This window comes from Donghicola sp. XS_ASV15, assembly GCF_041224595.1.
In the GTDB taxonomy this organism is placed as follows: Bacteria; Pseudomonadota; Alphaproteobacteria; order Rhodobacterales; family Rhodobacteraceae; genus Donghicola.
In genome coordinates, this window is sequence record NZ_JBGFGN010000121.1 from 1 (window position 1) to 44,825 (window position 44,825).

Genomic DNA, 44,825 nt, shown 5'->3' on the forward strand with positions numbered 1-44,825 from the left:
ACCAACAAAGAGTCGCAACCCCAAAACAATACAAAAACCAAAAAACACAAAAAAAACCGCCAAACACACACTAAGCGCCCAGCAAGCCCTCAAAACCCCGTCCAAAAACCATAAAGCAACAACGAGACACTTCCGTGAAAAGCCAAACAAATAAAACACCCCCATACCCACAGTAGAGTGGAAGTGGCACAAGCGAGACCGCGCAGAGGTACGACATTATAATGTCCCCGATTTTTCCCTGCATGCTGGCCGTAGCATAAACTTCGCGCAAAACGCAGCCACGCCTCTATACGCAGGCCAACCTGCGCGACCCAATCGCCAAACGCAGTGTAGATATTCCCGCTCTTTTGCAGCAATAACCCTATACACAGCGCATGTTTTGCTATAGGCGGGCGCGATTGCCGCCGGGACTAGTGCTGTATGGATGCGCCGCCCCTTCCGCGAAAACTGCGGATTTGCGGCCAAATCCTCTGACTTGAAAGCAGACAAGCACGTGAAAAAGACCCTCGCACAGGCGCTGGAGCGCCGTGGATATTCCAGCCTGACCCCCGTCCAAGAAGCGGTATCCAACCCTGAACTCGGCACCCAAGACATGCTCGTGTCGGCCCAGACAGGCTCTGGCAAAACCGTTGGCTTTGGCCTGGCGATCGCAAACGCGATTCTTGGTGATGCGGACACCTTCGGCGCCGCCGAAGCCCCACTGGCCCTGATCATTGCCCCCACCCGCGAACTGGCCCTGCAGGTCAAACGCGAGCTGGTATGGCTCTATGAAGATGCCGGTGCGTTCCTTGCCTCCTGTGTGGGCGGCATGGACTTCCGCGATGAAAAGCGTGCTCTGGCGCGCGGCGCGCACATTGTTGTCGCCACCCCCGGCCGTCTGCGTGACCACATCCAGCGCGACACCATTGACCTCAGCAACGTCCGCGCCGTGGTGCTGGACGAAGCAGACGAGATGCTAGACCTCGGCTTCTCCGAAGATCTGGAATTCATTCTTGGGTCCTGCCCCGAAGAGCGTCAGACCCTGCTGTTCTCTGCCACCGTTCCCAAAGAAATCGAGCGCATGGCCAAGAAGTACCAGCGCGATGCCCTACGCATCAGCACAGTCTCCGAGCAAAAACAGCACTCTGATATCGAATACCGCGCCATGGTCGTCAATGACCGCGACTCGGAAAACGCGATCATCAACGTTCTGCGGTATTACGAGGCACCTAACGCGATCATCTTTGCGAACACCCGTGCGATGGTGGCCCGCATGACATCGCGTCTGTCGAACCGCGGCTTCTCAGTCGTGGCGCTGTCCGGTGAACTGACCCAGACCGAACGGACCCACGCGTTGCAAGCGATGCGCGATGGCCGTGCCCGTGTTTGTGTGGCGACCGACGTGGCCGCGCGCGGTATCGACCTGCCAAACTTGGAGTTGGTGATCCACGCGGAATTGCCCAGCAACCATGAAACCCTGCTGCACCGGTCCGGCCGGACCGGCCGCGCGGGCCGCAAGGGCGTAAGCTCGTTGATGGTGACCCCAAAGAACCGCAAGAAGGCAGAACGCCTGCTGAAATGGGCCAAGCTGAATGCGACCTGGGGCTCTGCCCCGTCCGCCGAAGAAGTGGCCGCCAAAGATAGCGAGCGGATGCTGGCAGACGAGTCGTGGCAGGACACCCCCAGCTCGACCGAACAGCCCACTGTGGATCTGCTGACGCAAACCTTCAGCGTGGAACAACTCGCGCTGGCCTACCTGCGTGCGCTGAACACGGGCCGTTCGGCTCCCGAAGAAATCGACGCACTCTCGGTCGACGCCCCTGCACCCAAAAAGCGCCGCGAGGAGTTCACCGAGTCGGTTTGGTTCCGCATGGATGCAGGGCACGACCAGAATGTGACGCCCCGCTGGATGTTGCCGATGATCTGCCGCGCCGGTGACATCACCAAGGACGAGATCGGCGCGATGCGCATTCTGGACACCGTCAGCTACATTGAGCTTCGCGCCGATGCCGTTGCCGGATTCTTGGACGAAATCGGCGCGTCCATGACGACCGATCGCGGCCATGTTCTGACCCAATTGGACGAGGCACCCAAGCTGTCCAAGCCCCAGCCGCGCAGCAAGTCGAACCGCAAATTCGCGGAAAAGAACGACCGCCCCTTCAAGCGCAAGCGCGATGACGATGATCGTCCGCGCCCCGCATCCGCGGAACGTACGCCTCGCCCTGCAGGTGATCGTCCAGAGCGTAGCGAACGCCCCGCGCCCCGTCCCGCCGAAGCCCACGGCCCCGTTGCCCGCAAGACCAAACCGGTCTGGGGTGACAAACCCGCTGGCGACAAGCCCAAGTCGGACAAGCCGCGCTGGGACAAAACCAAACGTGAAGATCGCGATGACCGTCCCCGCGCGCCGCGCTCTGACGACCGCCCCGGCAAGCCCGGCGGGAAACCAGCAGGCCGCAAGTTTGGCGATGACCGCGGCGGGAAGCCTTCGGGCAAGCGCCCATTCAACAAGGACGGCAAAGGCGGCTTTGGCAAGGACGACCGCAAAGGCGGGAAACCTGACGGTGCGAAACGCGGCTTTGGCGCGAAACCTGGCCGCCCCGCTGGCAAAGGCGGCGACGCGACGCCCTTCCGAAAACCGGCCAAAGGCGGCAAACCGGGCAAACCCGGCGGCGCCTACGGCAAACGCCCATAATTGACCAGAACACACCGCCCCGGCTGACCTTCAGTCCGGGGCGGCTTCGTACTGGAACCTTGTTTCTCGGGTCGCTATAGACCCGACAAAAGCCAAAGGAATTGTTATGAAAAAGCTTCTTCTCGCGCTGCTTTGCACCGCCTCTCCGGCCCTGTCGGACACTCTCTATTTTTCGGCAATCCCTGACGACGACGAAACCCGCCTGATCGAGCGCTTTGGCGCGGTCGCCGACTACCTTGAGGCCGAGCTTGGCGTCGCTGTCGAATACGTTCCTGTCAAAGATTATGGCGCGGCGGTCATGGCGTTCCGCAACGACCAGATTCAGCTGGGTTGGTTCGGCGGCTTGTCCGGCGTTCAGGCGCGTCTGGCGGTTCCCGGCTCGCAAGCCATCGCCCAAGGCGCCGAGGACGAAAGCTTTGTCACCTACTTCATCGCGAACACTGATACCGGCCTGACCGAAGCAGATGCCCTGCCCGACCTGTCGGGGCGCAGCTTTACCTTTGGCGCGCAGACCTCGACCTCGGGCCGTTTGATGCCCGAATTCTACATCCGCGAGCTGACCGGCAAAGCGCCCGAAGACCTGTTCAGCGCTGTGGGCTTTAGCGGCGACCACGGCCAGACCCTGCGTTTGGTGGCCTCTGGCGCTTACGAAATCGGCGCGCTCAACTACACAGTCTACGATACTGCCGCAGCCGAAGGCGCACCCGAAGCAGATCAGGCCACCGTCATCTGGAAGACTCCACCCTACCCCGACTATAACTGGACCATCCGCGGCGACGTAGATGCACGTTTCGGCGAGGGCTTCACCCAGAAAGTCCAAGACGCCCTGCTCGGCATGGATGATGCGGACCTGCTAGCCAGCTTCCCGCGCTCTGAATTCATCGCGGCGGACAACAACATGTACCAGCCAATCGAGGACACGGCCCGCGCCCTCGACATCATCGACTAATGACCGCTCTGCTGACGCTGCACAACGAGACGCTGGGATGGGGCGACGCCCCCGTACTCACCGGCGTCTCGCTCTCGGCGCAAAAAGGCGAGAGGATCGCCCTGCTTGGCCCCAGCGGCGTCGGCAAAAGCACATTGCTTCACGCGATGCTCTCGCGGCTCGCCGATCAGCGGGTCGCGCTCGTCCCCCAAGAGACGGGACTCGTGGCGCAACTCAGCGTGTTCCACAACGTTTGGATGGGACGGCTGGATGATTTCGGCACGGCGCGCAACCTTCGGACGCTGGTCTGGCCGACCCCTACAGAGCGCGACGCTGTCGAAGGCGTTTTACAGCGAACAGGTCTTTCTGGTCTCGGACGCCGCCGCGTGAGCCAACTGTCCGGCGGCCAAAAGCAACGGGTCGCACTGGCCAGAGCGCTCCTTCGAGGTGGAGACATTGTGATTGCGGACGAACCTGTGTCCGCCGTCGACCCGACCCAAGCGCGCCAACTGCTGACCGAAATGGACCGCAGGTTTGAAACCAGCATCGTCGCCCTGCATGATGTCCACTTAGCCCGCGCGCAGGCGAGTCGTATCATCGGGCTGCGCAAAGGCGGCGTTGTTTTCGACGCGCTCGCAGCTGATGTGCCCGAAGCCGACATCACAAGGCTCTACGCATGAGCCTATCGGGCCGGCACCTGTTCTTTGCACTTGTGGCCAGTTGTTGTATTGGCCTGTGGTTCGCGGACCTGTCGAGCGGAGGGCCGGACCCGTGGCTTACCCTGAAAAGGATCGGACAAGGCATTCTGATGCCCGACTTCAGCGATCCGATGATGCTATTGAACGCTGCGGGGCTCACGCTGGCCTTGGCCTTTTGCGGCGTAGCATTCGGCGCGGTCATTGGACTGCTCTTGGCGCCTTTCTATCGCATTCGGTGGGTCCGAAGCCTTTGCATTGCCGTGCGCGCACTCCACGAGATTTTCTGGGCACTCATGCTCTTGAATATCACAGGCCTCTCACCTCTGACCGGTGTTCTGGCCATCGGCCTGCCGTATGCTGGCATCTTTGCCAAAGTCTTTTCCGAATATTTGGACGAAACAGACGCTCGGGCCGAAGCCGCCCTGCCCTTTGTCGCCTCTAACTTGGTGCGGCTCCTTTGGGTTCGGGTGCCTGCCTGCCTTCCACAGATTGCAATCTACAGCCTGTACCGTCTGGAGTGCGGCATACGATCAAGCGCAGTGCTTGGTTTTATCGGATTGCCAACACTGGGCTTTCATCTTGAAAGCTACTTCAAACAGGCCCACTACCCCGAGGCTGCGGCCGTCTTTATCGTGTTTCTGGCACTCATACTGCCGCTTCGGCATTGGGTGCGCTGGCCACTCGTTCCGGTTTTCATCGCAGCATCGATTTGGGCGCTTGCGCGGCTCCCCTTTCCGCCCATGGGCCAAGGCGCGGCTCTGCGGTTTCTACACGATCTGGTCCCTGCCCCGATTCGGACTGGCGCGGACTGGGGCACTTGGCTGGACAAAGTCCTGATTGATCAGGCCATGCCGGGTAGCATCGCGACCCTCAGCCTCTCTCAGATCGCTTTAACCGGCGCCGCGCTTTTGGCTGCGCTGAGCTTTCCGCTGATCGTACCCCGCGTTGTCGGGCGCATCGGGGCTGCCATAGGACACGGAGCACTGGTCCTGCTACGATCCACACCCGAATATATGCTGGCGTTTGTTCTGCTTCAGATTTTTGGCCCTTCAATGCTGCCAGCGATTCTCGCTTTGGCACTGCATAATGGCGCCATCATCGCCCACCTGCTCGGCCGGCAGTCTGCGTCGATGTCCGTGCGGCCAGACGCGTCAACCGGACTCACCTTCTGGGGCTGGGAGCTATTCCCTCGCTTGAGCGGCACGTTTTGGGCCCTCTGTCTGTATCGGTGGGAGATTATCCTGCGTGAAACCGCCATCATGGGTCTGTTGGGGATTGGCACGCTGGGTTTCTATGTCCAGATGAACCTGCAGCAACTGAGGATCGACCGCGCCCTGATCCTCTTGTTGGCGACTATTTTGCTGACTGCAATGATCGACGCACTTTCGCGATACTTGCGGCGTGGAATGCAGAATGCGCCGACGCTCCGGATCGAGGGATCTCGGGGGCCAACCGGGAATAACGCTGCCCTCAAAACACCTGACCCCTGCCGTTAGACACCCTCAGCACCCTAACTTTCGGTTTTACCTGCAACTATTTTCTTAACAGTTGCGAAAAGGAGCGCTATATCATCAGCATGTATCAGTGACTTTTGATTACCACTCACTTTACGAAAGATGCTGAATGACAGAGACCTCTCTTTTGCCGAGAGGTATTGAACGAGTGAACAACCGGCCGAAGCTGCACCAGATTGTGTTTCATCTTCTGCCTGTCACGGTACTGATTACTTCCATCTCGGTCTTGTTTGGATGGCACTTTGGAATGATCCGCTTGCTGGATGTCTGGCCGGGCTTTTCCTTGATGTCTTATAACACGGCGCTGTCGTTCGCGCTGGCATCGGGCATGTGCATATGCCTCTATCATCACAAGGAAAAAGCCAGCTTCATTCTAGGCATCCTAACGGCAATCCTGCCCGTTTTGACACTACTAGAAGATCTCAGCCTGATAGACATCCGGGTCGATAATCTGCTTTTCAACACCAGCATCTTTGGCGGCTACATGGCGCCGAACACTGCGACCGGCCTTTTGATCGCGGCAATTTGCGGTGTTCTAAGTACATTCTTGGGGGCAAAGCGCTGGGTCCGGGGGTTCATAGCCAGTCTGGGACTTGCTGTCTTTGCCATCGGACTGACCGGATTGGCGACATACGGTGCAAACCTGCTCGCGGAATATCTGTGGATCGCGATCACCGGCATGGCGCTTCATACCGCAGCCAATATGGTGCTGATCGGCCTTGCGATCGCCTTGGCAAGCGAAGGTATCGGCGAAGCTGTCCCTCATCACAGCAAAGAGGTTCTGATCACATCCGGGGTTGCGATCGTCGCGTTACTGATCACCGGCGCGATCTGGAAAAGCCTTCTGGAAGCTGATCGCAACAGAACCGTCCTGAATGTTCAACACGAGCTGCGCTTTATGGAGAACCTGCTTCAGAACGAGTTCGAGAACCTCACCGAAGCCTTGGGGCGCATGGCACATCGCGAGGCGCAGCGCGACACTCTCGACCCCGCCTTGTGGCAAGCAGACGGCGAAAACTACACTTCGGACTTTCAGCAGCTGCCGGGGATTGCTCTGATTGGTCCCGACTACAGGATCATCGGAGTCGCCCCATACCTGCCCAACCATCCTGCCATTGGCTTGGGGCGGGAATACCACCCCGACCGCACGGCCGCGATGGACGAAGCCGTACGCACCAAGACCAGCGCGATCAGCAAACCCTTCACGCTTACAAACGGGAACAAGAGCATCGTCATCTTCTCGCCCATTCTGCGGGAAGAAGAGTTTCTGGGCTTGATCGTCTCCTCGATCAGCATCAACTCCTTGCTTCGGTCATGGATGCGCGAAGACTTCGAAAATTTCGAACTACGGATCAGCGACGGAAATGATCTGGTCACCGAAGTCACGACGACCCAGCGGCTCGCCACGAGCATGTCAGCCGCCATAGACATTACAGTCCTCAATCGGAACTGGACCTTGGAAATGGTGCCGGACCGAGAGTTTGTCAGAAAGTCGATCCAACCGCTCAGTCAGGCGACACTGCCGTTGGGCTTCCTGATAACCCTATTGTTTTCGGCCATCGTGAACCGCAGCATGACGGTCTATCATCAGAACCTCAAGCTTCGCAAAGCCACGCATGAACTACAGAACCGCGAGGCGCGCTTGGCTTATATGGCGCGGGAACGCGAACTGATCATCTCGAGCACGAACGAGGGTCTGATCTATCTGGACCGTCATCAGAATATTCGCCTGATGAATGAAGCCGCAGGCAAGCTGCTTCGGGTTGATCGCGACGCCATGGTTGGGCGCCGGTTCAACGCGCTTCCCTTCTTCATTTCGGGCTCTGATAGCCATGCCACAATTACGGACATCACCCGTTACGACCGGAACGAAGATGTTGAGCTGCGCCTTGCCCAAGATGGCGAGAGCCCGATCGACCTGTCCATCTCTGCCGGACCGATAGAAGACCGCAAAGGACACAATCAGGGCTATGTCATCGTCTTCTACGACATCTCCGAGCGCCGCGCGCTCGAGAAGTCCCAGTCCGAACTGATGGACCGGCTCGAGAGGTCGAACGAGGAACTCGCACAGTTCGCCTATATTTGCTCTCATGATCTGCAAGAGCCCTTCCGAATGATCAATTCATTCACCGAAATGCTCGACAAGCACCTGACCCAGACGAACCAGAAAGACGAGCAAACCGAGTTCTATCTGAATTTCCTAAACGATGCTGGCACACGCGGGATTGGCCTGATCCGCGATCTGCTGGATTACAGCCGGGTCGAACACGAGTTGTCCCAACTAAACGAAGTGGACAGCAATGCTATCGTCCACGATATCTTTGCCAATTTCCGTGGCACATCGGAACGAAAGCTGGAATTAACACAAGAAAACCTACCGGCTCTGCCGTTCAGCAAGGTTCAGCTGATGCAGCTGTTTCAGAACCTGATCGGCAATGCCATCAAATACGCCAAGCCCGAAGACCCCATCAAAGTTCACGTGTCCTGCGAGGACGAAGGGACCTACTGGCGCTTTGAGGTTAAAGACAACGGTATCGGCATCGCCGCCAAAAACCACGCCAAAATTTTCGAAATTTTCAAACGCCTCCATCGGCGCGATCAGGTTCCCGGTACGGGGATCGGTCTGGCGATCTGTCGCAAGATCGTTGAACGCCACGGTGGCACATTGTCCATAAAATCTGAACTTGGGACCGGTTCAACTTTCAGCTTCACGGTACCCAAAGAACAGGGAGTTCTATCATGAAGGGTGCAAACCCCGTCGTCATCCTGCTGGTCGAGGATAACGAAGGTGACATTGTTCTGACCAAAGCAGCGATGAAAGAAATCAAGCTTGCCAACACGTTGCTGATCGCACGAGATGGCGAAGAAGCCTTGGATATCCTCTTTCAACGTGCAGGAGGAGAAGACGCCCCGCGGCCCGATCTGATCCTCTTGGATTTGAATCTGCCCTCCACGGACGGATACGAAGTTCTGCAGGAACTGAAGAACGACGACTCTCTGCGCACAATTCCCGTTGTTGTTCTGACCAGTTCGGAGTCCGACGAAGATAGACTGAGAAGCTACAGCCTGAGCGCGAACTGCTTTGTGTCCAAACCGCTGAACGCCTCGGCCTTTGTCAAAGTTGTGCAACACATTGAAAATTTCTGGCTGAACGTTGTGGCCCTACCGCCGAAGACGCTAGAAAACTAACAGGAACTGCGATGGGCTCAGATCAAAAAAACTCACAGGTTGTGTCCCAAGCGTTGGTCGATAGCATTTCTATCTTTATCAGCGCATTGCATCACGACGTTTCAGCATCGCTGCGACATGCCAACGGGTTCGCAAGCTTGTTGCTGGAAGAATCCCAGCAAGACCCCACTGCGGCCGCCGAATGGTCGGCCAAGATCATAGAGTCCTCTCAGCGCGGCCAAGACCTTTTGGGTATGCTCACCACGTGCATGCGCCGTGCGCTCGAATACAACAAACCCGAAGCTCTGGGAGATCTGCAAAATCTGGTCAAGCCGCTTGAGCTGCTGTCGCGTGTTGAATTCTCCAGCAACGGCCCAGCCTACACAGATCCTAAGAAGCTGTCAGAACTGTACGTGGCGCTGGATCGCAGCTTGCAACTGGTCTCCTCTGATCCACAGACCTGCGTGATCGAAACGCGTCATCTGTCAGAAACGGGCGGGATTCAGATTTTCGGGCGCACGCAAACGCAACAGGTGCGCCGCTCAAACGTGGATCGGTTTTTCCAGCCGCTCAAGTTCGACCAAGGCGACCGGACCCAGATGCGGCCACCGCTGGCCTTCAAGATCAAGATCACAGCCGCCGTTCTGCACGGAGACGCCATCGCTGAGATCGACCAAGATGGGGATCTGCTCGTCTCGGTCTTTATCCCCGATACACCTCTTTAGCTGCGTTGAGTTCGACCGCAGCGGCAGCGGCTACTACGTTCACATCTTGATGAGAAAATTCGTATTCCAAGGGAGCGACATTGCCCAAGGCTGGAACAGGCTTCTAAGCTAAGTCAAAAATGTAGATGGACCGCTTCGATCGAACAGTTCGCGGCCCCGCAAGCCGTTTTACGAAAGCCTTTATGCCCAAAGAATTGCCCAAAACCCGTCTGGCTCGTGCTGCTTTGGCACTTGCGATTTTCTCTGCCCTCTTGGGAAGCACGGCCCCCAGCCCACTGTATCCCCACTACCTAGAGACCATGCATCTGGATAAGGTCATGGGGACGGCAATCTTTTCGATCTACGCGGCAGGGACACTTTTGGCGCTTTTTGTCGGCGGCAAGCTTGGGCCAAAGGTACAAGACCTCCGCCTGATCATTCTACCCGGTCTGATGCTCACGGCACTTGGCGCGATCATGTTCGCTTTCGCCCAAAGCCTGCCGACGCTTTTGGTCGGTCGGTTCCTGAACGGGTTCGGGACAGGAGCGATCACGGGAATGGCCTCCTCGGCGCTTTTCGCGATCTATCCGGTCGAGATGCGCAGAGTGGCCGCCGTCACCGCAACGCTCGCGTTCACCGGCGGCGCCACGGGCGGCCCGATCCTGAGTTCTCTGGCGATCTCATTGAATCTGGCACCGACGGTCACCCCTTTTATCGTGATCGTTTTATTGTCTGCGCTGGCCTTCGCGGGTCTGTGTTTCAGCTATTGGCCGCCCAAAGAAGTACCAGACGAAGCACAGCAAGACCCGTCGCGCGAGCGCCGCGTGAACATGCCGCTCTTCGTGCTGGCCTGTCTGGGGGTCTGTGTGGCGTGGATGCTCGGATCGATCCTAATGGCCCTAGGCACGGATCTGGGACTCTCGGTCTATGTGCTTCCCTCAGTGGCTTTGGCCGGACTGGTGCCCGCGGTCTTTCAACTTTTTGCGGGCATCGGACAATTTGTTTGGGGGAGGTACCCGGTTGAACGCGCGATCGGAGTCGGCCTTGGCGGGATGGTATTGGCGCAAGTGGCTCTGATCCTCGCCGAGCCCGGCGGCCTTGGTTTTGTCATGCTCGGACTGATGCCGATCTGCGGCTTCTTTTACGGGGCGACCTTTGTGGGCTCATTGGGACTAGCGAACAAAGCGGCCACACCCGCCACCCGCGAGGTGTATATTTCACGCTTCTACGTCGCTGGATATCTGTCCAATTCCTTGCCGACCATTCTGGTTGGATATCTCAGCGATCTTTATGGCCTGAAGGCGGCATTTTTCTTGTTCTCGCTTGGGCTAATCGGATTGGGGATCGCAGGGCTGCTGATGCTGAGGCGGTATCGCCACGATCCTTTGATCGCAGTGCATGTCTGAAACCTGCATAATCTGATGCCATTCTTCAACAGATCCGAAATCAATCGCCCGCACACGGCAATTTTATGGGGCTAAACTGCGGTTGGAGGAGTTCCATCCCTTGACGTCGCCCTTCAGGCAAGGGCGTTAGTAATGCGAAGAAGGAGAGCAGCTTTATGTTGACCAGACGCCATTTCATCCAGACCTCCGCAGCGCTCTTTTCAGCGCCGATCGCGAGCCCTGCCCTTGCAGCTTATGTCAGTGACCAGTCCCGCTGGGACGAATGGGATGCCCTGGTCACCCCGCCCGCCTATGATCCTGCGACCTCTAATCCATGGGGACTACAGCCGCGCTTCCTGCCCCGATTGGTCGAGGCAAAGACAGGTCTAACGCCCGGCGACATCCATGTGGATGCTGTCGCGCGATATCTCTATCATGTGCGCGGTGATGGCACGGCAATGCGTTACGGCGTGGCCATCGCCCGGGGCAACCTATATGAGCCCGGCACCTACACAATCCGCCGGAAAACCAAGTGGCCAGGCTGGACGCCGACGCCTGCGATGATTGAGCGTGATCCAGATATCTATGAGCAACACGCGGACGGTATGCCCGGTGGCCCGACCAACCCGCTAGGATCGCGTGCACTCTATCTTTTCCAGGGAAACCGCGACACCTATCTGCGCATTCACGGCACACCGCACTCAAACTCGGTCGGCGGCCGAGCCAGCTCTGGCTGCGTGCGCATGATCATGGCTCACGTCATTGATCTGTACGAAGAGGTCGATACAGGCGTGACGGCGTATCTCTACGCCCCCGAAGACCGCATCACAGCGACCAGCTAAAGTCGCAGCGGCGTCAGACCCTATTGGCCTGACGCCCTTCTTTTACTGCGCCGCGACTTCAAGCTCGGCTTCTACAGGTGCTTCGGCAACGCGGGTGCAGATCGGGTTTCCACCGGCAGTACGCAAGGGCAACAGAGTGTCCTCGACTGCATTGGAATGCAGATACCAATAGCAGCCATCCTCAGGGTTCAGACGCACCGCGCTCAGATTCTGATAGGGTGCTGCCAGCGCCAGCACTTCCTCGGGCAACTCGGTGATATACCCCTCTTCGGTGGTTTTGGGGGCTGTGGCGCATGCGCTCAGTGCCAGCATCAGAAAGGGCGCAACTCGCCAGGTTTTGGAAACCATATATATCACCTTATTTTGCTTGCTCGGCCAAGGCAGAGGGGGCCACCTCGGCGTCGATAATTCTAGAAGTCCAAACTACCGCCAAGAAACGCTGAAACAAGCCGAAGCACAAGAGTGTGATCAGCGCTCCAAAGACATTCCAGAACCTGTTGCACGGGAAAAGACATCACAGGAATGGCACTTGAAAATCCGTGTGCCTAGCGCTAATGTCTTCGGTGCTAAGCATCTTCTACGACCTTCTGTTTCCTATCGGCCTCAGTTGTTCCTACGACGACTCTGAGCCGGGCCATCGCATGTTGCGGATGGCATCAAACTTAGGAGACTTCACGATGACCAAAGGTACCGTGAAATGGTTCAACCAGACCAAAGGTTATGGCTTCATCGCACCCGAAGACGGCGGTAAAGACATTTTCGTTCACATCTCGGCTGTCGAGCGCGCGGGCATCCGCCAGCTGAACGACGGTCAGGCCGTATCCTTCGAAATCGAAGCAGGTCGTGACGGTCGCCAGTCGGCAACCAACCTCGAGCTGGCCTGATTTTACGCTCTGGCTTAGCGCCAGAAGTGATCAAGCATGTGGTGCGCGGGCTTCCTGCGCACCTTCGCGTTTTGGGACCTATACGATATGGTTCTTGACGCAGGGGATAAATGGCCCCATCTACTCAACTACGCTGCGCTGCCGCGTGAGCAAGCCGCGACCCCACGACGGGACGCATCAGCGTAAACCTACACTAGTTCCCCATCACGCAGGGTTCCTGATGCACCGGCCAGACCACGCAGGAATCGCCTGCCCGTCCCGAGGCCGACCAGACCCTCGCAGGACCGCACCATGCGGCCGCTGCTTTGATATGCCGGACCCAGTCTCTTTGGTGCCGGCTGAAAAGGACGTCTTTTGACCGATTTCGCTTCGCTTGGCCTCTCTGCCAAGCTGCTTGACGCGCTTGCGAGCGCAAACTTCTCGACCCCTACCCCGATCCAACAGAAAGCCATCCCTCTGGCTTTGGAAGGGCGCGACGTCATGGGCCTCGCTCAGACTGGCACTGGTAAAACCATGGCGTTTGGCCTGCCCCTGATTGACGCGCTGATGGCGCAGCCGGGCAAACCCGCGCCCAAAACCTCTAAATCGCTGATCCTTGCTCCAACCCGAGAGCTCGTGAACCAGATCGCCGACAACCTGCGTCTGCTGACCGATGGCACGCGTGTGCGCATCGTCACTGTCGTGGGCGGCCAGTCAATCAACCGCCAGATCAATGCGCTGGCACGAGGCACCGACATCCTTGTCGCGACCCCTGGTCGTTTGATTGACCTGATGGACCGCGGCGCGATTGATCTGGGAACTGTGCGCCATCTGGTTCTGGACGAGGCGGACCAGATGCTGGACCTTGGGTTCATCCATGCCCTGCGCAAGATCGCCCCGGCTTTGGGCACACCGCGCCAGACAATGCTGTTTTCGGCCACCATGCCCAAGCAGATCGAAGAGCTGTCAGAAGCCTATCTGAACAATCCCGAAAAGGTGCAGGTCGCTCGCCCCGGCAAAGCGGCTGACAAGATCACCCAGTCGGTTCACTTCCTGACCAAAGCGGAAAAGCCAAAGAAGCTGCGCGAGATTCTGTCAAATGACCTTGACGCGCTCACTCTTGTCTTTTCGCGCACCAAGCACGGTGCAGAAAAGCTGATGAAGGGTCTGGTCGCAGACGGCTATAACGCCGCCTCGATCCACGGCAACAAGAGCCAAGGCCAACGGGACCGTGCGATCAAAGCTTTCCGCGAAGGCGAGATCACCATTCTGGTTGCCACAGATGTGGCTGCCCGTGGCATCGACATCCCCGGCGTTGCTTATGTGGTTAACTACGACCTGCCCGAAGTGCCCGACAACTATGTCCACCGGATCGGTCGAACTGCACGCGCGGGCCGCGAAGGCGAAGGCATTGCATTCTGCGCCCCAGAAGAGGCGGATCTGCTGCGGCAGGTTGAAAAGCTGATGAAAATTGAGCTGCCCGTCGCCAGCGGCACACGCCCGACTGGTCCTGTTCCCAAGGGCTCCAAGCCCGGCGCGAACCGTAACCGTGGCCGCAAGAATGCCCCCAAGCAAACGACCGACAAGCCGGCAGCACCAAAACGGCGCCGTCCCCGTCGTCGCAAGGCAGCATAACCGCGAACACCTTTGGGTAAACTCGCAACGTTGGGCGCAAATTGGTTCGACCGGTTTGCGCCCATTGCGCTTGTGGCGCTGTCACTTCGCGCTTGCGCAGCCCCAAGCAATCCTGTTGCCTATCACCAAGGCAAGGGAAGGCGCTAAATGCTTAGGATCGCAGTACTTGATGACTACGCCAACGTGGCGCTGTCGATGGCAGATTGGAGCCGTCTCGACGCAGAGATTACGGTATTCGATGGCCCGATCAGCGATCTTCCAGCGACTTTGGCGGATTTTGATGTTGTTTGCCTGATGCGCGAACGGACACCGTTTCCTGCCGACCTGATCAATGCACTCCCTGCGCTGAAATTGATTGTCACCACAGGCCCGCGCAATCTGTCGATCGACACCACCGCGGCCAAGGCACGTGGAGTCACAGTGTGCGGAACTCGGTCCAGAAAAACCACAACATCAGAGCTAACTCTGACGTTGATGCTCTGCCTGACACGCCGGATTGTACCCGAGACACAGCGCCTCGCGAAAGGTGGGTGGCAGGGGATGCCGGGCCGTGATCTGGCCGGGCAATCTCTGGGTATTATTGGACTTGGCAAAATCGGCAGACAAGTTGCAACCTTGGGTCAGGCGTTCGGCATGACCGTGACCGCATGGTCGCCAAACCTGACCCCCGAGCGCGCAGCTGACGCCGGCGTTTCATTTGCACAGAGCCCAGAGGCGCTCGCGGCTGGATCGGACGTCCTGACGACACACATGGTCCTGTCTGACCGCACACAAGGGCTGATCGGTGCCTCTGTCTTTGCGGCACTGCCCGAGAATGCGATCTTCTTAAACACCTCGCGTGCGGGACTTGTTGACCGAGAGGCACTCTTTGCCGGATTGCGACAAGGCAAACCACAAAGCGCTGGGATCGACGTATTTGAAGAGGAACCGCTCTCTCCCGACGACCCATGGCGTGCCGCTATAGAAGAGTTCGGCGAGCGCCTTCTGCTGACGCCTCATCTGGGCTATGTCACCGAGGAGACGTGGCGGCTATTTTATCAGGATACAGTCGAGGCGATCGAGCATTTCCTTGCCGGAGCCCCCATCCGTGAGCTCTAGACATTGCTTCTTGTTCAAGCATCTGACCGGAGTCCGTTGATGCACATTCGCCATGCTACTGCAGACGATGTCCCTGCGATCACCGAAATTTACAACCACGCGGTCGCCAACACGACAGCAATTTGGAACGATAAACTTGTTGATGTTGAGAACCGGTTGGCTTGGCTCGCGGACCGTAAGAAATCGAACTATCCCGTGCTCGTGGCCGAATTGGACAATCAGGTGATCGGTTACGCCTCTTTTGGGGATTGGCGCGCGTTTGATGGTTATCGGCATACGGTCGAACACTCGGTCTATGTCCGGCACGACAAGCGCGGCGCTGGCACGGGCAGGCACTTGATGCTGGCCTTGATCGAAGTCGCCAAAGAGCTGGGAAAGCATGTGATGGTCGCTGGCATCGAAGCGGGAAACACCGGGTCCATCAAACTGCACGAGGCGCTTGGCTTCTCGCAGGTGGGCTTCATGCCAGAAGTTGGCACCAAATTCGGACGCTGGCTGGATTTGGCCTTTTTGCAATTGCGTCTGGATGCGCGGCAGGATCCTGATCAGACCCCTCCGCTCTGAACGGCCGACTACTCTGCACGATGAACTTGGCAGAGCACCGCGTCATGATCGGACAGAACTGTTCCTGTCTCGTCTGACGGGATAAGCCGACTCTCTGCGGCGATGACACCTCTGGTCGCAAACCAGTCCAGTTTCATTTGCCGATCTGGGTGCCGCGTGATCAAGCTGGGGCGCGTGGTCATCCCATCGGGCGTACCGTCCCACGAATAACCGCGCTGTTCAGCGAGAGCAAAAAGACTCTCGTCGCGCCAATCATACTCTGGCGGCATATGGTTGCCGGTGTTCAGGTCGCCGCCAATCACGACAGGCATGTGTTCTGCAAAACGATCAATTTCATCGAGCAAGAGTTTGAACTGCTCCTCTCGATGAGCCGCACCAGAATTGCTTTCGAGATGGGTCGAGACGACGCAAAGCGGGCCTGCGTCGGTCATCACCTCGGCCAGCAATGCCATACGCCCGCCGACCCGCGGTTGTCCGGGGTCTGCGCCGAATTCCGGACAATACCAGTGTCCGTGATCATCTAGGCGTACCATTCCAACTTTGTTCAACGGGGCGCGCGACAGGATCGCGTTGCCGTGCCAGCCCCGCGCATTGTGGTCGTCTTTGCAGAACTCCAGTTCCGTGGGACTGCCAAGCCCAAGCTCAAGGAATTCCACCCCGAAAGCGTAGTGCATCCCCAACGCCTCGGCCATGTCAGCGGTGGTGTGGCGCTGCTTCGTACGGGCCATGCCGCAATCAACCTCGGACAACAGCACAACATCGGCCCCATGCGCGGCCACTTGCGCCGCTGTTTCTTCGGGAAAGAGGCAACGCTCCACATTCCACGCGATGATGCACGGCGCGGCAGGCAAAGGCGCCGACATCCCGTGTCCGCCCACCTGAACCGAATTCATACAATCTAGATCTGCCAGTAAAGTGCGATGCGCCGCCGACGTGCGCGGGGCGGTTCGGATTGCATCGAATTGCGCATCGGTAGCAGGATTCAGAACATCAACAACGCGGGTCACAGCCGACGCCCCGTCTCTGCGTCAAAGAGAGAGACTGCATCTGGTTTGATCGACGCGTTCATCGAGCCGGTAGAGGCGGGGAAGTCCTTGGCCACGTGAATGGTGACGGGTTGCTCTGCCGTGTGACCGTGCAGCAAACGATGGGCGCCTAGCTCTTCGATGATGTTGACGTGGATCGCCAAGGGACCGGTGACATCGGGTACAATGTCTTCGGGGCGAATGCCGACGGTGACTTTGCCCTGATGGGCATGACGATGCAGCGGGGTACTGCCCACATGGACCTCGGCGCCATTGGCGTGACCGTCGAACAGGTTCATCGGCGGCGCGCCCATGAAGCTGGCGACAAAGGTCGATGCGGGGCTGTGGTACACCTCGGACGGAGTACCAATTTGCTCGATTACGCCGCCGTTCATCACGATGATGCGGTCGGCCATGGTCATCGCCTCGACCTGATCGTGGGTCACGTAGACGGCGGTGACGCCGAGACGACGTTGTAGGGCCTTGATCTCGATCCGCATCTGGTTGCGGAGTTTGGCATCGAGGTTCGACAGAGGCTCGTCGAACAGGAACAGCGCGGGATCGCGGACGATGGCGCGGCCCATGGCGACGCGCTGACGCTGGCCACCCGAGAGCTGACTGGGCTTGCGGTCCAGATAGTCGTTCAGGTTCAGCATGTTGGCGGCCTCTGCCACCTTGGCGTCAATCTCGGCGCTGGGGATTTTACGGTTCTTCAGCCCGTAGCCGATGTTCTTGCGGACCGTCATATGCGGGTACAATGCGTAGTTTTGGAACACCATCGCGATGTCGCGGTCGGCGGGGTCCACGTTGTTCACGACATTGTCGCCAATGTAGAGTTCGCCTTCGCTGATGTCCTCGAGCCCTGCGATCATCCGCAGCATGGTGGACTTGCCGCAGCCCGAGGGGCCGACCAGCACCACAAATTCACCATCCGCGATGTCGAAGCTGGCGGGTTTCACTGCCTCGAACCCGTTGGGATAAGTTTTGCGGACAGCGTTCAGTTTGACCTGTGCCATAGGGAAAATTCCTTACTTGTCGGATTCCGTGAGGCCCTTGACGAACCAGCTCTGGAAAAAAATGACGATGAGAACAGGCGGGAGGATCGCGATGATCGCCAAAAGGTTAGAGCGCCCGTATTCCGGCAGGTTTGTCCCCTCGAGCGCTTGGGTGATCTGCTTGATGCCGCGGACCAGTGTGTACATGCCCTCGTCCGTGGTGATCATGGTGGGCCACAGGTACTGGTTCCAACCGTAGACGAACATGATGATGAACATCGCCGCGATCATGGTGCGCGACAGGGGCACCAGAATGTCGATGAAGAACTTGATGGGGCCCGCGCCGTCGATGCGGGCTGCTTCGACCAGTTCTTCGGGGATCGAGCGGAAGAACTGCCGGAAGAAGAACGTCGCCGTGGCCGAGGCGATGAGCGGGATAATCAGGCCTTGATAGGTGTTCAGCATCCCCAGCTTCTGCACAATCTCGTAGGATGGCAGAATGCGCACCTCGAGCGGCAAAAGCAGCGTGGTAAAGATCACCCAGAAGGCCAGCGTCGCGAACTTCAGCCGGAAGTAGACGATCGCGTAGGCGGCCATCATCCCGATGACGATCTTGCCGATGGCAAAGCCAAAGCCGAGGACCATCGAGTTATACAGCATCCTCAGGCCCGTATTCTCGCCAGAAAAGCCGTCGGCCTTGAACATCGCCTTTTCAAAGTTAACGGGCAGTTGGTCGCCAAAGACCAGACCGGGGCCGAACTTGGTGGTGTGTAAGTCCGTGGTCGAGGCCATCTGGACCAGCATCACCACGGGCAGGATCATGATCAGCGATCCGATGATCAGGATAGAGTGGTCCAATACCACGGACCAACGGATACGACGTGCGGGAACAGACATCTGGGGGCCCTCAGGTATAATGGATGCGGCGTTCGACCATGCGGAACTGGAAGATGGTCAGAGCCAGAACCAGCACCATCAGAATCACCGATTGCGCGGACGAGCCACCAAGGTCATTGCCGCGGAAACCGTCCAGATAGACCTTGTACACAAGGGTCATCGGGTTGTTGCCGGGCTCGCCTTTGAACGTGGTGTCAAAGATGCCGAAGGTGTCGAACAGCGCGTAAGTGATGTTGATAATCAGTAGGAAGAAACCCGTGGGCGCCAGCAGCGGGAATGTCACGTCCCAGAACCTGCCAGCCGCAGAGCGGTTGTCGATCAATGCCGCCTCGCGCACCGAGCGCGGAATGGACTGCAAGCCCGACAGGAAGAAGATGAAGTTCACCGGCAGCTGCTTCCACACCGACATGACGACCAGCGTGAAGGCTGTGTCGAAGTAGTTTACCCCAAGGCGGAAATCCCACCCGAACTGCGCGACGAAATCTTTGACCGGGCCCCACGACTGGTCAAACAGCACCAGACCGATCACGCCGGCGACGGGGGGCGCAACCGCGTAGACCCACATAAGCAGTGTGCGATAGGTCTTGGCCCCGCGAATGACTTTGTCCGCTTTGACCGCCAGCAAGAGCGCGATGGCCAGCGACAGGAAGGTCACCAAAGCCACAAAGATCACGGTAAACCACGCCGCCCGCATGTAAGACGCGGAATCCAGCAGCATGGTGTAGTTCTTGATCCCCACAAAGGTTTCACCAAAACCGAAGGGGTCCTGAAGAAAGAACGAGGATCGAACCGCATGAGCGGCAGGCCAATAGAAGAAGATAAAGATAATGGTCAGCTGGGGCAGCAGGAACAGAACTGGCAGCCAACGGTCGGAAAATCCGGCGCGTTTCATGAGCCCTCCGTACGTATTACAAAAAGAGGCGGCCGCACGTGGGCGGCCACCTCCGGAGCTACAAGTGTGATCAGTTCTGGGTCATCGCGAAGCGCGACAGCAGTTCATTCGCTTCGGTTTCGATGGTCTCGAACGCTGCATCAACCGAGGTTTCGTCGGTCAGAATGCGGCCGAACTCGCGGTTCATCACGTCGCGGATCTGGGGGTAGAAGCCCATGCGGTAGCCTTTGGTGTTCTCGCCCGACGCCAGCGATAGCTGCTGGATACCAACTTCGGCAGCGGGGAAGCGGTCGTAGTGACCGTCTTCTTTGGCCATCTCGTAGGCTGCATTGGTGATCGGAACATAGCCGGTTTCACGGTGCCACATGTACTGAACTTCGGGCGAGGTCAGGAATTCAAAGAAGGCAGCGGTTGCGGCATTCTCTTCGTCCGACTTACCAGCCATCGCGAACAACGACGCGCCGCCGATGAAGGTCTGAGTGGGCTCGGTAGTGATCTCTTCCCAATAGGGCAGATAGGTGGCCGAGAATTCGAAGGGCAGGTCTTTCTGCATCAGACCGCCGAACGAGCCCGAAGAACCCATCCAGATCGCGACTTTGCCTTCTTCGAAGGGCGCTTGGTTGTCATCCCACGATGCGCCATACCAAGCGTACTTGCCTTCATCCAGCCACTCTTTGACATTGGTCCAGTGCATCTTCAGCTCGTCGCTGTTGACCAGGATCTGAGTGTCGGTGCCGGTGTAGCCGTTGTCGTTGGTCGCGAAGGGCAGGTTGTGACGCGACACGAAGTTCTCAACGAAGATCCAGGGCGAGTGCGACTGCGCCAGCGGGATGTAGCCTGCGTCGATCAGAGCGGGTGCGGTGGTGGTTTCGAACTCTTCCCAAGTCTTGGGCGCTTCGACGCCAGCCGCTGCCAGAGCGTCTACGTTGAAGTACATGATGGGCGAGGACGAGTTGAAGGGCATGCCGATCATCTTGCCGTCTGCGTCAGCGTAGAAGTAGCGCACGCCCGAGATGTAGTCGTTGATGTCGAACTCGACGCCGTTTTCGGTCAGCAGGTCCTGAACGGGAACGGTCGCGCCCTTGGCACCGATCACGGTCGCTGCGCCAGCGTCGAACACCTGCATGATGTTGGGCTGCTCGCCAGCGCGGAAGGCAGCGATGCCTGAGGTCAGGGTCTCTTCGTACGAACCTTTGAAGACGGGGGTGATGGTGTACTCGTCTTGGCTCGCGTTGAAGTCGGTCGCGATCTGGTTGACGGTTTCACCCAGTGCGCCGCCCATTGCGTGCCACCAAGTGATATTGGTTTCCGCGTAGACTGCGTTCGAGGCCAGCATCAGAGCAAGGCTGGAGACGATGGAAAGACGCTTCATAAAACTCATCCGGTTTTTATGCCCCGAAGGGCGGTCAAAAGGGTCACGCGAGGCAGAGTGGCGCGACGGTTTTGCCCACCCGGTGCCTATGACCATTTTGCGGCCTTGCCCCCGATGTGCACACGTGTTCACATAACCGCCACATGTAACGGCTAGATGTCGACGCAGCGAATTTTTTCCAAAAGGCCAAAAAAATGGATCACGATACAAAACGCAGGGTAACAGCCGCCGACGTTGCCAAACTTGCAGGTGTCTCGAGATCTGCAGTCTCTCGGGCCTTTACCCAAGGCGCGTATCTTGCGCCGGACAAACGGAAACTCATCGAAAAGGCCGCGCAGGAACTGGGATACCGCCCCAACGCTTTGGCAGCGGGGCTACAGGGGCGGCGTTCAAACCTTGTAGCAATTTTTGTCGGTGAGATGGCGAACGAGTATGACAAAGAAGTGGCAGCAAAGCTAATCGCCGGCCTGAACAGTGCTGGTAAATGGCCGATCGTGATCGGTGGCAGCGGTCAATCAGCGCGCTAAGGCGTGAATAATGTGCTGAGCTACCCTCTTGAGGCGATGATCCTCCGTTCCGGCAGTCTGTCCGCCGATATCTCGGAGGCGTGCGGCAAGCTCGGCATTCCGGTCATCGCGAGTGGACGCATTTTGGAAGCCGATGGTGTTGATAATGTCTGTTGCCGTAACCGCGAGGGTATCGCCAAGGGTGTAGAGGTTCTGTTGGCCAAAGGGCGTCGTAATTTTGGGTTCATCGGTGGACCAAGCACCTTTGCGGCCTCAGCCGACCGCCGCGCTGGGGTCGTTGGCGCGCTACGCACAGCGGGCCTGACATTAATGGCAGAGGAAACTGGAGGGTTTACCGTGCAAAGCGGATACGACGCCGCCCTGCGCTTGCAGCAGCTGGATAGACTGGATGCCTTGGTCTGCGCGAATGATGCGATGGCCATCGGGGCACTTAGTGCGTTGCGCGAGCAAGGGCACCTCGTGCCCAAAGACATATCAGTCATCGGGTTCGACGACATTGAGATGGCGCGTTGGCCATCCATTCAACTCACAACGCTGCGCAATCCGATAGATGCCCTTGTAGAGGCTGTTCTGGATTTGCTGGAACGCCGCGCCGCTCATCCGGCAAAAGACCCGGAGATGATTTGGCTGGACGCGGAGGTCATTCTCCGCGCCACGCACTAAACATCACAGCTCTTCGGGTTCCATCACCGTCATCACCCGGACATCCACCTCAGGCAATGCGTCGATCAGCGGCTGCGCTGACTGCTCGAGGACCGGAAAAGTCTTGTAGTGACAGGGGATCACGGTCTTGAAATCAAAGAACCGCTTCGCCGCATACGCCGCGCCCTCCATGTCCATGGTATAGTGTCCACCTGCACATAGAATACCAATATCAGGTTTGTAGCGATCAGCGATGATGTCCATCTCCATGGTGACATCGGTATCGCCCGAGAAGTAGATCGAGTGCCCTTCCCCTCGGATAACAAAGCCCGCTTCGCCGCCCGCATAAAGCGGCGCGTCAGCGAAATCGATCGAAGACGAATGAACCGCAGTCACCATTGTCACGGAAACCTCACCGATCTGGACGGTGCCCCCCTTGCCGAAGCCGGTCGCTTGGACGCCCTGCCCCGACAGCCAGTTCGCAAGTTCGTGGATGCAGTAGACCGCAAGCCCGGACTCTTGAGCAATCGAGATGATATTCGACGCATGGTCGCCGTGTCCATGAGACAACAGGACCGCCGTCACACCGGATACAGCGTCTTGCCAGCGGTCTTCGGGAAAACTCGGGTTACCAGAGAGCCACGGGTCCACCAACAGAACTTGTCCTGCGATCTCGAGTCGAAAGCCGGAATGTCCTAACCAAGTCAATTTCATGGGAAACTCCTTTGGGGGTCAAACAAATCAAAGCGTACAGACTATTTACGACAATATATCCCGCGCCAAAAAACAACCATAAGACGTGTATCGCTATTCCCAAAGACCGCAGACCCAAAGACCCGAGACGTAAAAAGCCGGTTACCAGAAGAACTGGTAACCGGCTCAAATTCTAAAACGAAGTGGGTCCGAAACTGACTAGGACGAGACAGCACAAAGCCGGACTAGCAAAAGAGGGACACTGAAAACGTTGCGTGCCGAAACTTCAATTAACTTTTGGATAAGATTTCCATACCATTTAGGATAGTAAGGTATTCCATACCTCTCAACCAAGAAAATCACCTATAACATTGATTTAAAATCAATTTTTTATTCCCAAAGCAATCAATTAGCGAGCAGGACTGACAGAGTCCTGTCGATCTGGTCCAGTTTCTGTGCAGTTCTTGTTACAATCTTGCGGAGCAAGTTGACGTTAGGGCACGAAAAAACAAAAGAAATCCCTCTATGACATCACTTGGATCATGCCGCATAGGTTTCAGTTCCACCAGTCAATGAACCGGACACACGATATAGGTGTATTTGCAAGAATCATCCCCACACCTTGCCAGATCAGAGATTCGGTCGAAATATCTTCCAGTGCATCAAGGGAACCTGTGCGACACCGCGACCAATTGGGACATTACAAGCGCGACGTTTCCCGCCAAATATCACCGGTTGCGCGGACCAGCGCCGCTTTGTCGAGCACTTTGATTTTCGTTGGGCTGTGCATCTCGATCACCCCTGCCTTCGAGAAGGCACGAATCTGGCGCGACACCGTTTCCATCTTCAGCCCCAAAAGGCTGCCGATGCGATCACGGGTCAGCAGCAAATCAATCAAACCTTCGCTTCCCGGAATCGACTGACGCGACAACCGCAAGATCAGGCTCGCCACCCGCTCCGGCGCGGTTTTGCGCCCCAGCATGGTATACCAGCCCCGCGTGGCCTGCAGTTCAGTCGCAACGAGATCCAGGTAGTTTAACTGCAGACGCGGCACCTCTCTCAACAGCGCGCGGAAATGCTCGGCGCTGGTGCCAAAAATCGCGGTTCGATCCAGCGCCATCGCCAGCACGCCAGACGTTCGCGGACCCGCAGGGCTGACCAGATCGCCGCAGAGCAAGAGACCGACTGTCTGCATACCGATCCCAGATCGGGACACACGCGCAAGCGCACCAGATTGGATGACACCCACCATAGGCGCACCGTCCAGCAATATCGGGGCTCCATCGTTAAAGCGGTGAATGGAAAATGTTTGTGCGATCCTCTCTTGTTCAGCCGCACAAAGGCCAACAAACAAAGCATGATCAGGCAAAAGGGCGCAGTCGCCCGCCATAGGCACGACTGTCGCCTCTGGTAGTGGTGTCAAAGCGTTCATGAAAAATCCCCAGTCGGGAGAGCCGCGCCGATAAAGGGCCGCGGTGTTGAATAGGACGGACTAAATTCTATCGGATGGCAAATTTCTCGCGGCAGGTCTGGTGATACGAACCTGTGCGGCGCCAAAGCGTTTTACGGGCGCGGCGGCGCTCTGGACGGTGGTCTATCGAACGACGCAAGGGCATCGGACCGGCGTAAATCACGCAAGAAGACCTGACGAACATAGCGCAGGTTTCCTTGGACAAGCGAAATATCAGGATCAGAGAGATGAAACGACGTCACCAAACGGCAGGCATTACATGTATCCTTGCCAAGCATCAGGTCGTCGCCGCACAGATCATCGGTTGCTCCGACACTCTGGTAGAACGCTGCAAGCGCGGTGTCCTGCGCCGAAGAGAAATGATGGCCGAACGCCGTACTGACGAGCCCGAAGGCCAGCAGCGCAGTCAAAAGTGAAATACGGAATCGGCGCACCATGAAATACATGCACCTAGAAATATCACGTTAATTCAGTGCAGTAAGAGGATAACATGACGCAGAGCGACGTCCTGCCGCAGGCTGGTTTACGCGCCCGCTGGAATGCCGGTGTCCCGATCACTGCGCATGGCGATCTCGGCAGAGTGGCAGATATCGTGCAAGGCGGGCTTTAGACCTTCTTCAAGCGTCGGGTGATAGATTGGCATGGTCAGCAAATCATGCGCCGTCATCCCCTGACTGATGGCCCATATCAAAAGATGGCCCAAATGATCTGCGCCAGGACAGCACAGGTCAGCGCCGATCACGCGGCCATCCGGTGCGGCGGCATACAAAACCGCGAGCCCTTGGTTTTCATCTTCGACAACGGCGCGCCCTTGGTCAGAGTAATCCGCGGTCGCTGTAAAGTCGGCACTCTCGGCACCTGTCCCGACAGAGACCATCGCTGGCTCGGAAAATGTTATCGAGAATGCAACCTCTCGCGACGACGGAATGACCGCTGGATAGGCCGCTGCGTTCAGTCCGGCGATCCCCCCTTCATCCGATGCTTCATGGAGAATCGGGCGGTCTCCGTTGGCATCCCCCGCCAAGAATATTGGTGCGTCGCCACATTGAAGCGTCAGCCGGTCGACTTCGGGCATACCGTCCTCATCCAGAAAGAGCCCTGATTGTTCAAGGTTCAGCCCTTTCAGGCTTGGCGGGCGTCCAGCAGCGACCAACACTCTATCATAACTGGCGGCCCCACCCTCCCATGTCAGTTTGACCTCGCCATCAACCAGTTCGGGCTCCGGCGTCTGGCCCAAATGCAACGTCACATCCGCCGACAGGGCGTCGTAGAGAGCCCCGTGCACATCGTCGTGCCTTGCACCAGCCAAACGTTCACCTGCGTCGAACAGCGCAACCTCAACGCCAAGGCGCGCGAACGCTTGGGCAAGCTCCACGCCGATGACACCTGCACCGATCACAGCCAAACGATCCGGTAGATCGCGAAGTTCAAAGACAGTCTGATTGGTCAGGACAGCATCGCCAAGGTCTTGGTAGGGCGCCGGAATAGAAGGTTCGGACCCTGTCGCGATTACGATGGTCTTGGCTTGAACCGTCTGACCATTGTCCAATTCAAGCGTCGTCGGTCCGGCAAAGCGCGCTCGTGCTTGGACACGGATTTCTTCGGGCAGATCGTTAATACTATCCCGCGTGCTCTGAGCAAAGTGATCCCGATGTTTGCGCAGGCGCATCATGACCGCTTCGCCGTCGACGTGAATATCTGAAGCACTGATCCCAAAGGTTTCTGCCCCCCGCACCTGGTGGGCTCTTCGAGCTGCGGCAATCAGCAATTTCGACGGCATACAGCCCACCGTTGCGCATACCGTGCCTGCAAAATACGGATCAATCAGCAGCGTCTTCGCTCCGTGGCGGCGCGCATTGCGTTCCGCGGCCAAACCCGCAGTGCCTGCGCCAATAATCGCGACATCGCATTCTAGAACAGTCATCTGAAATCCTCTTCGGGCGCGAACGGCCTTAAACAAATATCTAAGACCAACCGCCCAGCCCCGCCTCGGTTCCCGACACAGCGCTTTCTCGGAAAACGATGGCCTTTACTCTGAACTGGGCTCTGCGGCATACCCGCTCTATTCGACAGGAGATATTGATGACTGCAACGCCCGCGACACGAGCCTTGGACAAAGCAGGGATTTCCTACGACCTGCACGAGTATGAATACGAAGGTGGCCACCAGATTGGCGAGCATGCAGCCAAAGCCATTGGCGCGGATCACAACAGGGTTTTCAAAACGCTAATGCTAGAGGTGGACAGCAAGCCCGCCTGCGTTGTCATCCCAGTCGCCGCTAACGTGAAGCTGAAACGCGCAGCAAGCGCTCTTGGCGGCAAATCGGCGCAAATGATGGAGCCTGCCAAGGCCGAACGCCTCACGGGATTTCGCGTTGGTGGGATCAGCCCGTTCGGGCAGAAAAGGCGGGTGCCAGTCTGCTTTGACACCTCAGCATTTCAATATGAGCGCGTCGTTATAAACGGCGGACAGCGCGGCGTCATGGTCGAGCTTTCCCCACATGCAGCCGCAGAATTCCTGACCGCGACCGCTGCCGATGTGACGGGCTTATAATCAAGCAAATGGATTCTTCGGGATGTCGACGCGTCCAGTTTCACCGAGTTTTGTGAGGGGCTAAAACACCGTCGTCAAACCTGCCGCGCGCGTAATAATCTTAAGCCACTGTGTCTTGGGCAAGTGCTGCCGCTTCGGCCCGGTCCAAACGCTGCAATGCGTCCCGCGGCGACCCGCCTGCCCCAATCTCTCTTTTCCATATCGAGAGGCAAGATCGCGTCGACCATGGCAATGCAGCGTTGGCCATCCATCCCCGCAACTCGGGCGGCAGTCGGTCATAGGCCCGCATGGGATCTCCACATCTAGAGCGTTGGCGTTGCTGCGTCTCACCAAGATTACCACCAATACGTGCCCGATGTCTTGCCATCATCCTACTCCGTCAAATGATGGCAATTTGTTATGTTATACTATTTCAAATTTCAACACCAAGGATGCGCCCTTTGATCGTCGCGATTAGCAAGACCCGCATCCCATTTCTGGCAGAGGCTTCACCGGCTTGTACCCCTCCTTCAGAATGCGGTTCATCCCACCCGCCACATCGATCACGTCAGCATCCACCTGTTGCGCGATCTGGCGTGCGGCGGCGTCAGACCGATTGCCCGACCGACACACCAGTGCAATTTTCTGTCCCGGAGATCGGCGAACCTCGATCGCTTTGAAGAAGCTGTCTGACGCGGTGAATGTCACCAGCGCCGCGTTCTCAATGACACCGGTTTCCTCCCATTCTTCGGGGGTTCGGATGTCCACAACCAACAGGTTTGGGTCAGAGGCCAGCACCTGCCCAGTCAACTCTGACCGAGACACATTGGCGGGCAGCGGGCCCGAGCGCATGGAAACCAGCAGGTAGCCGATCAGAACCAAAGCAGGAATGACGAAATAAACGAGTTTCGGCATGGCGGACCTCTTTTCGAGTAGGCAGTAGAATAGTACATATTCCGTTATTAGAATTTATTCAAGGCCATCGAAGGCATTCTTGTCTTTCGCTTTGGGCCAAATTCTGGGATGACGGCTGCGATGACCCAGAACCCTCTAACATTCGATCAAAGTGCCCTCCCGCTAACTGGTGCGTTCCGGTTCTTTGCTCTCGACGTAGAAACAGCTAATCGGCACCGCAGCAGCATTTGCCAAATCGGGATTGCAGGGGTGCGGTCGGACAACAGCATCGAGACGTGGTCGACATATGTCGACCCGATCACCGAGGACTGGTCTTGCACACGTATTCACGGGATTACAGCGCGGACAGTGGTCGGCGCGCCTGTTTTTCCTCAGGTAATTGCGACAATAGATGCAATGCTGGCTGGCTTCACAGTCTATCAACACAGTCACTTCGACAAGGGTGCTGTGAACTCGGCCTGCGGGTTGGCTGGCATTACCCCGCCCGCGTGGAAGTGGATGGATAGCCTGATTGTGGCGCGACGCGCGTGGCCAGAACTCAGGGGCAACGGCGGGCACGGGCTGGGGAACCTGAAAACCTATCTCGGCCTGAAATTCGAGCACCACGATGCCGAAGAGGACGCCCGCGCCGCCGCCGAAGTGGTCCTACACGCGGAACGCCGCCGTGGGGACTTGGCATAAAAAAGCGCCCGCGACGGGATCGAGGGCGCCTCACTTCATTGAAATGTCTTAGGCTGCGCGAACGTCATCCAGCAGCTTGGTAATATGGGCCGGTCCGGTGGGCCGAATGCGTTTAGGGTTCAGTGCCTTGATCGAGTAATATCCACGGGTGATGTGATCCATGTTCACGGTATCAATCACTCCGGGCAGGCGCAGAATCCGTTCCATATAGGCTGACAGACGCGGGTAGGCAGCAATCTGGCGACGGTTGGTTTTGAACAAGCCGTGGTAGGCCGCATCAAACCGGATCAGGGTCACGAACGTCCGCAAGTCAGTCTCGGTCAGGCGATCGCCGAACAGGAAGTCGCCAGTCAGACGCTCCTCGAGCTCATCCAACATCTCGAACACGCCCTCGTCCGCCTCGGTATAGGCCTCTTGGCTGCTGGCAAAGCCTGCTTTGTACACGCCGTTGTTCAGCTTGTCATAGATGCGGGCGTTCAGATCGTCGATCTCTCCGGCCAGATCTTCGGGATACAGGCGCAGGTCCGAGGGGATCATGTGCTCGAACGCTGTGTCGAACATGCGGACGATGTCGGCGCTTTCGTTGTTCACGATCACGTTGCGCTGGGTATCCCACAGCACAGGCACTGTGGCGCGGCCTGTGTAGTGCGGGTCGGCGCGGGTGTAGATCTGGTGGATATACTCCGACCCGAACAGCGGGTCTTCGTCTGCGCCAGCATACCCACCGAACGACCAGCCCTGATCGGTCAATGAGGGGTTCACGACCGTGACGGGAATGATGTCCTCTAACCCCTTGAGCTTGCGGGCCATCAGGGTCCGCGATGCCCAAGGACAGATGAACGCAACGTATAGGCGATAGCGGCCAGCTTCGGCGGGAAACCCGCCTTCGCCAGTCGGGCCTGCGCTGCCATCAGGGGTGATCCAGTTACGAAAGCCCGAGACCTGACGGACAAAGCGTCCCTTTTCGTCGGCTTTCTGAACCGGTTGCCAGTCCGCGCTCCATTTTCCATCTACAAGCATGTCAGCCTCCGAAATTATGCGTGAAATACAAAGGACCGCATCGACACGGACCCCAGATCAATCGAGTCCGTCATCCACGTGAGTTGGTCACGGGTGTCGGACGCGCCTGCAATGGTCAGCGCAGGCAGGTAGTGGTCGACGGTCGGGTGCGCCATCCGCAGCAGGGTGCCCAGACCCTTGCGGTCGGCCAGCACGTTGAAATCCCGATCCTCCAGCTTTTCGGCAAAGAGTTTGTCGAACGCGATCGCAAAGTCCTGCGGTTTGCCGCCCCAATCCAAGGCGCGCAGGTTATGCACCACGTTGCCGGACCCAAGGATTAGCACGCCGCGGCCCCGCAGATCGGACAGGATTTGGCCGATTTCCAACTGGTAGGACAGGTCCTGCGTCATATCGATCGAAACCTGAAAGACCGGCACATCCGCATCGGGGTACAGGAACTTCAGCACGCTCCACGCGCCGTGGTCCAGACCCCAAGTGTCATCCTCTTGGGCGTGGTGACTGCTGAGCAGAGCGGTCACTTCACGTGCCAAGGCCGGATCGCCGTGGGCGTTGTATTGCTGATCAAACAGCTCCTGCGGAAAGCCATAGAAATCGTGGATTGTGCGCGGCATAGCCGAGACGTCGACCAGCGTGGTCCCTTTGGTCATCCAGTGGGCGGACACGACAAGGATCGCTTTGGGACGCGGCAGGTTCTTACCCAGTGCGGTCCAAGCGCGGCTATACTCGGTGTCTTCGATTGCATTCATCGGGCTGCCGTGCCCCAGAAAGACCAGAGGCATCCGGTCCGAAGGGCTCAGTCGGTCGCGCAGGGCGCTCAGTGTTTGGACGGTACTCATGTTCAGTCTCCTGTGGCGGGGCGGGTCGCCCTTGGGGCGACCCGTTTCACATTAGATAATCGATTAGGCGAACTGGCCTAAGGTCCGGTTCAGTGCGGGGATGCGCAGAGCATATGCACCCGCGCCTTTGATCAGGATCACCACCTGAGCCACTGCCCAGAATACGGGGAATTCCCAACCGCCGCCTTCGTTCGAGAAGGTCCAGCCGTTGCCGCTATGAACCCATGCGGCCCCCAGCAGGACGGGGATCAGAGCCAGCGACACAAGGCGCGTTGCAACGCCAAGGATCAGCGCCAGACCACCACCAAGTTCGGCCAAGATGGTCAGGTAGGCGACGAAACCGGGCAGGCCGAGGCTCTCGAAATACCCAACCGTGCCGGGGATGGTGAAAACGCTGACCTTCATCCAGCCGTGGGCCAGAAACAGCGTGCCGCTGGCAAGGCGCAGGATCAGGGCGGAAATGTCCTTTTGTGCTTGGGGTGTCATTGTCTTGTCTCCAAAAGTTCGGGGCCACCGTGTTGTGGCGTGATCTGTTGTCTGACACCGAACTTAGCGATTGACCCCATTCAACAAAATGGAGACTTTATGGAATGACCTTCCACATTTTGTTCTGAAATTATCATGGATATCGTTGACGAACTGCGCGCCTTTGTGGCGACGGCCCAAACAGGCTCTTTCACCGGCGCGGCCGAGCAATTGGGGGTGTCGAACCGACTGACCTCGAAATACGTGGCTGAGCTGGAGGCGCGGCTTGGCATCCGTCTGTTCCAGCGCACCACCCGGAAAGTCGGCCTGACCCCCGCAGGAGAGGATCTGTTGGCGCGCGCGCCTGCCCTGCTGGAAGACCTGGACGCGCTGCTGGCAGAGGTATCCGAGGGATCCAAAGGCTTCTCTGGCGTGATCCGCTTGTCCGCACCTGTGACGTTTGGCGAACTCTATGTGGTCGGGATGCTAGAGCGGTTCGGGCGAGAAAACCCTGACCTGATGTTTGATCTGCGTTTGTCCGACCAGTTTTCTGATCTGGCGAGCGAAGGGATCGATCTGGCCTTCCGCTTGGGACGCAGCGCCATGCAATCCATGAAGACGCGCAAGTTGGGCACCTTCAGGTCCACACTTGTGGCCAGTCCGGCATTTCTGGAGCGTTACGGCACGCCGCAGCATCCGTCGGACCTGAACCAGCTGCCCTGCATCATCGACACTAACCGCCTGACGCCCAAGCGATGGACATTCTCCAAAGGCACAGAAACGTTCGGAGCCTCTGTACAAGGCCGGTTTCAGGTCAATTCTGCGCGGGCGGGCGTCGAACTCGCGCTCGAGGGCGTGGGCATTGCCTATCCGCCGCGCTTTGCCATCGGGTCTGCCATCGAGAGCGGTGAGCTCGTCCCCTTGCTAGAGGGCTACGATGTAGAGAGCGGACCGATCAGCGCTGTCTACCTCGAAGGGCGCACCCTGCCCCGCAAGGTGCGCGCCCTGATTGATTTCGCCGTCGAAGACATCAAGAACGCGGGCATTTTATAGCCCGCGTCTGATCACTCAGGCGTTGAGCGACGGATTGACCGGAACAACGATGCGACCGCGCACCTCGCCAGACAGGAACTTTGGAGCGGTCTCGATCACGTCGTCCAAGGCCAATTCCGTGGCAATCGCGTCCAGTTTGGACAGATCAAGGTCGCTTACCAGACGATCATAGGCCGCAATGCGCTTGGCTTTGGACGCCATAACGCTGTCCACGCCCGCCAGAGTGACCCCACGCAGAATAAACGGCGCGACGCTGGTGGGCAGGTCCATACCCGCCGCCAGACCGCAGGCCGCGACACATCCACCGTACTTCATCGACGCAATGACATTGGCCAACACGGTACTGCCTGCCACATCGACGGCGCCCGCCCAACGTTCTTTGGCCAAGGGGCGAGGCTTGCCGGACAATTCCTCGCGGTCGATGATCGAAGCGGCGCCAAGGCTCTTGAGGTAGTCCGCCTCGGACGCCCGGCCCGTCACGGCTGCGACCTGAAAACCTTTGGCCGCCAGAAGCATGGTCGCGACACTGCCAACACCGCCCGCTGCGCCAGTAACCACGATCTCGCCGCTGTCGGGCGTTACTCCGTGCTCTTCCAACGCCAGCACACACAGCATTGCCGTATAGCCCGCAGTGCCGATCACCATCGCCTGCCGCGCAGTCATGCCTGCGGGCTGCGGGATCAGCCAGTCACCAGAAACGCGCGCCAGACCAGAGAGACCTCCCCAGTGTTTCTCGCCGACGCCCCAGCCATTCAGGATGACTTTGTCACCCGCTTTGAAGTCCGCATGGCTGCTGTCGCGCACCACTCCGGCAAAGTCGATGCCAGGCACCATGGGAAAGCTCCGCACCACCGGCGAGGCACCCGTGATCGCCAGAGCATCTTTGTAGTTCAGCGTGGAATAGACCACGTCGACCAGCACGTCCCCCTCTGGCAAGTCAGTGGCGCTGACATCGCGCAGGGTGACGGTTTGTTGGTCCTCGGTCTTGTCAATGACAACGGCTTGGGTCATCGGTTCGGCTCCCCCTCTTGAAGCATGGAAAAGAATAGATCAGCGAACAGGCGGATCGGTTCCGGTCCCTGTTCCAGCTTGGCGCGCAGGATCGCGCCCTCCCATCCGATCCAGAAAAATTGCGCCAAGGCAGCAGGATCGGCATCTCGCGAAAGCTGGCCGGCCCCCTGTGCGTTGGACAAACAAGCGGCAGTCCTCTGCTGCCAGTCGTCGAAGACATCTGTCAGAGCCTGTCGAAAGCTCTCGGGCAATGTGGACATCTCTTGGCCCAGATTTCCGACCAGACACCCCCTGCGATACCCATGCCGCGCCATCCCATCGATTGCGCGCTGGATAAATAGCCGCAGCCGATCGAGCGGCGCGCGGCTCTGATCACCCAGCGCGCGCTCGAGCAGTTCGGAAAAATAGACCTGATACGCATCGATCAGCGCGAGGCCAAACGCCTCTTTGTTTTGGAAGTAGTGGTAGAAACTGCCCTTTGGCACACCCGCATGTCGAAGGATTTGGTCGATCCCGATGGCAGAGTATCCCCGCTCTGTCATGTGTTCGAGGCCACTTCGGATCAGACGTGCACGAACCTCGGACAGCGCAGGGTCTTTGCGCGGCCGGCCCTTGGCGCGGGGTTGATCTGGACGAAAAGAATCTGGCGTCGGAGTAGGCATAAACAATTTCTAGACCGTTTCGTCCACAAATTAAATTCCTTTCTACACGCCCAAGTTTTAGCTTGATCCTGTTGCGCCGCGCGCTCTGGGGGCAAGAGTGTCAAATAGGTTCAGCTACGTCTTGACCCGCCTCTGCACCTGCATCCATAAGGAGAGAGAAAATCGCTTTGATACAGCCACAGGATTGATTTGGCGGCGAAAATGGCGGAATCGCAGGTAACATCGCTGTTCGCGAGCAATCTCGCACCCGAGGAGAGTGGCCCCGAGATTAAGGGCTATATCCTGCTGCCTGATGCCGCCACAGAGATCACCGCGGATATGGTTGTCAAGTTATCCCTTTTGGATGTTGCTGAATACTGGGTTTTGGTTGACGACCAAGCCTTCTGGTATGCTGGAGATAACCTTGTTGATGCGCTTGATCTGGACCCAGCTGCCCTGCAAACTCTGACGTTCGAGATGTTCCCGGACGAAGACCCCGAGCCTGTCATCCCAGATTGGCAATTTTTGGGCACAAATCGTCCCGACACGTTTCAAGGCACGCACGCCGAAGGCTGGTTCGCCGGCGATTTCGAAATCTCTGACATCATCTCCAGCTTCGCGGGGGGTGACACAGTGCTTGCTTTTTCCGGCGATGACATCGTTCACACTGGTGCAGGCGATGATCTGGTTTATGCCGGACGCGGCGATGACATCGTCTATGGAAACCGAAACGCCGATTTGCTCTTTGGAAATCGCGGGTCAGACAGCATACGCGGCAACCTCGGCCAAGACAGACTCTTCGGCAATCAGGGCAATGATACGCTGCTGGGAGGCCGAGGGAGCGATGCGCTTTTTGGCGGTCGCGATAACGATCAACTCGTTGGCGGTTTGGGCGATGACACGCTTTACGGCGGGCTTGGATCAGACACTCTCGTCGGTGGCGCTGGTGCGGACAGCTTTGTCTTTGCACACGGGCATGATGTGATCAGCGACTACGATACTGGGAAGGACTGGCTGGTCGTCACAAGGGACAATTTTCTGAGCCATGCAGAGCAGATCGGAGAAGATGTTTTGGTCACAATCAACCAGCACACTTCTCTGACGCTGCTCGACACCCTGATCGAAGACATCAGCATCAAGGTAATCGAGGCCGTAGACTTCGGGCTCTGATACCGTCGTCCAAGCGACGCGATCAGGTATCCTTGTGCTCAGTTACCATAATACAGTCGAGCAAATGGCTCAGCACTTCAGTTCGGTTGCGGACACCCGCTTTGCGATAAATGGCGTTAAGGTGGGTCTTGATCGTGCCTTCAGCGCTTCCGCGCAGTTCGGCAATTTCAGTAGTCGTGAAACCCTTGATCAGGAACGTCGCGATATCTTGCTCCGAAGGCGTTAACCCCCACTCGGAGAAGCGATCCTCCATGATATCCTGGACGGCCGATCTTGCTTGATCAAGACTCTCTTCCAAATGTGCTTGGCGGCGCAACATCGCGAATAGAAACCGCCCTTCTACATCTATTGCCAGCACCAAACGTACCCTCGCCAATGTCTCGACTTAGAAGTGCCGATGATAGACCGCTTCGGCACCCGCCTCGCGATAGTCGGCGAGCACATCCAAAACAAAAAAGTCAACACATAGACGCAAGCCGAATGGCCTTGCGGACACTCACGTTGCGGTCCACTCTTCGCCTAAGCCAAGAGTATCACATGAAAATCCTGCACACCGCCGACATACACCTAGATTCACCGCTCAAATCGCTCGCGCTACGGAACGAGGACTTGCGAACCAAGGTCCAATCCGCCACCAGAACCGCGCTCGTCCGCTTGGTCGACAGTGCGATCGATCTAGAGGTGGCGGCGCTGCTGATCAGCGGGGATCTCTATGATAGTGCCGAGCGGAGTGCGAAAACCGCGGCGTTTCTCTCCGGCCAGATGGAGCGATTGCGCAGCGCAGGTATTCCGGTGTTCTACATCAAAGGCAACCACGACGCCGAGAACCCGATCACCGGCGAAGTCGCGCTGCCCGAGAATGTCCATGTCTTTGGCGCGCGGGGCGGCAAGGTAAAAATCCCGCAGTCTGACGTCTGGATTCACGGAGTGAGTTTCAGTAGCAAGCACGCGCCGGACAGCCTGCTACCCAAATTCGGAGAGCCTGTCCCGGACGCAGTCAATATCGCGATGCTGCACACATCACTCTCTGGTGCAGTAGGGCACGATCCATACGCGCCATGCACGCTCAATCAATTGCGCGATCTGGGTTTCGACTATTGGGCGCTCGGGCACGTACACAAGCGGCAGATCCATAGTCAGAACCCTTGGGTGGTCATGCCCGGCATTCCGCAGGGTCGGGACATTGGCGAAGCGGGGCCGCAAAGCGCGAGTCTGATTGAGCTAGGAGAAGCCGGCATGACGGTGAGTGCCCTTCCAACCTCCGTCGTCGAGTTCACTGCTCTAAGCATTCCTGTGGGCGGTTGCGCCACCGATGACGCGATCCGCGCTGAAATCCGGCGGCATCTTTCTGGCTTTACCCAAGAGCTCCAGTCGGACTCGGCCATCCTTCGCACAACCCTTTGCGGGGCAACCTCAAGGCGCTGGCAAATCCTACGGGATTCGGATGCCTGGACGCAAACCATTCAGGACATGGCGCTGGAAACGGGCACGCTCTGGGTCGAAAAAGTTGCCTTCGACATAGCGCCCGAAAGCGACGCGCCCGACAACTCGGCCACAGGCGAGCTACAGGCGATCATGGAGAGCATCCGCCAAGAGGATGCCTTTGCTGCGAGCCTCGAAACCGACGTCATTTCAATGATCAACGATCTTCCACCTTCTTTGCGAGCAGCGCTTTTGCCAAGCGAAGAACAGGCGACATCTTTGGCGCAAAACCTGACAGAACAAGGCGCAGCGCAAATCCTCGCACGGATGAAAGGGGCAAGTGACTGATGCGCTTGCGGCAACTCACACTAGAACGTTTCGGACGGTTCTCGGGCAAAATCTACGATTTCGGCGCCAAGCCCGATGGCACTGATTTTCACGTGATTTACGGCCCCAACGAAGCGGGCAAAACCACCACAATGGAAGGCTTCTTGCGGCTGCTTTACGGATACCCCCTTCAAGATCCCTATGCATTCCAGCACCAGCGCAAGAACCTGAGCATATCTGGCATTCTCGACATAGAAGGGAACGCACGTCATTTCACGCGGCTCCCGCTCCGTTCGGACGGCCTGACGGATGCGAACGGGATTGCCCTTCCCGAGAACGCGATAAAGGGTCTGTTGAATGGCCTCGACGAGGCTGAGTACCGCAAACTCTTGTGTCTGGATGACGAGACCATTGAAAAAGGCGGCGACGAAATTGCCAGCAGCAAAGGTGACATCGGGCGGCTTCTGTTCTCTGCGGCGGCGGGCATCAGCGACCTGACCGCTGTGCTTGACCAAGTTCAGAAAGAGGCCGACGAACTGCACAAGCACCGCGCCTCGCGGACCCGCCTTGCTGCGCTCAAAAAAGAGCGGGAGGCCATCGAAAAACGGATCAAAGAACTCGACGTACCTGCCAGTGCCTATCGCAAGCTGAAACAAGCATTTGAAACATGCGACCAAGAGCAAAACGACCTGATCGCTGAGCGAACGCGCCTGCGGACTGAAAAGGGCAGCGCAGAACAGCGGGCGGCTGCGCTCCCTCAACTGGCAGAGATTGATCGCCGGTCAGAAGCTTTGGTGGATGTTGCTAATTTCCCCAAACAACTGGACATCAACCCCGAGGATCTGGTCGCGCTGGTCGCGGCGCAGACACAGCATCGCGCCGATCAGGAACGTCTGCGCAAGGTTCTGAGCGAGAAAGCCGCTCAGAGAGACAGTATCCATCGTGATCCGGCATCCTTGGCGCTGCAAGGCGAGCTGTCCGCACTCGAGGATCTGCGTGCCCGGAACAAAGGCGCCTCGCGAGATCTGGGTCGCCGTCAGCAGCAATTGGTAGATGCTCAGGCAGAAATGGCGCTAATCGCACGCCAATGCGGCGCTCCACCCGAAGCGCTCGAAAAGCTCGTGGTTGATGACCCGACTCTTCATAAGCTCGACATGGCACGTGAAGCTGCCCGAGAGGCGCATCGCCTTCTGACTGCCGAACAGGGCGAACTGGACAAACTTCAAGAAAAGCTTCAGCGCGCCGAGGCTGACCGACCCGAAGCGACCGAAGCGACCACAACATTTACTGAGTTATTGGCCAGTTACGGCGCAGATAGGCTCGCCGCTTCCTATGCGGTTGCGAAACAAGCGGTCGCTACTAGCCACCGTGACTATCGTGCTGCGTTGTCCAAGTTGAGTACGCCACACCAAACGTTCGACACATCGCCGAACCTGCCAATTGCCAAGAGCGATGCAGAGGACTTGGCGCTCCGCATTCAAGCGGCGCAACAACAACAGGCCGAACGCGAAGCGACAGCCGAGGCTCTAGCGACAGACCTCAGAGCAAAATCCGCACGGATTGCACAACTCAAGTCAGGCATTGGGGTCATTAGCGATCACGAAGCCAAGGTGTTGCTCTCCGAGCGCGATCAGTTGTGGACCACTCATCAAAAAAGCATGGACGCCGAAACAGCTTCGGCTTTCGAAATCGCCATGCGGGCCTACGATACCGCCTCTGATCAACGTCTGCACCACGCGCGGGATCTTGGGGAATTACGACAACTTGAGGCTGATCTAGCAGAAGTGACCGTGCGCCATGAAGATGCGCTAAAGCACCTCGAATTAGCGCGGCAATCTTCCGAAGCGGCCGACACAGAGTTGCGCGATGCCTGCAAAATGGCAGGTTTCCCCGAGGGACTGCCGCCAGCGCGTTTTGTCAGCTGGGTCACCGCCCTAGAGCAGGCGCAAAGTGCAGAGCGAGCGCTACGGGAAACAGAACACGAATTTAGACCGGTTCTCGAACGCGGCGATGCGCTGGCGGCAGAAATTGCGGAACAGCTCTCGCTAGAAGCGCCGGAGTTCGACAGCGCACTGGATCAGGCGCGCACCAAAGCGGCAGAAGAGCAAACTGCGCAAGAAGCACTGCGCACTCGGCAAGAGCTTCTGCGTTCTCTGCGTGCAGATCTGACACTACGCGAGGCAAGCGTCTTGCGCGCACAAGATGCTGCCGCGCACACCAATAATGCTTGGACTAATCTGGTGCGAGACGTGTTTGATCACGCGCTGCTTGCCGACGCACTGGAGCAATCGCTCGACCCGCTAAGAAAGCTTCGCGAAGCCGACATCAGACGGCAACAATTCCAGCGACAGGTTTCAACCATGGCCAAAGACCAAGAGGCGTTTCACTGCGAGGTTCAATCGCTGGCCAACAGGTACGGGCCTACCGCCGCCGGCGACGCAGAAGCGTTATATGAGTCACTGGCCGCACGCGCAGCCGCTGCGCAGGAAGCAGAGAAACATCATCAAACGCTCACCCGAGAAATCGCTGAAGCCGAAGCACACCTCGCCGAAGCCACAAGCGCCTTGCAGCAAATCGATACACAGGTGCACGAATTAGGGGCGATCTTCCCAGAGCAGATTGCAACGGAAACGCTTGCCGATCTTCGTGCAGCCGTCACGCAGGGTCACCAAGTTATCGCCGAACGCACCGCATTAAGCGATCTGACGCAGTCCTTTTTGTCGGGGCTCAATCTCTCTGATTTGACGGACGCCCGTGTTCTATTGGCCGGCCAAACACAGCCAGAACTGACAGAGCGCGTGGCAGAACTAGATGCGCAACTCGACGCGAATGACGCGGCGCTTCAGGCGGCGATTGCAGCGCGAAGTGCGACAAGCCAGGCCCTGAATGCTGTGACCGGCGATTCAGAGATCGCCCAATTGACCGAGCAGAAATCTACGATTGAGCTTGAGATGCAAGACGTCGCGCTAAAGCATCTGGAGCTCAAGCTAGGACACCGTTTGGCAGAAGAAGCCATTCGCCGCTATCGGGACGCCCACCGAAGTGGAATGATGCAGTCAGCCGAAGACACGTTTGCCGCCCTGACAAATGGAGCCTATGCACGTTTGGACACGGTGGTGTCAGGTCAAACGGAAACGCTCATCGCCTATGATGCAGCGGGTCAGGCGAAACAGGCCAAGGATCTGTCAAAGGGCACGCGGTTCCAACTCTATCTCGCGCTACGCGCCGCAGCCTACGACCAGCTTGCCGGACAGGGCCAAACCCTCCCGTTCTTTTGTGACGATATCTTTGAGACCTTCGACGAGGATCGCACGCGCTCGGCATGCCAAGTTTTGTCGCGTATTGGGCAAAACGGTCAAGCGATCTATCTCACGCACCACCGTCACGTGGTCGACATTGCCAAAGAGGTTTGCGGTTCCAATGTGACCATCCACGCGGTCTAGGACGCCAAAGAAAAAGGGCGGCTTTCGCGCCGCCCCGCTGCCTTGGTCACCCTTAGAAATAAGCGCAGTCGTCGATCAATGCGCTGACTTCGATGCCGCGGACGGTCAAGGTATCTCCGGTGTCAAAAGTGAAGACAACATCGTTGCCGACCTGCTCGGCATACGACTCCAGTTCGCCAACCGAATAGCTGCCGATCAGGCTCTGTTCGATGGCCAGAGTGTCGACCTCATCTTCGAAATCGACAACAACGTCGTGATTGACGGCTTCGACACCTTCGACAAAATAGAATGTGTCCGCGCCAGAGCCACCCATCATACGGTCATCGCCCTGACCGCCGCTCAGCAGGTCGTTGCCTGTCCCGCCAAAGAGCGTATCGTCACCATCGTTGCCGATCACAGAGTCATTGCCCGCATTTCCGACCACGCGGTCGTCGCCCGAGCCACCATCAACGTTGTCCGCACCGCTGCCGCCTTTGACGAAGTCATCTCCGGCAGATCCCATCAATGCATCATTGCCATCCTGACCTAGAACGGTGTCGTCATTGCCACCACCGATCAGAGTGTCGTTGCCAGCGCGCCCCTGAATACGGTCATTCCCATAGTCGCCATTTACGCTGTCATCGCCAGTGCCTGCAAAAACACGGTCGTGACCAGAGCCACCACTGATCGTATCGTCGCCACCATTGCCAAAGACGCGGTCGTTGCCACTGCTTCCCAACAATTCATCGTCGCCAGCGCCGCCGCTGACCGTGTCGTTGTCTTCGCCACCAGAGAGCAGGTCATCGCCCTTGCCGCCCTGAACTTTATCGTTTCCGCCTTCGCCGTTCAGTGTGTCGCCACCGCCAAAGCCAAGCAACACATCATCGCCATCGCTACCCAGCAGAACATCGTCCTGAGAGCCGCCAAACAGTGAGTCATCACCGGCGTAGCCCGTGAATTGTACGGCCCAGTCACCCGCGATCATCTCATCGTCGTACTGCGTGCCGCGGACTGCGGTCACTTCGCCGATGATGGTGTCCGTGTCGCCAAAACCATCGGTGGCCACACCATCACGCAAGTCCACGACAATGCCATTCTGGCCACCTGTCTGTGTGGAATCTCGGCTATAGTTCAACACGGCAGGACCGCTTAGAACGCGCACAGTGTCATCGCCTTCGGCGGTCCAGAGCACAACCTCGTCCGACCCACTCAGCGAGAAGGTATCCGCGAGGTCAGTGCCGTAGATTGTCTCGAACCCTTCAAAGGTGTCCGTGTCACCAAAAGAATCCGTCGCCGTGCCTGCGCCGGTGTTGACGGTTACAGCGCTGCCGCCCCCTTCGTAATAATAGCCAAGAACGTCTGCGTCTTCGCCATCAGCATCGCTGCCGCCATTCAAGCTGTCGTCGCCCGAACCGCCGATCAGGGTGTCATTGCCGGTCAACCCCCGGAGAGTGTCATCTCCGGCATAACCGATCATGGTATCGTCAGTGCTGCCGCCGCTGATAACGTCGTCGTCACCAGTTCCAATATAAGAATTTGTTGCCACGATTTTTCTCGCTTCGATAAATGAAGAACTGCCTATTTTTTCGTGCAATCATAATCGACTACGAGAATCCTGCCAATCGGGTAGAGGAAAATGTGATAGACCGTCCACGATACCTTTGACAAATTTATCTTACAGAAAATTCGACGCCTTTTCAGAAAGCAACCCTGCAGCGCTTGGCGGCGCCAGCTATGACATTGTTTTCAATGTAACAATAATACCGCCACAGAACCAATTGATGCCACAGCTTATTTTTCCCGACAGTCTATCCGCACCAATGGATTGCAGAAATTACAGTTTCCAGAAATTATTTGTGAAAAATATATTCATCCTACGTGCTCGATCCGAAAAGAAGCGCTTGTTTTGCCTCTGGTATGGCCTTTTTCGCAGGATTCAGAGCCAAATTATTTCATCCAAGATCGCCTGAACGTCTTTGGAACCAACGATGAGCAGCTCTCCCGCTCCGCCAAAATCCAGCAAAACACCCGCTTTCACGCGTGAAGCGTCGATCTCGTCCAAAGGCTGATAGAGCGTGTGGTCCAGCGCAAGAATATCGTTTCCCGAGAAATCCAGCACACGGTCTTTGCCGCCGCTGAAAACAAAGGTGTCGGCCCCCGCCCCACCCGTCAGCCGATCGTTGCCAGAGCCCCCTATCAAGACGTCATCACCGCGCCCGCCAAAGAGTTGGTCTTTGCCAGCGCCGCCCATCAAGGTGTCGTTGCCGTTTCCGCCTTCGAGTCGATCCCCCAGCGCATCCCCCTGCAAAACGTCGGTGCCACCCCCGCCTTTGAGCCGATCTCTGCCGCCGCCGCCAATCACCACGTCGGCTCCGCCCTGTCCCACAAGCTTGTCCTTGCCAGCGCCCCCATCGAGCGTATCAGCGCCTCCGCCGCCAAATAACTGATCGCGTGCGCCCCGTCCCCAAAGCGCATCATCGCCTGCATTTCCCTTGATCTTGTCCTTGCCTGCTCCGCCATCAAGGCTGTCATTTCCTGCACCGCCAAGGAGGAGATCATCGCCCTGATCACCGGTCACATGGTCGGCCCCACTTCCAGCAACAATGGTGTCATTCCCAGATCCCCCGAGGATTGAATCTCCGGCATCTCCTCCTAGAATTCTGTCGGCCATGGCACCTCCGTCGAGCATGTCCGCACCCGTACCCCCATCCAATCGGTCTGCGCCCTCTCCGCCGGTAAGGCTGTCATCGCCAGCGCCACCACGCAGATCATCGTCACCCTCACCGCCGTCCAGAACGTCGTCCCCGTCTCCGCCGATCAGCGTGTCTTGCCCAAGCCCACCGGAAATCTTGTCATGTCCCCCTTGTCCGTCCAACCAGTCGTCGCCCGCCAATCCATCAATGATCTCGCCCCAGCTGTCGCCGGTTAGCTTGTCATGGGTTTCGGTTGGCTGACTGTCTGCGTAGTGTTCAACAATAGGATCGACCCACTTTTGCAGTGTGCGCGTCGGCCCATTGATCAGAGCTGCCTCTATGCGGGAGACAGGTATTTTTCGGCCATGCGTGCTCTCGATGACAAGCGTTTCTGTTCCGTTGATCATCTCGAACGTGATGAGCGCGCCGGTGTCCGTGACCGAAATCTCTAGCTGGTCCACAGATCGGTAGAATGCCCATCCTGACAGGTCCAGCAGGTCGTTCCGCATGTCGAACTCGAGGATTTTGTCCTCTTGCCCGTCTGTGACCACAGAAAAGATGTCGACACCTGCTCCACCAACCATGGTATCGACGCCGGCCCCATCGCGCACGATGTCTCCCGCTGATCCGGCGGTTAACTTGTCATTGAATTGGCTCCCCATCAGGACAGCCGCGTTCTCATCGCCAACGGCCTTGCCATTCACTGCGGTCACGGTTGTCCGGTCAAGTGAGCCTGCGCTCTGATAAAGGCTGATCCCCTGCTCTGCCGCGCTGCCAGCGGCGACTCCGATTGTACCATCGGTCGTTCTGTAGGCCGCGATTGCCGTCACATCCGTGAGAGCTGTTTCGAGAGTGTCGGAGAGCTCTCCTTCATGCAGCAAAGAGCCATCCGGGAGCAGCCTGAAAAAGCTAAGCCCCGCGTCCCGCCCTCCAACGATGATCATGGATTGATCGCCAACAGAAACGACGTCAAGCACCTGTGCCGACGCAAGCCGCGATGTTGTCGTGTCGTTCACATGGTCAACAACTGTGAGCGCGCCATTGTTTTCCAATCGAAAGACGCTGAGCGAACTGCTCTGAGCGCCGGTCGCAATGACGTAGCGCACCCCTCCGACGGTCGCCGAGGCCAACTGAACCAGACCAGAAATGCCCGGATTTTCCTCGGCTGAAAGGGTATAAAGCGTGTTGAAGCCGCCCCCCGCCTGCGCCTTGAAAACCGAGAGCACCGTGTCACCAACGCCGCCCGCAACAACAAATCCACCAAAGGTGGTCAGGTCTGTCGGAGCCATATCTTCAGGACTGAACAGCTCCCCAACGCTGTCCATAGCCGATCCGGTCCAGCGGTAGATCCCCATACTCTCGGCACCCGAGAGCACCACATAAAGGCCCCCGCTGCTGATCGCCTGAAGCGATGACAGCTCTGCCTCCAGAACCTTGATGCCAGAAACGCCTGTGAGCGTATTGCTCGCAACTTGCGATCCAAGACCACTCACCAGCAATTCGCGTCCCTTTAGTATCAACTCTGGATCGACCCCCAGAGACCCCGTGCCCGACAGTGCAATCTGCGAAACGTCCGCTGTTTCCGCCGTCAGGTCCCATGCAGCAAGCACACCGCCCGGATTTGGTCCTGTCAGAGTGTAGACAGTGGGCTGCGCATCATTCACGACGACTGCAACGTCGCGCAAACCTTCCAGTTCGGTAAAATCGCTATCCTCTGCCCAATCAAAGGCAGAGCCGACATGCACGAGGAAATCCCCCATTCGGCACCCGTTCTTCCACTGTCCACCACAGACGAAACTGAAGCGGACCCGCGGCAAGACGGGTTCTGAAATTGGGCAGGATGATGCACTTCCTGCCGCATTTCTTTCAAAGCTCTTGCGTTAGGGTTAATGCACCCGATCAGAAGAGAAAGTTGTCTTGGCTGTTGAGCTCTGACAGCGATGCACCGCGCACCAGAATCTCGACATCGCCGTATTCCACCAGCACGAATTTGCCGCTCTTGGAGAAGCTCAGGTCATCGAAAGACACATCAGCCTGCGCCAGATCGATCAGA

Annotated in this window: 41 protein-coding genes; 22 read left to right on the top strand and 19 right to left on the bottom strand. The window is 57.7% G+C overall.

Translation table 11 applies throughout. The features are described 5' to 3' along the window. Positions 1–493: 493 nt before the first annotated feature. The 9 genes from AB9K37_RS06920 (at position 494) to AB9K37_RS06960 (ending at position 11,910) form a co-directional block, all read left to right on the top strand. Positions 494–2,671 (top strand): DEAD/DEAH box helicase, encoded by a 2,178-nt coding sequence (locus AB9K37_RS06920; protein ID WP_369836387.1) that lies wholly within the window; start codon positions 494–496, stop codon positions 2,669–2,671. A 106-nt stretch (positions 2,672–2,777) separates the two neighbouring features. After that, positions 2,778–3,620, top strand: coding sequence for a putative selenate ABC transporter substrate-binding protein (locus AB9K37_RS06925; RefSeq protein ID WP_369836389.1), 843 nt, complete (start codon positions 2,778–2,780; stop codon positions 3,618–3,620). Next, positions 3,620–4,279 (top strand): ATP-binding cassette domain-containing protein, encoded by a 660-nt coding sequence (locus AB9K37_RS06930; protein WP_369836391.1) that lies wholly within the window; start codon positions 3,620–3,622, stop codon positions 4,277–4,279. The genes AB9K37_RS06925 and AB9K37_RS06930 overlap by 1 nt, the downstream gene beginning before the upstream one ends. Next, positions 4,276–5,793, top strand: a complete 1,518-nt coding sequence (locus tag AB9K37_RS06935; RefSeq protein ID WP_369836393.1) for a PhnE/PtxC family ABC transporter permease — start codon at positions 4,276–4,278, stop codon at positions 5,791–5,793. Before AB9K37_RS06930 ends, AB9K37_RS06935 begins: the two co-directional genes overlap by 4 nt. 265 nt (positions 5,794–6,058) lie before the next feature. Further along, complete coding sequence (locus AB9K37_RS06940; protein ID WP_369836396.1) at positions 6,059–8,554, top strand: ATP-binding protein; 2,496 nt, start codon at positions 6,059–6,061, stop codon at positions 8,552–8,554. Continuing rightward, positions 8,551–9,000 carry a response regulator gene (locus tag AB9K37_RS06945; protein WP_369836399.1) on the top strand — a complete coding sequence of 150 codons (450 nt, stop codon included), beginning with the start codon at positions 8,551–8,553 and terminating at the stop codon, positions 8,998–9,000. Before AB9K37_RS06940 ends, AB9K37_RS06945 begins: the two co-directional genes overlap by 4 nt. An 11-nt stretch (positions 9,001–9,011) precedes the next feature. Beyond that, positions 9,012–9,704 carry a hypothetical protein gene (locus tag AB9K37_RS06950; RefSeq protein WP_369836401.1) on the top strand — a complete coding sequence of 231 codons (693 nt, stop codon included), beginning with the start codon at positions 9,012–9,014 and terminating at the stop codon, positions 9,702–9,704. Positions 9,705–9,886: 182 nt separating this feature from the next. Beyond that, complete coding sequence (locus AB9K37_RS06955; RefSeq protein ID WP_369836404.1) at positions 9,887–11,089, top strand: sugar MFS transporter; 1,203 nt, start codon at positions 9,887–9,889, stop codon at positions 11,087–11,089. Between the two features lie 155 nt (positions 11,090–11,244). Further along, entirely contained in the window at positions 11,245–11,910 is a 666-nt protein-coding gene (locus tag AB9K37_RS06960) for a L,D-transpeptidase (RefSeq protein WP_369836407.1), read from the top strand. Between the two features lie 42 nt (positions 11,911–11,952). Here the strand turns inward: AB9K37_RS06960 and AB9K37_RS06965 are convergent, their stop codons facing one another. After that, the gene (locus tag AB9K37_RS06965; RefSeq protein ID WP_369836410.1) at positions 11,953–12,258 is read right to left on the bottom strand and encodes a hypothetical protein; all 306 of its coding nucleotides are present in this window, start codon (positions 12,256–12,258) and stop codon (positions 11,953–11,955) included. Between the two features lie 329 nt (positions 12,259–12,587). Between AB9K37_RS06965 and AB9K37_RS06970 the strand changes: the two genes are divergently transcribed. The 4 genes from AB9K37_RS06970 to AB9K37_RS06985 all read left to right on the top strand — a co-directional run bounded on the left by AB9K37_RS06970 (position 12,588) and on the right by AB9K37_RS06985 (position 16,070). Further along, positions 12,588–12,794 (top strand): cold-shock protein, encoded by a 207-nt coding sequence (locus AB9K37_RS06970; protein ID WP_369836413.1) that lies wholly within the window; start codon positions 12,588–12,590, stop codon positions 12,792–12,794. 354 nt (positions 12,795–13,148) lie between these two features. Continuing rightward, positions 13,149–14,408, top strand: coding sequence for a DEAD/DEAH box helicase (locus AB9K37_RS06975; protein WP_369836415.1), 1,260 nt, complete (start codon positions 13,149–13,151; stop codon positions 14,406–14,408). Between the two features lie 147 nt (positions 14,409–14,555). Further along, on the top strand, positions 14,556–15,506 hold the full coding sequence (locus tag AB9K37_RS06980; RefSeq protein WP_369836418.1) for a D-2-hydroxyacid dehydrogenase family protein: 951 nt from the start codon (positions 14,556–14,558) through the stop codon (positions 15,504–15,506). Positions 15,507–15,545: 39 nt separating this feature from the next. Further along, positions 15,546–16,070: an N-acetyltransferase family protein gene (locus AB9K37_RS06985; RefSeq protein ID WP_369836420.1), complete on the top strand. Its 525-nt coding sequence runs from the start codon at positions 15,546–15,548 to the stop codon at positions 16,068–16,070. An 8-nt stretch (positions 16,071–16,078) separates the two neighbouring features. On the opposite strand, the gene AB9K37_RS06990 is transcribed toward AB9K37_RS06985, so the two are convergent. The 5 genes from AB9K37_RS06990 to AB9K37_RS07010 form a co-directional block, all read right to left on the bottom strand. Further along, positions 16,079–17,077, bottom strand: a complete 999-nt coding sequence (locus AB9K37_RS06990; protein ID WP_369836422.1) for an endonuclease/exonuclease/phosphatase family protein — start codon at positions 17,075–17,077, stop codon at positions 16,079–16,081. Beyond that, positions 17,074–18,111: a sn-glycerol-3-phosphate ABC transporter ATP-binding protein UgpC gene (ugpC, locus tag AB9K37_RS06995; RefSeq protein WP_369836425.1), complete on the bottom strand. Its 1,038-nt coding sequence runs from the start codon at positions 18,109–18,111 to the stop codon at positions 17,074–17,076. Before ugpC ends, AB9K37_RS06990 begins: the two co-directional genes overlap by 4 nt. Before the next feature lie 12 nt (positions 18,112–18,123). Beyond that, the gene (locus tag AB9K37_RS07000) at positions 18,124–18,987 is read right to left on the bottom strand and encodes an ABC transporter permease subunit (RefSeq protein ID WP_369836427.1); all 864 of its coding nucleotides are present in this window, start codon (positions 18,985–18,987) and stop codon (positions 18,124–18,126) included. Positions 18,988–18,997: 10 nt separating this feature from the next. Continuing rightward, positions 18,998–19,879, bottom strand: coding sequence for an ABC transporter permease subunit (locus AB9K37_RS07005; RefSeq protein ID WP_369836430.1), 882 nt, complete (start codon positions 19,877–19,879; stop codon positions 18,998–19,000). A gap of 70 nt (positions 19,880–19,949) precedes the next feature. Next, complete coding sequence (locus AB9K37_RS07010) at positions 19,950–21,251, bottom strand: extracellular solute-binding protein (RefSeq protein WP_369836433.1); 1,302 nt, start codon at positions 21,249–21,251, stop codon at positions 19,950–19,952. Between the two features lie 194 nt (positions 21,252–21,445). Between AB9K37_RS07010 and AB9K37_RS07015 the strand changes: the two genes are divergently transcribed. Together AB9K37_RS07015 and AB9K37_RS07020 are read left to right on the top strand one after the other, a co-directional pair. Further along, a complete protein-coding gene (locus AB9K37_RS07015) occupies positions 21,446–21,778 on the top strand; it encodes a LacI family DNA-binding transcriptional regulator (RefSeq protein WP_369836435.1) in 333 nt (110 codons plus the stop codon). Positions 21,779–21,790: 12 nt separating this feature from the next. Then, a complete protein-coding gene (locus tag AB9K37_RS07020) occupies positions 21,791–22,441 on the top strand; it encodes a substrate-binding domain-containing protein (RefSeq protein WP_369836438.1) in 651 nt (216 codons plus the stop codon). A 3-nt stretch (positions 22,442–22,444) separates the two neighbouring features. Here the strand turns inward: AB9K37_RS07020 and AB9K37_RS07025 are convergent, their stop codons facing one another. Beyond that, positions 22,445–23,134: a metal-dependent hydrolase gene (locus AB9K37_RS07025; RefSeq protein ID WP_369836441.1), complete on the bottom strand. Its 690-nt coding sequence runs from the start codon at positions 23,132–23,134 to the stop codon at positions 22,445–22,447. Between the two features lie 679 nt (positions 23,135–23,813). Next, entirely contained in the window at positions 23,814–24,545 is a 732-nt protein-coding gene (locus tag AB9K37_RS07030) for a Crp/Fnr family transcriptional regulator (protein ID WP_369836444.1), read from the bottom strand. A 266-nt stretch (positions 24,546–24,811) separates the two neighbouring features. Between AB9K37_RS07030 and AB9K37_RS07035 the strand changes: the two genes are divergently transcribed. After that, positions 24,812–25,000, top strand: coding sequence for a hypothetical protein (locus AB9K37_RS07035; protein ID WP_369836447.1), 189 nt, complete (start codon positions 24,812–24,814; stop codon positions 24,998–25,000). A 107-nt stretch (positions 25,001–25,107) separates the two neighbouring features. Here AB9K37_RS07035 and AB9K37_RS07040 read toward each other — a convergent pair whose 3' ends face one another. Then, positions 25,108–26,508: a dihydrolipoyl dehydrogenase gene (locus tag AB9K37_RS07040; protein WP_369836450.1), complete on the bottom strand. Its 1,401-nt coding sequence runs from the start codon at positions 26,506–26,508 to the stop codon at positions 25,108–25,110. Positions 26,509–26,666: 158 nt separating this feature from the next. On the opposite strand from AB9K37_RS07040, the gene ybaK reads away from it, so the two are divergent. Beyond that, positions 26,667–27,137, top strand: a complete 471-nt coding sequence (ybaK, locus tag AB9K37_RS07045) for a Cys-tRNA(Pro) deacylase (RefSeq protein ID WP_369836453.1) — start codon at positions 26,667–26,669, stop codon at positions 27,135–27,137. Positions 27,138–27,237: 100 nt separating this feature from the next. Here ybaK and AB9K37_RS07050 read toward each other — a convergent pair whose 3' ends face one another. Both AB9K37_RS07050 and AB9K37_RS07055 read right to left on the bottom strand, forming a co-directional pair. Next, the gene (locus AB9K37_RS07050; RefSeq protein ID WP_369836456.1) at positions 27,238–27,507 is read right to left on the bottom strand and encodes a DUF6525 family protein; all 270 of its coding nucleotides are present in this window, start codon (positions 27,505–27,507) and stop codon (positions 27,238–27,240) included. Positions 27,508–27,590: 83 nt separating this feature from the next. Next, positions 27,591–28,031, bottom strand: coding sequence for a rhodanese-like domain-containing protein (locus AB9K37_RS07055; protein WP_369836459.1), 441 nt, complete (start codon positions 28,029–28,031; stop codon positions 27,591–27,593). A 120-nt stretch (positions 28,032–28,151) separates the two neighbouring features. Here AB9K37_RS07055 and AB9K37_RS07060 point away from each other — a divergent pair, with 120 nt between their 5' ends. Further along, a complete protein-coding gene (locus tag AB9K37_RS07060) occupies positions 28,152–28,712 on the top strand; it encodes an exonuclease domain-containing protein (RefSeq protein ID WP_369836462.1) in 561 nt (186 codons plus the stop codon). 48 nt (positions 28,713–28,760) lie between these two features. Here the strand turns inward: AB9K37_RS07060 and AB9K37_RS07065 are convergent, their stop codons facing one another. The 3 genes from AB9K37_RS07065 to AB9K37_RS07075 form a co-directional block, all read right to left on the bottom strand. Continuing rightward, positions 28,761–29,732: a glutathione S-transferase family protein gene (locus AB9K37_RS07065; RefSeq protein ID WP_369836465.1), complete on the bottom strand. Its 972-nt coding sequence runs from the start codon at positions 29,730–29,732 to the stop codon at positions 28,761–28,763. A 14-nt stretch (positions 29,733–29,746) separates the two neighbouring features. Further along, the gene (ygiD, locus tag AB9K37_RS07070) at positions 29,747–30,568 is read right to left on the bottom strand and encodes a 4,5-DOPA dioxygenase extradiol (RefSeq protein WP_369836468.1); all 822 of its coding nucleotides are present in this window, start codon (positions 30,566–30,568) and stop codon (positions 29,747–29,749) included. Positions 30,569–30,631: 63 nt separating this feature from the next. Then, entirely contained in the window at positions 30,632–31,054 is a 423-nt protein-coding gene (locus AB9K37_RS07075) for a DoxX family protein (protein ID WP_369836471.1), read from the bottom strand. Between the two features lie 135 nt (positions 31,055–31,189). Between AB9K37_RS07075 and AB9K37_RS07080 the strand changes: the two genes are divergently transcribed. Further along, positions 31,190–32,086, top strand: coding sequence for a LysR family transcriptional regulator (locus AB9K37_RS07080; RefSeq protein WP_369836474.1), 897 nt, complete (start codon positions 31,190–31,192; stop codon positions 32,084–32,086). Between the two features lie 15 nt (positions 32,087–32,101). Here the strand turns inward: AB9K37_RS07080 and AB9K37_RS07085 are convergent, their stop codons facing one another. Next, positions 32,102–33,097, bottom strand: a complete 996-nt coding sequence (locus tag AB9K37_RS07085; protein WP_369836476.1) for an MDR family oxidoreductase — start codon at positions 33,095–33,097, stop codon at positions 32,102–32,104. Beyond that, positions 33,094–33,759, bottom strand: a complete 666-nt coding sequence (locus AB9K37_RS07090; RefSeq protein WP_369836479.1) for a TetR/AcrR family transcriptional regulator — start codon at positions 33,757–33,759, stop codon at positions 33,094–33,096. Before AB9K37_RS07090 ends, AB9K37_RS07085 begins: the two co-directional genes overlap by 4 nt. 201 nt (positions 33,760–33,960) lie before the next feature. On the opposite strand from AB9K37_RS07090, the gene AB9K37_RS07095 reads away from it, so the two are divergent. Then, positions 33,961–34,908, top strand: coding sequence for a calcium-binding protein (locus AB9K37_RS07095; protein ID WP_369836481.1), 948 nt, complete (start codon positions 33,961–33,963; stop codon positions 34,906–34,908). 22 nt (positions 34,909–34,930) lie between these two features. Here AB9K37_RS07095 and AB9K37_RS07100 read toward each other — a convergent pair whose 3' ends face one another. Then, positions 34,931–35,266 carry a helix-turn-helix transcriptional regulator gene (locus tag AB9K37_RS07100; protein WP_369836484.1) on the bottom strand — a complete coding sequence of 112 codons (336 nt, stop codon included), beginning with the start codon at positions 35,264–35,266 and terminating at the stop codon, positions 34,931–34,933. Between the two features lie 179 nt (positions 35,267–35,445). Between AB9K37_RS07100 and AB9K37_RS07105 the strand changes: the two genes are divergently transcribed. Further along, a complete protein-coding gene (locus AB9K37_RS07105; protein WP_369836487.1) occupies positions 35,446–36,678 on the top strand; it encodes an exonuclease SbcCD subunit D in 1,233 nt (410 codons plus the stop codon). Beyond that, on the top strand, positions 36,678–40,100 hold the full coding sequence (locus AB9K37_RS07110) for an AAA family ATPase (RefSeq protein WP_369836490.1): 3,423 nt from the start codon (positions 36,678–36,680) through the stop codon (positions 40,098–40,100). The genes AB9K37_RS07105 and AB9K37_RS07110 overlap by 1 nt, the downstream gene beginning before the upstream one ends. A 52-nt stretch (positions 40,101–40,152) precedes the next feature. On the opposite strand, the gene AB9K37_RS07115 is transcribed toward AB9K37_RS07110, so the two are convergent. Both AB9K37_RS07115 and AB9K37_RS07120 read right to left on the bottom strand, forming a co-directional pair. Continuing rightward, positions 40,153–41,625 (bottom strand): calcium-binding protein, encoded by a 1,473-nt coding sequence (locus AB9K37_RS07115; RefSeq protein ID WP_369836493.1) that lies wholly within the window; start codon positions 41,623–41,625, stop codon positions 40,153–40,155. 390 nt (positions 41,626–42,015) lie between these two features. Continuing rightward, positions 42,016–44,532, bottom strand: a complete 2,517-nt coding sequence (locus AB9K37_RS07120) for a calcium-binding protein (protein ID WP_369836495.1) — start codon at positions 44,530–44,532, stop codon at positions 42,016–42,018. Between the last annotated feature and the right edge of the window lie 293 nt (positions 44,533–44,825).

Excerpts from the sequence above, each read along its gene's own strand:
- AB9K37_RS06925 (WP_369836389.1), top strand. The coding sequence starts at position 2,778 with ATGAAAAAGCTTCTTCTCGCGCTGCTTTGCACCGCCTCTCCGGCCCTG.
- AB9K37_RS06930 (WP_369836391.1), top strand. The coding sequence starts at position 3,620 with ATGACCGCTCTGCTGACGCTGCACAACGAGACGCTGGGATGGGGCGAC.
- AB9K37_RS06935 (WP_369836393.1), top strand. The coding sequence starts at position 4,276 with ATGAGCCTATCGGGCCGGCACCTGTTCTTTGCACTTGTGGCCAGTTGT.
- AB9K37_RS06940 (WP_369836396.1), top strand. The coding sequence starts at position 6,059 with ATGATCCGCTTGCTGGATGTCTGGCCGGGCTTTTCCTTGATGTCTTAT.
- AB9K37_RS06945 (WP_369836399.1), top strand. The coding sequence starts at position 8,551 with ATGAAGGGTGCAAACCCCGTCGTCATCCTGCTGGTCGAGGATAACGAA.
- AB9K37_RS06950 (WP_369836401.1), top strand. The coding sequence starts at position 9,012 with ATGGGCTCAGATCAAAAAAACTCACAGGTTGTGTCCCAAGCGTTGGTC.
- AB9K37_RS06955 (WP_369836404.1), top strand. The coding sequence starts at position 9,887 with ATGCCCAAAGAATTGCCCAAAACCCGTCTGGCTCGTGCTGCTTTGGCA.
- AB9K37_RS06960 (WP_369836407.1), top strand. The coding sequence starts at position 11,245 with ATGTTGACCAGACGCCATTTCATCCAGACCTCCGCAGCGCTCTTTTCA.
- AB9K37_RS06965 (WP_369836410.1), bottom strand. The coding sequence starts at position 12,258 with ATGGTTTCCAAAACCTGGCGAGTTGCGCCCTTTCTGATGCTGGCACTG.
- AB9K37_RS06970 (WP_369836413.1), top strand. The coding sequence starts at position 12,588 with ATGACCAAAGGTACCGTGAAATGGTTCAACCAGACCAAAGGTTATGGC.
- AB9K37_RS06980 (WP_369836418.1), top strand. The coding sequence starts at position 14,556 with ATGCTTAGGATCGCAGTACTTGATGACTACGCCAACGTGGCGCTGTCG.
- AB9K37_RS06985 (WP_369836420.1), top strand. The coding sequence starts at position 15,546 with ATGCACATTCGCCATGCTACTGCAGACGATGTCCCTGCGATCACCGAA.
- ugpC (WP_369836425.1), bottom strand. The coding sequence starts at position 18,111 with ATGGCACAGGTCAAACTGAACGCTGTCCGCAAAACTTATCCCAACGGG.
- AB9K37_RS07000 (WP_369836427.1), bottom strand. The coding sequence starts at position 18,987 with ATGTCTGTTCCCGCACGTCGTATCCGTTGGTCCGTGGTATTGGACCAC.
- AB9K37_RS07005 (WP_369836430.1), bottom strand. The coding sequence starts at position 19,879 with ATGAAACGCGCCGGATTTTCCGACCGTTGGCTGCCAGTTCTGTTCCTG.
- AB9K37_RS07010 (WP_369836433.1), bottom strand. The coding sequence starts at position 21,251 with ATGAAGCGTCTTTCCATCGTCTCCAGCCTTGCTCTGATGCTGGCCTCG.
- AB9K37_RS07015 (WP_369836435.1), top strand. The coding sequence starts at position 21,446 with ATGGATCACGATACAAAACGCAGGGTAACAGCCGCCGACGTTGCCAAA.
- AB9K37_RS07025 (WP_369836441.1), bottom strand. The coding sequence starts at position 23,134 with ATGAAATTGACTTGGTTAGGACATTCCGGCTTTCGACTCGAGATCGCA.
- AB9K37_RS07030 (WP_369836444.1), bottom strand. The coding sequence starts at position 24,545 with ATGAACGCTTTGACACCACTACCAGAGGCGACAGTCGTGCCTATGGCG.
- AB9K37_RS07035 (WP_369836447.1), top strand. The coding sequence starts at position 24,812 with ATGAAACGACGTCACCAAACGGCAGGCATTACATGTATCCTTGCCAAG.
- AB9K37_RS07040 (WP_369836450.1), bottom strand. The coding sequence starts at position 26,508 with ATGACTGTTCTAGAATGCGATGTCGCGATTATTGGCGCAGGCACTGCG.
- ybaK (WP_369836453.1), top strand. The coding sequence starts at position 26,667 with ATGACTGCAACGCCCGCGACACGAGCCTTGGACAAAGCAGGGATTTCC.
- AB9K37_RS07050 (WP_369836456.1), bottom strand. The coding sequence starts at position 27,507 with ATGATGGCAAGACATCGGGCACGTATTGGTGGTAATCTTGGTGAGACG.
- AB9K37_RS07055 (WP_369836459.1), bottom strand. The coding sequence starts at position 28,031 with ATGCCGAAACTCGTTTATTTCGTCATTCCTGCTTTGGTTCTGATCGGC.
- AB9K37_RS07060 (WP_369836462.1), top strand. The coding sequence starts at position 28,152 with ATGACCCAGAACCCTCTAACATTCGATCAAAGTGCCCTCCCGCTAACT.
- AB9K37_RS07065 (WP_369836465.1), bottom strand. The coding sequence starts at position 29,732 with ATGCTTGTAGATGGAAAATGGAGCGCGGACTGGCAACCGGTTCAGAAA.
- ygiD (WP_369836468.1), bottom strand. The coding sequence starts at position 30,568 with ATGAGTACCGTCCAAACACTGAGCGCCCTGCGCGACCGACTGAGCCCT.
- AB9K37_RS07075 (WP_369836471.1), bottom strand. The coding sequence starts at position 31,054 with ATGACACCCCAAGCACAAAAGGACATTTCCGCCCTGATCCTGCGCCTT.
- AB9K37_RS07080 (WP_369836474.1), top strand. The coding sequence starts at position 31,190 with ATGGATATCGTTGACGAACTGCGCGCCTTTGTGGCGACGGCCCAAACA.
- AB9K37_RS07085 (WP_369836476.1), bottom strand. The coding sequence starts at position 33,097 with ATGACCCAAGCCGTTGTCATTGACAAGACCGAGGACCAACAAACCGTC.
- AB9K37_RS07090 (WP_369836479.1), bottom strand. The coding sequence starts at position 33,759 with ATGCCTACTCCGACGCCAGATTCTTTTCGTCCAGATCAACCCCGCGCC.
- AB9K37_RS07095 (WP_369836481.1), top strand. The coding sequence starts at position 33,961 with ATGGCGGAATCGCAGGTAACATCGCTGTTCGCGAGCAATCTCGCACCC.
- AB9K37_RS07105 (WP_369836487.1), top strand. The coding sequence starts at position 35,446 with ATGAAAATCCTGCACACCGCCGACATACACCTAGATTCACCGCTCAAA.
- AB9K37_RS07110 (WP_369836490.1), top strand. The coding sequence starts at position 36,678 with ATGCGCTTGCGGCAACTCACACTAGAACGTTTCGGACGGTTCTCGGGC.
- AB9K37_RS07120 (WP_369836495.1), bottom strand. The coding sequence starts at position 44,532 with ATGGGGGATTTCCTCGTGCATGTCGGCTCTGCCTTTGATTGGGCAGAG.